Genomic DNA, 57,671 nt, shown 5'->3' with positions numbered 1-57,671 from the left:
CATGCTGGCGAAGTCCTGTAACTCCTGGGTCACGCGTACCAGTTGTTGTTCAGTTTCTTTGCGTTCGGTAATATCAATATTAATGCCAACCATATCCTGGGGATGGCCCTGGTCGTCGTAGGAGATGATTTCGCCCATACCACGCAACCAGTGAGTCGCACCATCAGGCCAGATGACACGAAACTCTATATTGTATGGAGATCCACTCGCTATCGCTTGCTGCAAGTTCTCTTCAACTGCCGCGATATCATCGGGGTGGATGTACTGTGCCCAGTTCTCATACTTGCCCTCAAAGCCGCCAGGGGGCAAACCATAGAGCGTCTCTAGCTCTGGCGTCCAGACGATCCTATTGCTGAGAAGATTCCACTCGAAGGTGCCGATGCGCCCAACGCGCTGGGCCAGGTGCAGGCGCTGCTCACTTTTCTTAATGTTTTCGCGCGCGTGCACCTTTTCGCTGACATCGACTGCATGCACAAGAATACCATCAATCTTGCCCAGGGCGTCACGGGTAGGCTGGTAGACAAAATCAAAATAACTTTCCTGACCGCCGTTATAAACGAGTACTTCTTTGCCAATATATGGTTTTCCAGTGGTATACACAGTGTCGAGTAGCTCAAAGAAATGTGGATCATAGTCTGATAAAGCTTCGCGTACAGATTTATGCAGGATGTCGCGATTTTCTACCAGGCGGCGATAGTGTTCATTGGCAAACTCGAACGTATGCTGTGGCCCATGAAGTAGACAGATAAAGGCCGGGGCCTGGTTAAAGAGTTCATAGAGGCGTTGACGCTCGGCCTCAGCCTTTGCGGCCATCTGACGTGTGGCTTCTTGCTGCTCATAGAGCGCCTCTTCCAGGCGTTTGCGCTCGGTAATATCCTCGACGACGGAGATAAAATATTGCGCTGTTTTGGTTTTATCCCGAGCCAGGGAGACCGTAAGGTGTGCCCATATGAGAGAGCCATCTTTACGGAAATAGCGCTTATCCATGGCATACGTTTCGATCTCGCCAGCTACTAATTGCTGAGCGGAGGCCCGGCCGATATCTAGATCGTCGGGGTGGGTAATATCCTGGAAGTTCATGCTGCGAAGCTCTAAGCGTGTATAGCCCAGGGTATCGCATAGTTTCTGGTTGACCTGTAGCCACTGCCCATCAAAGGAGACGAGAGCCATTCCGACTGCGGCCTGGTCGAAGACGCCCTGAAAGCGACGTTCAGCCTGGCGTACATTGTTTTGGAGTTGTGAAATAGAGCCTGGATCTTCTTGCGAGGAAGTATGCATATTTTGTGTCATGCGTCGATTTATTCTCCCTTTCCCTATGTTTTCTATAAGGATGAGATGGGCACTCTGGCGTCTTCGTAGACGGCTGGTGCTGAAAAAGATGGGAAATGGCCTGATAGGATTTTCTTATAGGCGGTGTCTGGGACACATATTTATTAACACGTAAGGGAAGCGTAAATAGATGAGGCTGGGGAAAGAACCTTACTTTGGGTTATGAATGTGTATGACTATGCTAGCAGAAGGTGAGTGGTTTTGGCAAGAAACAGTACATATGTTCAGGTTTTTTAGTTTTGAGCTTGAGGCGTGGCAACAGGTGTCGCGCCCTTCAGGGGACGCCGCCAGAAGAGGAGAAACAGCGCGAGAAGCGTCACAAGCAGGAGACCGCCCCAGCCAAGAAGGGCGATTTCTTCAAGACCGTTCTCGCGCTTCTCTACTTCGCGCAGGGAGCGACCAGCCAGCACGAAGCCCGCTCCCCCTTTTATCTGGGTGACGACGATGGCGCTGCGGACACCGGCTTGTGGCTGCCAGGAGATACGATCCTCTCCCTGCTGCTTTACACTCTCAAATATGCCTGAGGGAATAGTAGGCGTCCCGCCATTGAGTTCCGCGGAGGAGGCAAGGGGCTTGCCGTCGCGATCAAAGACGATAAGGTAGGGTGCCAGGCTAGTAGCGATATCGACCTTCTCCGTAGGCACCACCTGTTGTGGAGAGGCTCCATTTGCCAGGCGTGTCGCTGCATCCTCGGCCATCTGGATCTGCGGATCATCCGCGCCAAGGCGCTCGACCTGTTGAGCCAGACCGTACATGATGACAAAGAGGCCAGAGATAATAATAGCAGTTAGCAGCCAATATTTCAGGATAGTTTTGAGCATCGAGATTCCCTCCTTGAAGCACGTTCAGGTTCGCTCCTATTTCTTGCCATAACAAGCATAGCGCCTTCCCGTGCGGCTGGCTATGTTCTGAGTGCTTCTCTCAAGGTGCGTGTGTGCAGGAGGCCAGTTTGTCAGGCATTGACGTCTGAGTTGTGTTGCCCGACGCTGCTAAAGCACGCGTCTACATATCATGGCGCGATTGCTTCGTCCCATGATATGTAGACGCGTGCTTTAGCAGCGTCGGTAGGATACAATCTGGTTAAAGAAATTATATAGAAAGCAATCAATCAAGGGTATGCGAAAAATCTCTTTCTGGAAGCAATCCTGGCCGCGCCTGTTGTTATGGAGTCATGCCATAGCGGTAGCGGGCTTTTATATGATTAACTGGTGGCGCACAAGGCCGCGCGAGAGCGACCGGGTGGAGAGTCTCTCGGTTGCTGCGCGCCCGCTTGTGAGCGATCTTCCGCTGGTCTCCATCATTGTCCCGGCGCGCGACGAGGAGCATAATATCCAGCGCTGTGTGGAGTCCCTGCTGGGGCAGGATTATGGCGATTTCGAGGTCATTGTTGTCAACGATGACTCACAGGACAGGACGAGCGAGATTCTGCAAACTATGCAGCGGCAGCACCCACACGGCAATTTACTACGCGTGGTTGAGGTAAAGGAACTCCCCACGGGTTGGGCGGGGAAGCCACACGCGATGCATCAGGGAGCGCTGGCTGCGCGTGGCGCGTGGCTGGTCTTCTCCGATGCTGATACCTGTCACGCGCCACAGGCGCTGCGTTCTGCCTTTGCGCGGGCTCAGGAGGAGGGTGCGGATCTCTTTAGCATGGGCGCGGAGCAGGAGCTGCCTACCTTCTGGGAAAGGGTGCTGATTCCTATCGCCTATATGGGTATTAGCATGCTCTATCCGCCGCGACAGGTCAATGATCCCAACAACTCGCTGGCTATCGCTGCCGGTCAGTTTATGCTCATTCGCCGCGAGGTCTATGAGCACATTGGCGGCTATGCCGCGCCGCGCTTACGGGCGACTGTACTCGATGACCTTGACCTTGCGCGTACCGTCAAAGCCCAGGGTTACCGCACAAGCTTTCTAGATGGGCGCGGACTGGTCTTTGTGCGTATGTACCGCAACTTTGGCGAGATCTGGCGCGGCTGGCTCAAGAACGCCTATCTCGGCAATCGTGGCGGTTTACCCTTCTTATTAGCACAGCTTGTAGGCCTCTTTAACATCTGCATTGTGCCTTTCTTGCTGCCGCTACTCTTACTTGTACGGATCAACGGTCTGAGCAAGAGGGACATTACGCGGGCGACAGTCCTGGAGCTATGGGGGCTGCTCTCGTACCGTCTCTGGCTCAATCGGATGCTAGGCTTACCGCGCTGGCAGGCCCTGACCCATCCGTTGGGCGCGGCAGTCTTCGAGGGTATCCTGGCTCGCTCAGCCTGGCTTGTGCTCTCGCGCAAAGGCGTGCAGTGGCGCGGGCGCACCTATCACGGGGCCGAGGAATAAAAGCGGCTCTGGTTATTGTGTGGCTGGCACAGTGCGTGCCTGAAGCTTTGCTATAAGGGCCCCAGCCAGCAACACAAATGGCAGATAGAGAACTGCCTGGATCGTTATAATTATCTCAGTTATAAGGGTAGGGAGAATCACAGGTGAATCAGGAACAATCTGCTTGGGTGAGATCATCCATATGATCAACCCAATCACGACCACGCCGATTAGCCAGGCTATCACATCAGCCAGAAACAACGCCAGCATACCCTTTCTGGCGGTGGGTCGCTGCCCACGGCTGACGATGCTCTGCCACATGCCGACTGAGACAATGCTCCAAATGAGTGGGAAGCCGCAAATTGGCAAAAGATCGTTGGAGAATATATTCCACAAGTAGTGTGTCAGATAATATCGCAAAAAATGTGGAGGGATAGACATGGAGTGGAGCGCTTGCCAGAAAGATCCCCCACCGCTGAGTATGTAATTGAAAGACCCCCACGAACCAGTCGCTACAGGCAGGGGAGGAGGAAAGAAGAAGGTCACGAAAAGTACTATGATGCCAACTCCCCACGACCAGGGGCTGATCCCCAGACGTCTCTGCGCAGAATATGCATTGTCCATACGTTTGTTCCCCTCTTAACAAGAATTTATAATTTTCTGTTATTGTTCTCCAGAGGTGGGCGGTTGAAAAACGCCTCTCATCTGTCTACAGAGGGTAGTATAGTTGAGCATACGGGAGAAAACATGGGGCATATGCCCCATCGCTCTCTCGTGTGTCGCTCAAGGCTTCAAACAACGAGTTTGGAGCGATGCAGAGATGCAAATTGTGGCAGAGCCTTATTCTACTGTTTGCGCAAGGTATTTCTCGGCGATCTGGCGTGCGGCGACCTCGATTGCGTCACGTAGCTCGCGGGGTTCAAGCACAAGTGCCTGGGTGCCAAAGGCGAGTACGTAGGGGACCGCGCTCTCGATAGAGTTCATTTTGACCTCCACAACGATGCTGCCGTCATGGCGGGAGTCCAGAATGGTATAGCGTCCCTCAAGCTTGTGGCGGCCCTGGGCGTCGATGTGCAGAATGACATCGATGGGGGCCTGTATGGCATCGATAGTGGTATGCTCCTCTTCCCAGTAGCTTTGCAGATCGAAGTTATGGTGAGTATACGTGGCCTCATTCAGGACACGCATATTCTCGATATTGGCTACGCGGAAGGTCTGGTACGCACTACAGGTGTGGCAATACGCGACGAGATACCAGATGCCGGTACGAATATGTTTAAGCGACAGGCCCTTGAAGACCAGGCCGATGGGATCAAGCCGACGCCATTTGATGCCAGGCTTATCAACGCACGAGACGCAGGGATAGAGAATCTCAACCTGGTAGGCCTCTAGCACAGCGGAACGAATGCGTTCCAGATAGGTTGTGTGCTGTGTCTTCCCATAGCGCCAGGCGGTGGTATCAAAGAAGATACGCTCACGCGCGGCACGTACGTTGTCGCGATACTCCTCCGGCAGCGTGGCCTCAAGTTTGATGAGCGCGCGCTGTAGTCCGTCGTCCCCCGCGAAGAGACTATAGTTGCCCGCGATGTCTGTGCTTAAAATAAGCGAGACCGCCTCTTCACGTGTGAAGACGGTCGAATCGAATTGATAGTTCGCCGGTAGATAGTAGCCGCCGCCGGGGCCGTAGTCCATTGAGATTGGTACATGAGCCAGTGAGAGCGAGGTTATATCCCGGTAGATGGTGCGTGTGGATGTCCCTAGAATCTCGGCCAGTCTCCTGGCTGTCATTTTTCCACGTGCTTGCAGGAGCAGTGTAATAGCCACGAGACGCTCGGTTTTTTGCATAGTTGTATTGTGGCATGAAGCTGTGCCAAAAGGCAAGGTATTGTGGGCGCAAAAGTTTTGTATGGCAAAACTTTTTGCGCCTGCGGCGGTAAGAAAAGGAAGAATTTGGGGATACCCCAAACCCCGCCAGAGGCCCTGCTCCTGGACCCCGTTTGCGCACAGCACACATATTTTTTTACTCGCGGGCGGTGGTGATGCGGAGGATTTCGGGGGCTTTCTGGAGCATGCGTTGGGCGGCCAGGTGGGTGGTTATAAAGTAGAGCAGCCAGCCGTAGACGAGGGAGGCCGGAATAGAGAGGCTCCAGAGCCAGAGTATATGGAAGAAGGCGGGCAGGAGGAGGGCGGCGGCCACCGGTGCCAGGAGCACCAGCATCAGCAAGAAGAGGGCCGAGGTCTGAATCAGGCGCAGGCAGCCATTCTCTTGCGAGGTCGTGGTGGCGCTGGCCTGGTAGCCTTGTTGCTCCTGGGGCATACGGCTGGGAAAATAGACGGAAGAGAGGTTGCCACAGCCCAGAACAATCCCCAGACCAGCTAGCCCAATAGTCAGCGCAGGCAGCACATACTCCCAACTGTGCGCGACATACGCTCCCAGCAAGATTACTATGAGCAGGTTGAGGGTGCCTAGCACAAAGGCAATCAGGTTCTTGCCAAAGAGCAGTTGCTGAGGTTTGATAGGAAAGATAAAGAGCAGGGCCAGGCTCTGGCGCTCAAGGCCAAGCGCGTTATGCGAAAAGCTAGTGACGAAGAAGAGCGCGTAAAAGGGAACGGCCAGCACGGCCCAGGAGGATTGCAGGCCATCGCCAAAGCGCGTGGGACTAAAAAGCGTAATCACGATTAGCACCACCATCGAGATCAGGGATTGAAGGATGAGGCGCAGGAGCATGGGATCGCGTCGGTAGTACTTCAAGTCCTTGAGTGCAATGGCCCTGGTCTGCTCCGGCAGCCAGTGCGTCAGGCGTGAGCGCGTCGTGGGAGTGGCGGTGGCGAGGTTACGCTGGCTAGCATGTGCGCGGCGTACACGGATGCCTCCAGCGCCCTCGGTAGCGGTAAGTGCGCGTTCGACGACAATCTGCCAGAGATAGAGGACGAGCAGGGTGAATGCTAGCAGCGGAAGCAGCCAGGCAAAGCTCAAAAGCCAGTTACCACGTGTGGCCTGTAAGATCACCTGGGCCGCCATGCCAGGTGGCAGCCATTGCAGGTAACGCGAGAAGGCCTGGTCATAGAGGGCGTGAACCAGTTGGCGTGCGCCCAGGCCGCGAAAGACCAGTTGCTGGATGAGATAGCACGAGGAGGAGAAGAGGCCAATCAGCAGGATGCTGACGTCGCGGAAGCGACGGCTCTGCATTACGCGCCCCAGGAGGGCCAGTACAAGCTGACTACACCCGATAAGCTGGGCGAAGAAGATAAGCATGGTCACGCTCGACATAAGGACCACGAGAGGCGAGCTGGCCCAGCCAATGATGACCGCGAGGCAAAGCAGGAGCATACCCAGAGTGGGAACATCAAACAAGGTTGAGAGCAACAGGCTGAGCATTAATTCTTCGCGACTAAGCGGAAATAGGACTAATTTAGCGACATTCAGCCCTTCATTGACGTTATACTCGAAAAGTGGTAATGTTAGCCACAAAATGAATAAGCCGCTTAAGACAAGGGTTAGGACTTCAGCATTGGCTGGCGCTGGCAAGAAGCGATACGCGAGGTATGTTGCAATAGCAATGCCTAGTGAGAGCGGCACGATGATGAGAAGGGAGAGCACCAGGCCGGTAATCTGCCTGGCCTGGCGGGCGGTAAACATACGCGAGAACATTTTCCAACGCAGCCAGAAGAGCCAACGTACTCTATCTCCACGAATCTGCATAACAGACCAGTTTCTCGATTGAATTGGGTATCCAATCGCCTTTCTTGACGTTAATATAAAGCAATAAAGCAGGGATGTCGCCAAAACAGATACGTGCCAGCAAGCTTTTCCGTTACGTCCATTGCTTCCATACAATGCTCATTTAGAACTATACCAATTTTCTTATATAGGCGACAAATGGCTGTGTATGTACGATAATGGGTTGGCTGGTAGGCACGAATTATATGCTTCTGCTTGTACAGGCATAGCCAACGAAAGCCAGCGTGCAGCCATGAGGCGCACGCAACCTCATGTCGCTCTTTTTTATACCTCCTCAAATCTCATCTAAAGACTGACACCCCCTTGTCAGCCATTGCAGGCTAGACTTTTAAGAGAAGGGATGGATGTGCGTAGCGGTTAGGCGTGTCTAGAAAGGACCTGCTTGCAATGCCATTAGAAAAAAAGCAAAAAGTGTTCTCATCGTATGTTGAATCATTTAAGTTTAATTGGCGTATCTTTACTCGTATTCTAGGCTTATTGCGCCCTCACTGGTTCTGGTCCATTACTACTCTCGTATGTGTCGCATTGGCAACTGGCGCCTCACTGGTGGTGCCACAGTTGTTGCAGTGGGTGATCGATGTCGGAGTGCGGAATGGCAACCTTACTGATCTGATCATTGCCGCAGTAGCGATTTTAGGGGCCAGCACATTGCGTGGTCTCTTCTCATATGGACAGGGCTATCTCTCTCAGGCCGTCTCGAACCAGGTCGCGTATGACCTGCGTAACATGATGTATGACCACCTTCAGGGTCTGAGCTTCGCCTATCACGACGACTCGGAGACGGGACAGTTGATGTCGCGTATGACGGTGGATATTGAAGCGGTGCGTAACTTCCTCCCTTTTGGTTTGATGCGCGCCGCCCTGGCTCTCGTCACGTTTGTCACGGTGGCGGTGATTCTCTTCTCGCTGGACTGGGCTCTGGCGCTGGTAACCCTGATCTGCGTGCCCTTCCTGGCGATCTTTACCTCACAGGTGGCGATCCGTATTCGCCCGATCTGGCTGGCCGTCCAGAATGAGAACGGCGAACTCAGCACCATCATGCAGGAGAGCCTGAGTGGTGTGCGCGTGGTCAAGTCCTTCGCGCGCGAAGAGTTCGAAATGGAGAAGTTCGACAAGCAAAATCAGCATCTGCGTGACTATAGCCTGAAGGCCATGCGCTTCATGGCCTGGAATCAGCCTCTGCTGGTGTTTGTACTGAACGTCGTGACCGTGCTGGTGCTCTGGGTCGGTGGTATCGCGGTTATTCAACATCACCTGAGCCTGGGAACGATGGTCGCGGTGACGCAGTACGCGCTCTTGCTGGCGACGCCCGTGCGTACCTTTGGTTTTATGGTGAACTGGTTTATGCGCGGTCTCTCGGGCGGTGAGCGCATCTTCTCCGTATTGGATACTAAGTCGACGGTGACCGATGCTCCCAATGCCAAGGAACTGAAGAATATCGAGGGTCATGTGCGCTTTGAGCATGTGGACTTCTCCTATGCCCGTGGTCGTCAGATTCTCCAAGATGTGAATATTGATGCGCAGCCGGGCCAGGTTGTGGCCCTGCTGGGTGTGACGGGTAGCGGTAAGAGTACGTTGCTGCACCTGCTGCCGCGTTTCTATGATGTCACCGATGGCGCGATCACGGTTGATGGACTGGATGTACGCGAGGTCACGCAGAGTACGCTGCGTCGCAATATTGGCCTGGTCTTGCAGGATGTCTTCCTCTTTAACGCGACGATTCGCGATAACATCGGCTATGGCGTAGAGCATGCCACCGAGGAGCAGATTATCGCGGCGGCCAAAGTGGCGCGTATCCATGAATTTATCCTGAGCCTGCCAGATGGCTATGATACCTGGGTTGGTGAGCGTGGTGTCACCCTCTCGGGCGGCCAGAAGCAGCGTATCGCCATCGCTCGTACCCTCTTGCTGAATCCGCGCATCCTGGTCCTGGACGACTCGACCTCCAGCGTGGATATGGAGACGGAGTACCTGATCCAGCAGGCGCTGGAAGCGGTCATGAAGGGGCGCACCTCCTTTGTAGTGGCCTCGCGCCTGCGTACTGTCAAAAATGCCGACCAGATCCTGGTGATCGAGGATGGGCATATCGTCGAGCGCGGCACGCACGATACCCTGGTGACGCAGGATGGCCCCTATGCCCACCTGTATGATCTACAGCTCCGTGAGCAGGAGGAGTTCGAAGCCCGCTTGCTCGCGCAGCAGGTGGACGAGGACCTGCGCAAGAGCTCTAAAGGGAAGAAAGAGGCGTGCGAGGAGGAGGAGCAGTATCCTCACCTGGATGCCGAGAACGTTGAGAAAAGGGAGGCGATGCGGTGATTTTGCGCAAGAGTAAACCCAAGTCCGACTTGTATGATAAGCTCTCAGCTCGCCGTACCTGGAGCGAGAATAGCCTGGCGGGTTCGGATGAAGATATCGAGGGTAAATTTGATTGGAAGCTGATTGGTCGCTTTGGTCCCTATGTTGGTCAATATAAGACCGCGACCATTCTAAGCTGTGTCCTGGTGCTGCTGTATACTGCCTTCAACCTGGCAAACCCCTACCTGATTGGCGTAGCAATCGATAGCTATATCAGTCATGGCGACCTGGTTGGCCTGGCCTGGATCAGTGGAGTACTCCTGATCGTAAATGTGGGGATGTGGCAGTCGCAGTATTGGCAGATCTGGAGCATGTCCTGGGCCGGCCAGCGTATCCTGTATAAAATCAGTGCCGACATGTTCGAGCACCTGCAGAGGCTCTCGCTGAGCTTCTATGACCACACGCAGATCGGGCGTGTCATGTCGCGTCTGCAAAGCGACATCGATGTCATGGAATCCATGCTTAGCTCGGGCCTGCTCTCCATGCTGGGTTCGCTGGTGGCCCTGGTGGGTATTATCGGAACCATGCTGGCGCTGAGCGTACGCCTGGCCCTGCTGACCTTTACCGTACTGCCAATCATGGTCATCATCGCCATCTTCTGGCAGCGTTACGCGCAGCGCTCTTTCCGTCGCACGCGTGCTGCCATCTCGCTGGTAAACGCGACCTTGCAGGAGAACATCTCCGGCATGCGCGTTATCCAGAGCCTGGCGCGTGAGGATCGTAACCGCGACGAGTTCGATGAATTGAATCGTTACAACCTGGATACCAACCTGGAGTCGAGCCAGATAGCGGCGCTTGTCCTGCCCCTGGTTGAGGTCGTAGCGGCGGTGGCGACGGCCCTGGCGGTGGTCTACGGCGGCTGGCTGGTCGCGCATGGGCAGCTCCAGGTTGGCGTACTGGTTGCCTTTACGCTCTACATCAACCGCTTCTTCGATCCCATTCGTGACCTGAGTATGTTGTATACCCAGTTGCAGCGCTCGGGCGTTGCTGCTGAGCGTATCTTCCAGATTCTGGATGTACCAATTTCCATTCAGGACCGGGAAAATGCCTATGTTATGCCAGAGGTCGTGGGCAACGTTGAGTTCAAGAACGTAGTCTTTGGCTACAAAAAAGAGCACCCCGTGCTGCGTGGGCTGAATCTCACGGCCCAGGCGGGCCAGACCATCGCCATTGTGGGACCAACGGGTGCGGGTAAGAGCACGATCATCAGCCTCCTGCCACGCTTCTACGAGGTACTGGATGGTGCCTTGCTCATTGACGGACATGATATTCGCGAGGTGAAGCAGCAGTCCTTGCGCAGGCAGATCGGTATTGTGTTGCAGGAACCCTTCCTCTTCACGGGCACCATTCGCGAGAACATTCGCTATGGACGCCTGGACGCCAGCGACGCCGAGGTGGAGGAGGCCGCGAAGGTCGTGGGTGTGCATGATCTGATCATTGGCATGCCCGATGGCTATGATACCGTCATTCGCGAGCGTGGGCGCAACCTGAGCGTGGGCCAGCGCCAGTTGATCTCCTTCGCGCGCGCCTTGCTGGCCGATCCTCGCATTCTGGTGCTCGACGAGGCCACGGCCAGTATTGATACCTTCACAGAGGTATTGGTGCAGGAGGGCTTGCGCCGCCTGCTGTATGGACGTACCGCCTTCGTCATCGCGCACCGTCTCTCGACCATCAAGAACGCGGACAAGATCATTGTCTTGCAGAAGGGCGAGATCATGGAGCAGGGTACGCACGATGAGCTGTTGAAGGCCGATGGCGCCTATGCCTCGCTCTACGCGATGGGTTTCCGCCACACGGATGTGAAGGAGACGCTGCCCGAAGCCGTCTAAACGCCGTATCACACCAAAACAGGCCCGCGAAACACGACATGCTGTTTCGCGGGCCTGTTTGTTGCGGGAACAACGCTTGTGATAGATGGGGGTGGACTCGTCGTATAAAAGGTGAGAGCTTTCAGTATGGTAAGATGAAAAGCAAACGTTGCGGCAATTTCCTATGAACTGCCGAGGATTGAAACGTAGAGTAAGACGACAAGCGAAAAATTTTAGTGTACACTGGAGGGTGAGTAGATCGCCCTCCAATTTTTTGTGCCGCTTGCTGTAGATGTTCTTCGCTGGAAAGGAGTGAAGCGATATGTGTAGCCAGTACCAATCTGGTCAACTCCCTGTTGGTCAAACCGGGCCATTGCCAATAGTCAGAGCGATCAAAGCGCCGCTCTTGCCTCGGCGGATGGAGACGCATGCGTTGCCGACGCCGTATGTGGAAGACCATGGGCACTATAGCACGTTCGTCCTTGCGCGTGAGGAGTTAAGCGGGCAGGTCGCGTCCCATGTGCATTTTGAGCAGGTATTGCTCAAGCGGGTAAAGCTGAACGAGAGCCAGTTCGATCTTGCGCGCCTGGAGGATTGCCGCCTGGAGGCATGTGAAATGGCGAGCGCCCGCTGGTCGCAGGTCAGTATGGACCGGGTCGAGTTTCGTTCATGCCTTCTGACTGGCTTCCAGGCCAATGAATCGCGCTTCCAGGACGTAGTATTCCAGGGCTGTACCTTGAACCTGGCGCAGTTCCGTTTTAGTAAGTTTCGCTCGGTCCGCTTTGAAGAGTGTGATCTTAGCGACGTGGATTTTCAGGCCTCGGACCTGGCAGGTGCGATATTCGAGCGCTGCCGTCTCAAGCATGTGCAGTTCTCGGGTACCAGGCTCAAGGGCGCGAACCTGGCGGGCTGTGAGATCGAGGGCGTGCATATTGGACCGACCGAGTTGCAAGGCCTGGTCATAGATCCCGTGCAGGCGGTGGCGCTGATTCAAGCATTAGGTGTCGTCATTGAGTGGCCATATGCTCAATCGCAGACAGATGAATTGTCATGATGGCAGAAGCGCATAGTGTGGCTCTAGCTTGTAAGCGTTTGTGCGTCTATTTGTTACTGTACAAATGTATATAAGCTAGAGCCGTGAGAGTGCTTCCTTATGCTGATCGTTTGAAGCAGCAGGAGAAAATTTTCTTTCATTTATTGAATGCATCACACGACAACTAAAGAATTTGAAAACCTTCTCGCCGGACGCGGCAACCAGTTAAGCTGAAGGATCGGTGATCGCTGTCGCTTCCTTGCCCATCGCCTTGACGCGTGTGGATCAACACTCTACAATACCTATCAGGCAGTTTGCTCATTACAATCAAGCTAACTACTCGTGAAGTGCCTTCCACGCTTGCATATTAAAGCGGGAGGGAGGGCAGAGACGATTGTTCAGATAGGGTGCTGACAGTTGCAACACATGTTGATTTTTCGTATACTTCAGGTATCGAGGTCAACGCATCGATGGCCCAGCAGCGAATCGTCTCGCGGGGTCAGAAACCAGGAGGACGCAGGTGGTCAAAACGCAAATGCTCTCGTTCCCCATCCGCGTGCCCGATGGCATGCAAGCTCAGGCCCTGCGGCTCCTCGATGCCAGCCGCCTCGCCATCAACCAGATCATCACCACGCTCTGGCCCCAGCTCGATGCCTTTGCTGGCGAGAGGGCCGGTCCTGCCTGGAAGCAGGTCGAGCGCCACCTGCTCACCCGCTCTGGTCACGGCAACCGCCAGGAGCGCTGCGAGATGGAGCAGGCGGGCCGCATCCTGCGCGCCCAGGCCAGCCGCAAGCGCGTCTTCGAGGCGATCGTGCCCCTGCTCTCCGAGGGCTTGATCATCCCCGCCCAAGGCAAGCGGCCCGCCAGAAAAGATCACCGGCAGATCAACGAGCAGGTTCGCACCTTGCGCGCACAGCTGCAGGATGCCGGGGAGGATGCTGAGGCGTTTGTGGCCATGACCAATCTCATGGCACAGGCCTGCAACTGGTACCTGCAAACCGGAGCGTTCCCCAGCACCTATGAAGCCCTTCAACCCGTGCCCGTCCTCTCGGTCGGTCACCTGACCTTCGCCGGAGACGACGGCATGAAGGCCGGTCAGACCTATCGGGCACGCATCGAGCTGGCCCCAGGCTGCGATCTCGAGAGCAGGCAAGAGCGACAACTCGCATCGCTCTCGCTGCGACTGCGCACCCCCGATGACCAGGGGAAATGGAGCTGGGGAGCCTGGAGCCAGGCCATCGCGCTGCCCCCCGCCGTCTGCGCGTCCCTCGCGCAAGGGGCTCTCCCCCAGGCGCCAACGTTGAGAGAGATCCGGGGCGACGATGGCAGCCGCGTGGCCGTGCTCGATCTCACCCTGGAGGTACCGGCCAGGTACGTCTCTCCGCTCGAGCAAGAGACGCGCGTGCTGGGCTGGGACTGGGGCGTGCGCTCGCTGATCACGGTCTCGATCCTGCAACGACCGGAGGAGGGCGACGAGGAGCGGTCCCGGCAGGTGAGCCGTCCGGTCTTCCTGGATACGGGCGGCATCGATGGCAGGCAGGCGCGCTTGCGAAGGGAGATTGATCGGCTCAAGGCCTGCCGCGATCGCTACGGACAGTTCGTCAAGGAGGCCCAGGCCGCCCACCAGGAGCATGGGGTCCCGCTCCCCGCGCATCTTGCGGGCTGGCAGCAGCGCGTCCGGGAGTACGATGCGCGCATCAGCCAGTGCTGGAAGAGCTACGAGCGGAGAAACCGCGAACTGGCGCACCTGGCCTCGAACCTGTTGATCCTGCTGGCGCTGCTCTCCGACTGCCGGCTCATCTGTGGAGAAGACCTCAGGACGCTCAAGACGCAGGGGCGTGGCCGTGGGGTGCGGGGACGCTTCCGCAACTGGCGCAACAATACCACGGTGCGAGGTGAGCTCTGGCGCGTCCTCAAGTACAAGTGCCACCTGTTGGGCATCCGGGCGCGGCAGGTGGAAGCGCGTGGCACGACCCATACCTGCCCTCGCTGTGGTGAGCCGGCCAAAACGTACGCCTCTGCGGCACCAGAGGACCGCACACAGGCCATCTCGTGGGGGCCGATGCTCTGCTGCTCGAACCCCGAGTGCCTGTGGAAGGGGGCGAGGGATTACGCGGCGTCGCTCAATATCGCCCGGCTGGGCATGGCCTTTCTCCTCACCTATCAGCAAACCAGGCGGTACGAGTCGTACCGCGTGACTTCTTCGGAGGTCAACTCCTGCTTGTATAGCGGGCAGGAGGCGACGCTGCTGTTGCCGTCGCAGGGGATCACACCCCGCCCGCGAGAGGGCAAACATGTGTACTATGCCGGATGGTCCTACACCATCGCACTGCGCACCTCTCAGCCCAGAGAGGTGCTTGCCATCCTTTCGACGTCTCATCTGAGGAAGGACGTGCTCTCAAGTGCGTGAACATCGCATAGTATCATGTTTTTGCAACGGTAAAGGATGCATTGTGGCAAATCTTATCGGGAAGCAGTTGGGGAACTATACCCTGACGCAATTGCTAGGGCAAGGCGGCTTCGCTGAGGTCTACCTCGGCGAGCATGTCTACCTCAAGACGTCCGCCGCCATCAAGGTCCTACACGCCCAGCTTTCGGGCCAGGACGACACCGAGAGCTTTCAGCGCGAGGCCCAGACGGTCGCGCGCCTAGTCCATCCCAACATCATTCGCGTGCTGGATTTTGGCATTGCCGAGCAGGTTCCCTTTCTGGTCATGGACTACGCCTCGAAGGGCACGCTCCGCCAGCGCTACCCACGAGGCACGCGTCTCCCTCTGACCACCATTCTGCCCTATGTTCAACAGGCCACATCCGCCCTGCAATATGCCCATGACGAGCGCCTGATCCATCGTGATATCAAGCCCGAGAATATGCTGCTGGGGCAGCAAGGAGACGTCTTGCTCAGCGACTTCGGCATCGCCCTGGTCTCGCAAAGCTCGCGCAACCAGAACACGCAGGATGTCGTCGGGACCGTCGCCTACATGTCGCCTGAGCAGATTCAGGGCAAGCCGCGACCAGCCAGCGATCAATACTCGCTCGCCATCGTTGTCTACGAGTGGCTGACTGGCGAGCGCCCGTTTAATGGCACCTTCACCGAACTGTGCACGCAACACATGTTCGCGACCCTCCCGCCTTTGCGCGAGAAGGTCGCCAACATCTCGCCTCACGTCGAGGAGGTCATTACGACCGCTTTGGCGAAGGACTACCATCAGCGCTTCGGTAGCGTCAAAGCCTTCGCCAACGCGCTTGAGCAGGCCAGCCAGGGACAGCCCCCCACTAGCGTCTCCTCGCCCGATCATCCTACTCTTCTCGCACAACCCAACCAACCATACATAGCCGCTCAATCGGGCCAGCACGTGCCCTACCAGGTAAGAGCTACTATGCCACCCTCCGCGCAGCTACAGAACGTCACACCTCCGGCGGCCTTCATGCCGCCCAACAACCTTCGTCCGCAGGGACCCGGAGCACAAGGGCAACCTAACAACCCCTACGCCCACCAGGCACAGGGAGCCAAACACCAGCAGGTACAAGAGTCACGTCCGAGCGCATGGGGCCTCACAAGCAGGCAACTCGTGGCGATGCTGATCGGAGCGCCCCTCTGCGCAATTATGGGATATGTCGTATCCAAGACACCTCGGTCGCTAAGTACCTTCGTTTTCGCCTTCTCCTTCGCTCTGGTCTATTTCTTTGGGACGAAGTACGGCCCCTGGGTTGGCATGGTGACCTCGCTCGCCGCCGCGATTGTGGAATACTTTTTTATCTTCATCTTATATCCACACCTCTCCCTCTATGAGTTTTGCATGTTCTACATGCTCTTAGGCTTTGTCGCCTCACTGGCCTTCCTGAGAACACGCGGCCACTATCGCAGCGTTGGTCCTATCGCCTTTGCTGTGGGCACAAGCTTCGCGGGCCTGGCACTCTTTGTTGTTGGTACAAACTTTGCGGCCCAGGTGCACGAAAATATTCTTCTGGGTTACCCTCGGCTAAACAGCAACATCCTATTCCTGATAGGACAAGTCGTTAGAAATGTCACTGCGCAAGTCACCCACATTACGGGATATGTCAGAAGCGGCCTCATTGGCCTGGTGCTGCTTGTCATGGCACTGCTGATCTCCAACCTGTTCGGCAAGCCGAGCAACGCACGGTAGTCGCGCTATAAGCGGCGTGAGATGAGGGATCTCACGCCGCTTATAGCCCTGGCCTGATTTGGCGTCAAAGATGAGAGAGTTCCAGCCACTCACAACCATGATCGCCATCAACGCGACCATGATCGCCACCACGCCAACCACGCCCCGTAGCTTGGCACCGCGCCCGAAGATGATCAGCACAAGCGCGAGCAGTATCAAGCCCAGTCCGACCATACCTACATCCACAAGGCTGAAGAGAGGGCCTGCCTCACAAAGAGATAGCGCGGCTCGATGATGGAGAGGCTGTTAGCGCTGTCTGCCAGGACGATCCTTCGTCTATCGGGCGACACAGCAGTAAGAACACGTACATCCCGAGGGCGATCCCAACAACGACACCGATATGGACAGCGGTCGTCGCGACGAGAAAGGCACTCGTCGAGAGCATGAGTGCCAGCGCTGTCTGAAGTACCGCGTCGGCGAGAGAGGCAATGCCGATGATGAGCGTCACATTGGAGATTCTCTTGACAAACCGAGGATTGGCCATGGCTGTTTCGACCTGCCCTGCGTATCTCGTGTGTTTCATAGAGCGCCGTATGAAGAGCAAAACGAGGGGTGTGCCTCTGACTACCGAGCCGAGGCACACCAGCCCGACTGCGCCGCCCAGCACCGCATGATGGAGCTTGAGCGGCAGCGCGCCTATGTTGAAGAAGATCGCAATGGCAAGGGCGATGCCGTAGATCGCGACACCGAGCAGCCCGAAGAGATCGATCCGCCGCAACCAGAGTGAGGAACCCAGCGTCCATACAACTGGAACGAACCTGGCGAGAGCCAGCGCCTCTGTGTCGCTCGTCACCGAGGAACGGATGGCGAAGTAGATGATCAGAGGGGCGAGGTGGCTGATCGCCAGGCTCGCAAACTGGTGCCATTTTCCCCGCTAAGGATTGGTAGACCTGACGGAAGCCCTTTGTTTCTCCGCTAAGTGTTGATGAGTGGCCCTGGTATGTATCTCCTTTCCCATCAGAGGCGTAGACCTATGGTAAGACCTTTGACAGGATGCCTCAATCGAGGTAGAATAGGCTCAAAGATAAATAAAGGGTAAGGCACCCCTGGCTCTGTCCCGCGTGCTTCACGAAAGTTCACGAAAGACATACCGGGGGTGTTATGCTACCACGACTCTCAAGACTCTTACAACTATCAGGAATCCCCAGGATGCGAGGGCGTGAGGCCCTTGTTCTTGCATTTCTCATAGACGCGCTCGGCACCGGACTCTACCAGCCCTTCTCACTGCTGTACTTCCAGAAGATTGCGCAACTCGACCTTCCGGCCATCGGAGTCGCGCTCACCGTCGCCACCATCCTAACCTTGCCAATGAACCCAATCACTGGCAGCCTTGTAGACCGCTTCGGGGCCAGGCGGCTTGTTGTGGTGAGCCAGCTTCTTCAGGTGATAGGCTTCCTGGGCTACCTCTTCGTTCGTACCATCCCTCTGCTATTTGCAATGGCATTTCTTGTCACGGCCGGCAATCGCATCTTCTACGCGTCCGCCACTACGCTGATCGCCGAAGTCGCGGGCCACGATGAGCGAGACCGCTGGTTTGGATTCGTGGGGGTGACACAGAACATCGGGCTGATCGTGGGCGGCCTGCTGGCGGGCCTCATTGTGACGTTTGGCGGCTCCAATGGCTATCGAGCGCTCATCCTAGCGAACGTATGTAGCTTCCTCCTGATGGCTCTCGCGCTCTGCTGGCGTAGAGCTGCTCATCAGCCCAACGGCCAGGTTGAAGACCTGTCCAGGGATCGGGTTGAGGGTCTGCCCGATGATTCGCTACGTGGGCGTGCTCTCGCTGACGGGCGGGTTGGATATCGCGTCGTCCTGGCGGATCGTCCGTTCCTTGTACTGGTTGCGTGCAACGTGGTCTTCGCACTTTGCCCCCTGATGATGTCGCTTGGGCTGCCGATCTACGCGACGGAGACCCTGAAGCTTTCAACGGCGACAGTGGGCGCACTGTTCGCCTTCAACAGTCTGCTGGTGATCTGCACGCAGACGGTGACGGTGCGGCTCCTGGAGTCCTTTCGTCGCACACGCTCCCTGCTCGTTGCCTGCCTGCTATGGATCGTGGGTTGCCTGTTATTTGCGCTGGCCCCACTGATCCCGAGCGTCCTGCTCATCCCCTCCTTGTTTGGCGCGGTCGCCATCTATACCTTCGCGGGCATGATCGCCGGCAGCATATCGGCGGCTCTGGCAGCGACCAGCAGTCCCGTTCATACGCTTGGGCGTTACATGGCTCTCTTTGAGCTTGCCTGGGGAATCGCTGGTGCCATCGCTCCGGCAATGTTCGCGTGGCTCAACGCCGCCGGCCCATCGCGCACGTGGATAGCGCTAATGGGACCGGTGCTTATCGTTGGTCCGCTTCTGCTCTGGCTCGAAGCGCATCTTTCGGTGCGTGCTCTCTATGCTCGCCGCCCGGTTGAGATGCGTTCCGGCAAGCAAGTCGCCCGGCGCTCGGAGTAACATGGGAATACTTCGGTTAGAATCGAAGTATGAATGACACAAAAACAGAGGTAAATATTGCTGCGGTTGCAGAACTCCTCGCAGATTCTTCGCGTGCTGCCATGCTCGATGCCTTATTGGGGAAACAGGCTTTACCTGCCGATGAACTCGCCTATTGTGCAGTAACTTCCCACAGACAGCAAGCTCTCACCTGGCAAAGTTGGTCGCAGGTGGATTACTTACCCTGACAACCCAGGGAAGGCATCGCTATTATGCGCTCGCGAGTGCAGAAGTTGCCCATGCACTTGAAGTCCTTGCAACTCTCGCTCCTCCTGCTCCAATTCGCACGTTGCGAGAATCGATTGCCGTCGAACAGCTCCGTTTTGCACGCACATGCTACGATCACCTTGCAGGCAAACTTGGGGTTGAATTGACTCAGGTACTGGTCGATTCTTATCTGTTAACGAGAGATGACCGAAACTATGGTGTGACGAAGGAGGGTTCGCGCTTTCTCACTCATTTCGGGCTTGATCTTGAGAGGCTTCAACACCAACGGCGAAGCTTCGCTCGGCAGTGTTTAGATTGGAGTGAACGCCGTTACCACCTGGCTGGAGGATTAGGTACAGCCTTCGTTGAGCAGTTGTTTCAACGAGGATGGATCCAGCGGACCGTTTCAAGCCGGGCCGTTCAGGTAACAGACAGCGGTCGAGAGGGGTTTCAGAAGGAATTCGGCCTCCGTGTGTAATGGGCAAAAAGCACTGCTGCATGCTAAGTAAAAAAGCTTTTCAGGAGAGAATAACATCGCAGGTGATCACAGCTCTTCATGGAAGTTTGCCATTCTTGGTTTTTTCTTGTCAGCATCATGCTGCTCCCGATCGGTCAATCCTTTCCTCGATTTCTTGACCGATGCTCTAGCCATTGATGGCTTACAACCAGATGTCGGTCATGAAGTGCTCTGGGTATTACGCGACTGTCTCTCTGGGGAAGTCCTCCTCGCACGAAGCCTGCTCAGCGCCTGTGAAGTAGAACTCGCCAGCCTGCTCCGCGAGGTACAACAGGCGCTTGACGTTCCCATTCGTGAGGTGATCTCGGATGGATAGGTGTTTTGAGCTTGAGGCAAGTGCGTCTATTTGCTACTGTACAAACGTATATAAGCTAGAGCCTTGAGCATATTTCCTCCCGCAATCCGCTTGTAGAGCAGGCCACATCACCAATTCCGCAAGCCAGGGCTTGCTGCTGAGAAGAAGGACTGAGAAGTAAGCCCGTGTATTCGCCTCCACCGGTCTGCGTGGGGGATGTAGCAGAAAGCGAGGTATCCTGAACCGTAGGAGATGAGCTATATGGTGGAGCAGGTGTATGAGCAGTGAGGAGCATCCCCACGATCACGAGCAGAACAATACCTCCCCATCGTGTGAGTATGACGTACGGTCTTCCTGTCATCAGGGATAGTAAGGCGCGAATAAACAGGTGAGACATCAGGTGGCTCCTTCCTCGTTGTCGATCTCTCTGTGTCAGAGGTAAGTGTACTCAAAGAGGATGGTGAATGGGAAGAGGAAAACCACCCAATAGTGGGCGAAGTTCTTCCCAGTTTCGGGCGAAGTCGAGGAAATGAGTGTATTATCCATGCCTGTGCTCTCATTGAAGAGGGGGGCTTCGACAGTGAAAGGCCTCTGGGAGTGCGCTCGTGCCTGTTGAAGAGAAAATCTTTATGCATTTTTAATGTAGTGCAGCAGGTGAGCATGCTACAGTACTCCAAGAAAGCAAACATACAAAGAAAGCAGGATGCTCACATGTCTTTCTTCAAGATATTTTCACGGAAGACGTTATCACAGGTTCAAACAGATAGAAGGGGAAAGGCACCCTCAATGGCCCAGAGACAATCAGGATCACAACCAATCGGGGAGCATGGGAATGCTCCCTATCTCTTACCCCGAAACGATGAAGAAATCAATCGATTGGATTTCCAGCATTATATTTTGCGCGCCACGCTCAAAGGCAATGCCCTGGCTCCGTTGCAGCATCCAACTAGCATTTTAGACGTTGGATGTGGAACAGGGCGCTGGTGTCAGGAAATGGCTGTTACGTATCCTCAAGCAACCGTGGTGGGTTTTGATCTGGTTTCTCCCCTCGCCTTGCTACGAAGTCCACAATTTCCTGATACGTGCCGCTTTGTGCAAGGCAACGTTCTTGAGGGGCTGCCCTTTGCGCCGCAGAGCTTTGATTATGTGCATCAACGGCTCCTGGTCTTTGCCCTTCCCACCCAACGTTGGCCAGGCGAAATCCAGGAACTGGTCAAGGTGACTCGCCCCGGCGGCTGGGTGGAAATCGTGGAAGTGGATATCACCTTTGAGCAGATGGGACCAGCCAGTACGCAACTTGCGACCTGGATCACGGAGGCGAGCCGCCAGAAAGGCATTGATCCTTCGATGGCTCGTCGTGCTCAGACGCTCCTCAAAGTTGCAGGCCTTACTAATATTGTGTATCAACAGGTTCCCAATCCTGTTGGCAGTTGGGGAGGGCGCATCGGCACCATGGCGGCGACAGGCGTCCAGGCCATCAATAAAGCGATGCGCCAGCAAGTGCTGTCTCAGCTCGGCGTCTCGCCAGTACAATATGATCAGGCCCTGGCAACCTCTCTGGAAGAATATGATAGCTATAAGAGCTATTCCAACACGTTTATTGCCTGCGGGCAACGGCCACTGTAGTTACGTTTGAAGTTCTCCTCTTCTGCAAGAGGAGAACTTCAAGCCCTCTCCTGTTCTCACCTCACTGTCAACACTCTTCGATTATGCTTCAACCTGCGAGATGATCGAGAGCGCGCCTCTTTTTTCACTGTTCTCTCTTCAAGTTCGCTGGCTTGTTTCGTCTGGGAGCACATTGGAACCCTCCTGAATATCAGGCCATTATCATGTTTTGTGTATGCCAATCGGCCGTCTCTCCATAGAGAGATGTTGAGTCTATTTTTACACGTTCCTCTGAGGTCGAAACGTCTCATGGATGGGCATAGATAGTCCTATGAAGAGGACGAACGATTTCACCGATATCTCATTGTATAGCTTGCTTGTTTCTCGAAGATAGCACATCATTTCACTAGACTGGCTTTCGGTGAGAGCAGGTACGCAGTTTCGCCACCAGGGATGGGGACACGTGAAAGGGAGATGGACCGCACTATGTCGAATATAAAGCCGACCAAGGGTCTCACGCCTGCGTCGAGTGAGACGCTCGTCACACTTCTTGAGACGCTTCCTGGGGCCTTGTTTGTCATCGACGACGCCGAGATGACTGTGTATGCCAATGCGAGCGCGCAGAGCATCCTAGGCGCCACACAAGAGGAAGTATGTGGCCAGCCATTGTGGGGCTGCGCTCCACAGTTGGTGAGCACAGCGCTCTACCAGGCTGTGCTCAAGGCCAGACAGACGCGAAAACTGACCGAAGTGGAATATCGTTCCCCGGTTACCCAGACCTGGTTCCATGCACAGATCATGCCCACCGGAGTGGGCCTCGCGGTCTTTTTCCAGGAAAACACGGAACCAAAGCGGTTCAAGGATGCCCTTCGTCAGAGTGAACAGAAGTATCTGAACCTGCTGGAGAGCATCTCTGACCGGGTGGCGGTCTTGACCCCTGAGGGGCTGGCCCTGGAAATCAGTCAACGCCCCTTAGCGGACGCACATCTCCGGCGAGAAGAGGTGGTCGGCAAACCATTCATCGAAATCCCTTGGTGGTCGTATGCTCCAGCTGTCCAGCGGCAATTACACACTGCGATTGAACAGGCCAGCCGGGGAAAAATCGTGTATTTTGAGGCCAGGATACGCCCACAAGAGGGGTGGTATCTGGACCTTGCAGTGACGATTACCCCGCATCTGGATGCTGACAGACACGTCGAGTACCTCATCTACGCAGGCCGGGATATCACTGCGCGCAAGTGCGCCGAAGCGGAAATCCATGCCCTGGTCGATGCCATCCCCCAGCTGGTCTGGACCGCGCGACCGGACGGCTCTCATGACTCGTTTAATCAGCGCTGGCGCGACTATACCGGGCTGAGCATCGAAGAAGCCCAGGGAGAGGGATGGTTGCAGTGTCTTCATCCTGAGGACCGGCAACGCGTCCGCTCCATCTGGCAGTGCGCCGTCCAGACCGGAGGGGCGTATGAAACGGAACTGCGCCTGCGTCATGGCACGACCGGGGAGTATCGTTGGTTCTTAGCCCGCGCCATGCCAGTGCGTGATGAAACCGGCCAAATCATGAAGTGGTTTGGCACCTGCACCGACATTGAGGACCAGAAACGAACTGAGCAGCAACTCAAAGAGAGCCAGGAGCATTTTCGTGTGCTGGCCGAAACGGTGCCTCAACTGGTGTGGACGACCCAACCGGATGGCCGTGTTGATTACGTCAATCGCCGCTATTGTCAGTATACGCATGCTGCTTTTGAGCAACTCCAAGATTATGGATGGCGTCAGTTCTTGCACCCTGAGGATGCTGAATATATTGTGGCTCTTCGGCAGCATACACTCCAAACAGGTGAACCCTATGAGATCGAATATCGTTTCAGGAATGGCAACACAGGGAGCTATCGCTGGTTCCTCACGCGCGCCATGCCGATACGTGATGAAACAGGCCAGGTCGTCAAGTGGTTTGGCACCTGCACCGATATTGAGGACCAGAAACGGACGGAGGAGGCCTTGCGCCAGAGCCAGGAGCGCGTAAGCACCCTGATGAACTCCAACATTATCGGGATCAATATCGCCGAGGGTGAGCAGATTGTGGACGCGAACGACACCTTTCTGCGCATGACCGGCTATACACGCGAAGACCTGCATGCGGGGAACATAAACTGGTTGCACATGACGCCTCCAGAATATCTGGCTCGGACCCTGCAGGCCCATGAGGAACTTGATACCCAGCAGTCAATGACGCCCTATGAGAAAGAGTACGTGTGTAAAGATGGCAGTCGCCTTCCCGTGGTCGTAGGACGCGTCACATTACAAGCCAATCCGTCCCAAGCAATCGCTATTGTGCTGGATAATTCGGCCCGCAAGGAGCTGGAACAACGCAAGGATGACTTTATCAGCATGGCCAGCCATGAGCTCAAGACGCCGCTCACCGCCTTAAAGATGCAGACCCAACTGGCGAGAAAGCGACTGGAACGGCAATCCCCTCATGAGGCAGCCACAGTGCTTTCCAAGGTGGAGAGGCCCGTCAAGCAGCTTGAACGCCTGATCGGAGAGTTACTCGATGTGTCTAAGATCCAGGCAGGCAGGTTGGAATATCAGCAGGAGACGGTCGACCTGGACACGTTGCTCCATGAGGTGGCCGATACCATGCAGCATGCCCATCCCAGCCATCGCATCCTGGTGCGTGGCGTGGTGCAGGCCAGCCTGCTAGCGGATCGAGACCGGCTGGGACAGGTTTTCACCAACCTGCTCAGCAATGCCATCAAGTATTCTCCCGGCGCAGAGACCGTCGAGATGGATCTCTCCGCCTCCGAAGATGCGGTCACGATCCGTGTGCACGATCATGGCCTGGGCATCCCGCGAGAGCAGCGCGACAAAATCTTTGACCGATTCTATCGCGTCGCTGGTCCCAAGCAGAAAGCGATCCCCGGCCTGGGCATGGGGCTCTACATTGTGGCCGAGATCATCAAGGGCCATGGGGGAACCATCACAGTGGACAGCAAAGTCGGGAAAGGATCGACCTTTACGGTTACCCTTCCCAAAATGAGGGATGCCTGACCGTGGAAAGCGCGCTACGCAAAGCACGCCATGCACGTTACGAGTAAACGCCCTGAAAGCGTGATGTCGCAGCGCGACATCACGCTTTCAGGGCGTTTACAAAAAGTTGGGCTTGAAAGCCCCCGCGATTCCATCCGGGGGATGAAAAGCCGTTCCTTGTTTGGGGGGTAGGTGGGGGAGCAATCGAGGATGATTTCTCCAAACTTGACAGGAGTTGCTGGCTGTAGTACACTTGTTCTAACTTGCCGTAATCGGCACCGCGCTCTCGTCGGTGGCCGACATTCCCAGCAACGGGACTGATGCGGGGGTGAGTTGGACGAGAGAACCTCGTCTTCCCCCTGTAGGAACGCGAGACTGGACGATGCGGCGAAAACGGTGCTGATCAGGCCGGGATGCGATCGTTTTGCGCAGATGGCAGGGGACGTGAGCTTTTGCATGTGCACCCCATGCAAAAAGACAGAGAGAGGCTGAGCAACCCATGAAGCGAGCCCGCGACCCCAACGTTTCTCCTCGAAGTGCCCCTGCACGTGGACTGGAGCCAGGAGCAGCGCTTGCGCGCTCACTTGGAGGCTGCTCGGCAGCTGTATAACGCGCTGCTTGGAGAAGCCAACAAGCGACTCAGGCGGATGCGTAACGATCCTGCCTGGAGCAAAGCCTGTGCCATTCCTCGTACTCACAGGCAAGAACGAACTCAGGCGTTTTCTCATGTGCGCACAAAGCATCACTTTTCGGAGTACGCCCTGCATGAGTACGCCAAACGTGCTCGTGCCTCCTGGATCGCTGATCACATTGACAGTACCATGGCCCAAACACTGGCAAGCCGGGCGTATCACGCGGTAGAGTAGCGTCTGTGTGGGCAAAGCCAAACGAGTCCGCTTTCGCAGTCAAGGGCGCGGCATCGATAGCGTCGAGGGCAAGCGCAACGATGTTGGCCTGCGCTTTCTCCTTGACCCAGGTGTGGGCGATGGAGGCTTTCTCCTCTGGAATACAGAAGTGATCCCGGCGATCATCGACTGGCGTGATCCTGTTGTCCAGCATGGTCTGCACCACCCCATCAAGTATGTGCGCCTGGTCCGCCGCAAAGCCTCCTCTCCACGAGCACAGGGCGCTGACCATGACGGCAACCGCTATGTCGTGCAACTGGTCGCGAGAGGGTCATGCGTTCGTCAAGCCCAAGCACATGGAGGGAAGAACCGATACGATTGGTTTGGATATTGGCCCCTCCACGCTGGCGATTGTCCCGCGCGATGGCGACGCCGATCTTGTGGCGTTCTGTGAGGGGCTGGTTCCTGATGCTCAACAAAAGCGGCGCTTGCAACGCAGGATGGAACGACAGCGCCGTGCAAACAATCCAGGAAACTACGACGAGATGGGACGCATCAAGAAACAGGGCAAAGCACGCTTGCCCTGGAAAGGGAGCAAGAGGTATCAAGCAACCAGGAGACAGCATGCCAACCTGGAGCGCAGACTCGCCGCGCACCGCAAAAGTCTCCATGGCAACCTCGCGCATCGCATTGCCCAGGTGGGTAATACCATCACCATCGAAAAAACCTCGTTCAAAGGATGGCAGAAGCAGTATGGCAAGAGTATTGGACTTCGCGCTCCAGGGCTGTTTCTAGCGCATTTGGTCCGCATAGTTGCAAAAACTGGCGGCACCCTGGGCGAAGTTTCTGCTTTCAAGACCAAACTGAGTCAGTATTGCCATCACTGTGGGCGGTATGTGAAGAAACCGAGATCACAACGCTGGCACCACTGCCCTTGCGGCTTAGGGCCGGTGCAACGCGATTTGTACTCGGCCTTTTTGCTGGCCCACCTGGAACCGGAACACACCATCCCCTCTGTCACCCAGCACGTCTGGGAAGGTGCGGAGCCGCGCCTGCGAGCCGTGATGGAGGGGCTGCAACAACGTGCGAATGAGGGGCAAGTGCTGCCCCGAAGCATGGGCTTGCTGGCTTCTGGGAAAGCTGTCCGTGCCGGAGCGCGTCGGCTCGAAAGTCCTGCTTATCCCCACCAAGAGCCTTGTTCTCCGTCAGGTGAGCAAGGAAACGGTGGGTGAGCAACAGGAACCCCCGCGCATTCATGCCGGGGAGGTTTCAGCACTTGGTCCTGGTAATGAACATGAAGCATAAGCTGGACGTAATGACCCGCACAAGGCAGATCTGCCACAAGACGGATGTAGTAGCTACTGAGGTGCGTAGCAACCTCGATGTACAGAGGACATGCCCACTCTTCCATCATTGCAACCATATCAAGACGCACAATATCGCCCTTGGATAAGGATTCGATGTTTGGGTAGACCGACATCAATGATTGTGCATGAACATTGATGGCATCATCGATGAGCCAGACAGGCACTTCTTGCTCCAAGCCAATCTGTACAGAGATCAGGAATTACCAAGAGATACATGGCTGGCGAAACCGATAGCCCACGCCGGTGATTGTTTCAAGATACGTAGGATGCCTGGGATCGTCCTCCAACTTGAGGCGTAAGGTATGAAGATAGACGCGAATGTAGTCGACTTCCTCGTGGTATCCCTTGCCCCAAACAGCGTGTAATAATGACCGATGAGAGAGCACCTTCCCCCCTTCGCGCATAAGTGTGAACAGCAGTGTACATTCGATGGGCGTCAGACGCAGCATCTGCTCACGAACGACGACACACCGTTCTTTGCACAGCAAGCGAATCTGCTGATCCTCGCTTTCAAGTACAGAACACGGGCCAACCCGTCTTGAGACATCACACGAGGACGCCAGAGACGCTCGATAGCGCCTGGCATGCCCGTATAAGCGGGCATGCAGTTCCTGTTTGCCACAGGAAAAGAAGACATAATCGTCGGCACCAGCATCAAGCATGCTAACAATATGCGCTTCCTCCTCCTTCCCGGAACAGATCACCAGCGGTGTGCGAGGCGTCATCTGACGAATATGTCGGACCTCACGTGAGCATGTGCAGCAGGCAAGCCAGACATCGTGTTGCATCAGCCGCACCGTCATGGCGGAGGCACTACTCCCTAGATGCACCAGATGCGTGACCTTGAACTGGCCTCCTCGCAGTTGTGGTCGAAGCATGCGCGCTTCATCCCGAGTCCCGAGGAGGAGGATGTGAGGAGGGTGCAACAACACGGTTCCTCTGGTATATTCTGCGTTCATGGCTTCTTGTTTCTCTCCTTTGTTCAGTGAGGCCGTCTGTCGGAATTGAGATGAGAAAACTTCTGTGTCCACGATGGGAAGATCATAGGGCGACACGCTCAGGAGGCTCTCAACTGCCAGGTCATCAGGTTGCGCTTCTGGAGGATCTGGATGAAGCGCTCGACCTCACCCAGCGGCAACCGCAACACGTTCGCAATGTCCTGGGGAGTACGCTGCCCATTACTGAGCAAAAAGACGTGGCGTACGCGCAGTGGCAGCATAGCCAGAGGCGCTTGCTCAACAGGAACGGCCTGGAGAGGAACATGGACAGGCGCTTCCGTGGTGCTGATGGTAGCCGTGATCGCCGAGACGGGCGCTGTTTCTGCCTCATGGTCGTGCTGGTGTGCGTGAACCTGCCAGGGAAGAGCGCTGACCCCGTTTAGAACCTGGAAGGCTTCACCCTGTTGCATGAGCACGCGTCCGCTCGTACGCAGGCACAGCTGGCAGCGCGTGATCCTTCCCTGCTCAAAGGACAACTCGGCGACGATCTCTTGCCCTTCTGAGCGTTCGGCAACAGGCACAGATGGAGGAAGGATGGCAGAAAGGGAGAGGGTTGCTTGCGCAGTGCGCATCTGCTCAAGTAAGGCGACGAGTGGCAGGTGAAAGACCTGTGCGGTCTGTGTCGTGTGTCTGGGCTGCATGGTGTCTCTCCTTGTTCTTGGTGTGATGGTTTCTCTGGGCTGATCTCTTGTTTTTTCTTCGTGTTTGGCTGCTCTTTCTCGCGTTGCTGTGTTCCCTCCTACGTGATGAGAAGGGAACATGGCTGGGAGCATGGTCGGAGGAATCGAGGGATTGGGTGCTCCACCTGCATGGTGGGGATCGTTCGTGGTACGCGTCCCGATGGCTTGTAGCCCCAGATGGTGCAGAGGTGCCAGTACCCACGAAAGGTGGGTTCGAGGAGCTCCAATTGCATCTCGTGATAGACCTGTTGATAGGCCTCGCGAGCAAGAGGCCTATCATGACGGGTGCAGAGTGGCGCCACGAGCTGAAAGAAGTCATCGGCCTGCTCACGGAGCGTGCCATGAAAGGGTGTTCCGGCAGAGAAGTCGAGCAGACTCTCTTGTTGCTCAACAGCGACAAAGCCTCTCTTCTCCATCCGGGCGGGGAGCAGTTCAGGTCGAGAGAGACGCATTGTTCGTGCTCCTGGGAGCGATGGACGAGCCGCCGCTCGCAACCTGTCCACCTGGTGCCAGTAGGAGGCACACAGCGTGCCAGCAGCAGCGCTGGTACTCGCTCCTTGCACACATTCCAGCAGGCGCAAGACCCCACCTGGTCGAAGGAGCCGAAAACAGTCGTCAAGCAACAACGGCCACACGTACTCAGGCAGGGTCGTATGGAGGAAACGTCCGCTGATAAGGTCCATACTCTCGGCAGGGAAGGGAAGAGGTCGGGTAAGTGGACACACCTGAAGAGAGACATTGCGGCATCCCTGGACGGCGGCAAAGAAGGTAGCCTGTCTGGCATAGATCGCCTGCGAGGTGACGCCGATGATCTCCGTAGGTGGCCCCAAGGAGGCCAACTGTCGCAGCCACTCGCCGTGAGGGTCTGTGCCGAGTTCCAGCACGCGCTTCATCTGGAAGGCCTCGCCTTGCTCGGGAAGCGGCGTACGAAAATGCTGCACGAGCATACGAGCCTGCTGGCAGCGCCGCCGCCATTCCAGAGGATGCACCGGCGACACCAACACCTCCCCATCAAGGACCAAAGGATCCGAGGGGGTATAGAAGGGATAGAGCGCTCCCTCATGTGCATGAGGGGCCTGGCATCCCACGTCCTCACGCATCTGTGGCATGAGGATGTGGGACGGCTTGTCATGTGCCGGGTGCTCGTTCTTTTCTTCAAAGAAGAGCAGGCCTTGTGGTGATGGAAGGTGAATGCTCTGTTGCAGGCTCATTGCACGCCTCCCGGTTTGTAGGCATGGATACGAGAGAGGATCCAGTGCCCCTTGAAGGTGGGGCTACTCATCTCTGCTCGCATCTGCTCAAAGATCTCTTCAAACCTCGCCGTGGTCAGGTCGGTGGTCTGGTAGAACACTGGGGCAAGCTGGCAAAAGAAGGATTCGGCATTGGTGCGCATACTGGCTTGATAGAGCGTGCCCGCCGAAAAGTCGAGCATCATCCGTTGTTCTTCAATGCCACAGTACCCAACGTTGTGCAGGAGTTCGAAGAGGCGTGTGTGTTGCAAAGGTGAACTGGCAAGCTCTGAACCCTCGTGGCATTCTTCGTGCTGAGAGGGGCGTATTTGTGTGCGCACGGCAAGGGCCTGCTCATAATAATGAGTCAGCGCTTCACAGGCGGGGCTATTTGAGAAGGCTGCGATGCATTCCGTGAGGCGGAGGAGACCTCCAGGGCGTAGGACACGCCAACACTCCCGGAGCAGTCGGGGCCAGCCTGCCTGGGTGAGAAAGGTGCGTAAGAAGTGACCGTTGATAAGCGTGGAGAAGTTGGCAGGGCAGCACAGCTCCCTGGCAAAATCCATCTGGAGAAATTGGACACGTGTCTGGGTCTGCATCTGGCGAAAGGTGTTGGCCTGCCGGACGTAAGGGGCAAGGGCCGAGATGCCAAAGACCAGGCAGAAAGGATCGTCAAAGGCCACATCACAGGCCCATGTCCCTCCTGGCCCACACCCAAGATCCAGGATGAGGTGAGGCGAGGTGGATGTGGTGATGCCTAGCTCTTCCAGTTCGGGTAAGGGTTCCTTGAGGGCTGAGGCGAGCATATGATATTGCGTGATCACACGAGCTTGCTCGGCGGAGGCCAGTGGATCAAGCAACAGAGGTCCATGCGTGCTGGTTTCTGCATAAATACGATGGGAGGCGTGAAACATCTTTCCCTTCCTCTTCTCCTTTCTACTCTCAACCTGACAAAACGACAAGCGTATCTCACTTTTCACATCAATCTTGTTGATGCTGCGTATAGTCATACTCTGCCCACGTTTCCTCACGAGGGATATCTGAGAGGGGAACAGCGCCATGATTCTCGTGTGGTGATTGCGCTTCCTCTGGTGCTTCACTGGGCTGGTCATGTTGCTTGATGGGCGCCCCATAATAGTGTGCTTTGTGTGCTTGCAGGTGGGCGATGAGATGGTCTTTGCCGTCGGTGGCGTGCTCCCAGTGGTGGGCAAACCAGGCAGTGAGGTGTTCCAGGAGCAAGAGGGTAGGGAGCCTGGCAGCAAGCAGACGCTGTTCTTGGGAACATTGCAGCAGGAGGGTGCGTTCCTCTCGCTCTAAGAGTCCTCGAAAACGCTTGAGCGCGATGTCCTCGTGGGTAAGGTGGGCACGATGCACTACGTTGAGTTCGGCGTTGGTGAGGAGCCCTGCGCGGGTGAGATCGGATGAGCCGCTGATGGCAGTCTCTGGTGCGATGCGCGCGCTATCCTGGTCGGCGTAGAAGAGAAAGCAGCGGGCGTGAAGGTGGGTGTGCTCAGCAAGGCGGACCTCCACGTGCTCCTGCTGCAAGAAGGCGATCAGGGCTTCGATCAGCGCGAGTGGTTCTTCTTGAGAGGCTTGGGAGCGCTCGGCGCCTGATGGATCGTGCGTGCGTGTGACGTGTGTGTCCTCCAGAGGCTCATCATCAATGGTGGTGAGGGCTGCTGGATGAAGGAGGAGGCGAAGGTTCCCTAGCTGTTGGAGATCGTCACGCACAAGTGCCCATCCTTCAGGAGTGAGACGTGTGGTACAGATATCAAGAGCTCGACCAGCGTGCTGAGCCAGGAGATGATGTAAGGTTTCGTTGAGCGTGGCATGGTGGTTGTCAAGCAGCAGAGGGCGCGCCATGTTGGGAGGCTGGATGGTGTTCATGGTGAGAGATGATCATCCTTTCAGTATTGATGGTTGTCACTATGGTCAAAATGGGTATGGGAGTGTTTCTGTGCACACCAGTTCATCAGGGCAAATGCCTGGCACACGCAGAGGCCCAATCTGAAAGCCGTTTGGGCAGGGGGTGAAGGTGTGATGGGGAAGATGGGGATGCTGGGCAAGCCAGGTTTGGGCGCGAAACTGTGCCTCCAGTTCGTCACGAGCATAGACAAAGTGGTAGGCATTTGTACCCTCTCTTTCTCCACCTTCCTGTTGTTGTGCTGAGGCTGAGGCTCGAAGAAGCCAGAGGGTCAAATATTCTTCCCAGAGCACAATGTCAATGTTCTCCAGGGTCAGTGTGAGCTTGGTGCGATTGGAGAGTCCGTGAAGGATCTTTTCGGCATCCCGGCTATGGATGGGACGCAGAAGTAACGCCTGGTAGACAATACCGGTTTCTACTCCTGCGGCCCGTGCCAGATCGGGCACATCGAAGGGAAAAAGGGTTCGTATCTGCTCTAACGTTGGTTTTTTCTTTCTTTCATGCATTGTTTTACCTGCTACTTTTAGTGGACGTTGCGGTCCCGAAGAGGCTTGATTAGCTATTGCTTTTGTCGATGGGTAAAGTATAGCACATTTTATCATATTTTTAAATATGATAATAACTTTCCATTTTAATAAAGGTGATAAGAAAATACACTAGTCGCATGAAAGATATGTTTCCGCTTCCTACTCTCCCCGGTTACGTTGATATAAAAGAAGCTGCCCGTATTCTAGGCGTGGCTGAAAGTAGCATCTATCGCTATGTTCAGTCAGGGCGTCTCTCTGCTTTCCAAGCCGGCAGGAACATTATGATTGAAGCAAAGTCGCTTGAACAATTTAAGCCTACAGTCACTGGTCGTCCTCGTAAGCGGAACGCACTTTGGCGTACCTCCCCAGATGCAAATGCTTTTCTCGTTACATACATACGAGTTAATGTGAAAGAGCACAAGCAGGAGTTATTAAAACAAATACTGAGTTCATTTAGACAAAATGAACGCTTTCTCTTTCCTGGCACTGTTGTTCGCTACATTAGTCTTGATGAAACCTCTCCTCTTTCGGTAACCATTCAATTTGTATGGAAGCGAACTGATATGCCTACTCAAGATGCACAAGAACAGGAGTTGGCGGCTTTCAGAGCAGAACTCGGCGAGGTGCTTGATTGGAATTCTGCTCAGTATTTCAATGGAACTGTGTTAATCCATACGTAGTCAATAAAAATATCTGTACTTTTAGACACTTGATAATCCTTCCGCAGGCTAACTAAACGCTCTCGTATTTTTAGGTAGAGTTCCTTTAATTGATGGATGCTTATAAAATCCCCTTGCGCGTTAAGAAAACGTTAGCTGGAAAACTTTTCATTTTGTCTGATGCAGCCTGAATTTACTCAATTATTGGTTATTCTCGCACTGTCGAAAGGGATAAATTGGATGACAAACAGCGCGTATAATGGCTGGACGCCGCTGAGAAATGCACTCAGAAAGCTCGATCTTACTGACACCCTGGCTGTTATCCGTCCCTACGCTGCCTTTAGAACTTTGCCCGTAAAGACTCCTTTTCCAACAAATATGGAGGTGCATTCACAAGTATATTCTGACGAGCACCTCATCCTACCCTGGGAAATGGAGATTCTTGCTCGAGAAGCGATTATTGTCTGTGACTCTCAACCAAGTACGCGCTATACCGCTCGTAAATGGGATACTTTTACAAGCTTGATAAATAAATTGAGAGCGTTAGGAGATTATATCTCCCAGTCTAGGGCAGATGATAGGAGTGTTTTGCGTGAAGTCACTATCCGAATTCCTCATCTGCAATTCAAATATCAGACGGAGCTTCCCAGCAAGGCGAGTATCATCCGCTACAGTCGTATTTTGGCAGTATGTCAAGTCCTGTGTAAAAGGACAAGGTCTGGCTGAGCTTGCGATGCTGGTGGCATCGTGAGCTTGTGGAATGTCAGGCCGCGAATGACGGCATAGAACAGCAGCAGACAGCTCCCCTCATTGCGAAAAGCGGCAGCCATCTTGTGCGAACGACGTTTGACTTCCCCAAAGAGCCGCTCACTGACATTGTTGGTGCGAATGGTCTTCCAGTGCGCCTTCGGAAAAGCGTAAAAGGTGAGACAGGCCTCCAGATCCCGCTGCAGACACTCCACCGCGGTGGGATACACCTTCTGATACTTTTCCATGAAGGCTGCTACGGCTTGATCGGCCTGCTGTCGGCTTTCTTGATAAAAGAGGGCTTTGAGCTCAGGTTCAATCTGTTCTCGCTGCTTGCTGGGAACGTAGCTGAGCACATTCTCCATCTTGTGCATGACACAGCGCTGCCTCTGAGAAGTAGGGAAGTGCTTGGTAATGGCGTTAAGCATGGCCCGGTTGCCATCACTGATCCAGAGCCCGATCTCCTTGACTCCTCGTGCTTTGAGATTCTCCATGAGATCCTCCCACGCCTGCTGATTCTCCCGATCCCCCACGCCAAAGGCCAGCACTTCGCGCTCTCCTGTGGTGGTAATGCCTACTACCGCTAAGATCGGCATCTTGCAGCCCTCACCCTGGTATATGACGGTGAAGTAGGTTCCATCGGCAAAGGTATACACATAGCGCTCGGCCAAGGGGCGCACTTTCCACTGCTCGTACTCCTCCTGCAGGGTATGGAACACCCGCGAGACTGTTGAGGCACTGGGATGCGAGCCCGTCAGTGTTTCGATCACCGCTCCCACTTGAGCCATGCTCACCCCCTTGATGAACATGTCTTGCATGGCACCATCCAGCTCGTCGCGACGGCGATGGTAGCTCTCAAACAACTGCGTGTGATACCCTCCTCGCGTGCGAGGAACGGGCACATTGGCGATTGCTCCCACAGTAGTGTCCAGATGGCGACTATAGTGTCCATTGCGTTGATCTCGACGATGTTGGCTGCGCTCATATGGCTTGGCCCCAATGAAGGCTGTCACTTCCTCCTCTAACACGCTGATGAATGCGATGCGAACGGCGTACTGGAGCCGCTCCTTCACCAGCTGCTCAAAGGCCTCTTGACGTGTGATGATGTCTTCGATAGAGTGATTCTGAAGTGTCATGGCTATCCTCCTGGTTCAGGTTCACTACGTTTTCCAGTTCAGGATACCAGACCTTTTTTTTACACACCACTCAGGATACTGCCCGTATTTTCGGGCATAGCGCGGTTGCGCCGATAGTAAAAACAAAAACTGGCCTATCTCCAAAGCAGATTGTTACGATTGGTGCTGGATTATGGACTCAATATGCTAGCCAATATTTTGCAATGTACTACCCACCTGATAGCTTGTCCCTACCGGGCGTCACCCATGCCGACTACGACCAGTTTATGAAGCTGTATTCTTTGTCTATGAAAGAGATGAAGCAGCGCTTAGCGGCTGAACGTAAACTTGATGATACGTTCATGTATCAGTTCCACGCTCTTCAGAGCCATCCGTTAATTTTTACAGCATTGAACGGGCGACAGGCGCATATTTGTCCTGTGCCTACGCTGCTTTTCTGGCGTATCACCTCGGGTTTATTCTACGATCTTATACGAGAACGAGGCTTCGATCAGGCCTTTGGTGCATCATTCCAAGACTATGTTGGTGATATGCTTGAGAAGACATTGAAGGGAACATCGACGACAATCTACCCTGAAGAGGCCAACTCTGGACCCAAACGTGCCGATTGGATTATTGACCAGCCCAGCGCTTTTATGCTTGTTGAGTGCAAAACAAAACGTATGACCATCGGTGCTCGGACTACTATTCAAGATGATAGTGAGCTACATGCCCAGTTAGAGGTGGTTGGTGATGCAGTCGCGCAATCCTACCAAGCCCTTGAAGCATACAAAAATCGTAAGTACAAGCTGCAGCAGTATCCCTACGATCCGGCAAAACAGCCATTTGTTTGCGTGGTTACCTTAGAAAATTGGCACTTAATGGGCCCTCAGCTTGAAGCGCTCCGGGGTGTTGTCAAGGAAAGGTTATTGCAGGTGAGGCTTGACCCTGACCTAATGCAGCAAGCTCCGTTTATTGTATGTTCGGTGAATGAGCTGGAGGAGCTTGCATATCTGCTGAAGACGCACGAATTAGCAGATATGGTACGACGCTACTGGGATGATCCAGAAATGCCTACCTGGGCGTTCATCAGTTACCTCCGGCACCGGTATAAAAACGAGCTTGAGCAGTATTACTATGTGTTTGCTGATGAACTTGAAGATGTCTTTACTTTTAAAGTAATTCCACAGCAAGGTGCGAGCTAAAATCTCGCCTGGCATCACAGTATCGTTGTCACTGATTACTTGAATCATTAGCTAGGACTTTCACTTCTCGTGCAAGCTACAGTTGCCGTAGCGAAATTCTAGATGTTAAGGCTTTTATCCCACGCTGCACGAGCACATCAGTATGTTAGTAAAAAACTCGGTAGCACTGGCTGCCGAGGCTGTGGCTTAGTCCTCCTCTGGGCGAAGTAATAATCGGGGTACGTTGCCGATGCATCTTCCAACCCACGACTTGCGCAACGAGATTGTTGAAGAGCTAATGCTGAGTTGAGGAACAAAAGTCGTGCAGAACTGGATGCCTGGCGCGTGAGAAATGGTAAAACCAACGAGATAGGGTGCAAAAAAGGTAGAAGTGAGGCAGAAGTGAGGAACAACCAGGAAAAGAAGGCAGGAAGCGCTCTTCGGAGAAGCAAGCTTGTCCGAGGAAAAGGAAGCCAACGACTGTCAACAGGCTGCTAAGGGGACTCACGCCAATAACATGACCGGTAGAACGCGCGCGTGCCGCATGGCATGGGTAGATGGCGGCAAAAGTTGGTCAGGTTATTGGCGTGAGTCCCCTTAGCCGGGACCAAACCGAGCGAAGCGGCAAAGCTGTCTGGAACCCCGAACAGTCTGATCGTCACTTGCCCAGTTGTTGAAACGCGAGCATTGCGAGCCAGCCGCTCTTGCCAGGAGAGACGATAATGCGCTCGCTGCGGGCGCGACAGGATCACGTTCGCGGTGCCTGGCGAAACGGCGGCAGGAGGCGGTAGGCTCACCTCGATGCGTTGGTGTCGTACGAGCTGCATACAGGCTCGTCGGTGCTCTCTTCGGCTCCAACCTCGCCAGAGCAGCGGAGCTGAACCAACGGCGAGCGGATGCAGGAGCACGCTGACCTGGCGCGGCTTCTTGGTAGCACTGCCCTGCCATTGGCACTGCTCGCGCAGGGGACAGGGACGACAACTCCGGATGCTGGCCGTATACACCACGCGCAGGCTGCCATCGGCTTCTTGACGCGTTCCTGGACACGAAGCTCCTGGCTTGCTGGACACTGGAGAGTTCCATCTGGTCGGAGGGTGAAATCGTGGCCCGAGAAGCGGCCAGCCTTCCATGCTGAGCCCACCTCCGGAGGGGCATAGCCAGAGGCAGGTACTGTGTGTGGTGGAGGAGGTGGGAGAGCCGAAGCCAACTCGGTTGTACGCAGTGGCTGTGACTTGAGCTGATGCCCCAATTCCAGACGGAGGTTCCACACCCATTGGGAGACCAGTTGCCAGCATTCCTGGCCCCAGGCGGCGTGCGAGCACCACCGGTCGGGATCTTGTTCCTCGTCTTCGTCTGCTAATGTCGGCTCAAAAGCGCCACGATGCAGATACAGTTCGACGACATCGCAGGCGGTAAAGGCGGATTGTGGCAGGTTCGTGAAGAAGAGTTCGTAGACAATCCCCGCGCGGTGACGCCCACTGGGCTCTTCTTTTTGCCTGCGGGATGCGTGGCCACGACCACTCGGTAGGGCGTTCCCTCGGGTCCCACCGGAATCTCCGGGCAATCATAGAGGCTGCGCACCATCTGACTTTCGGGACGCTGCTGGAAGTGGTCGGGGGCAAGTGCAACTGTGCCTGAATCAGCGGATGCTCAAGCAAGCTGTACTCTTTGCCCCGGGTCACAAAAGCGAAGCCAGCGAGATCGGAGAGCACCGCGCCCAGGCCATATTGCCCATCAAGCCGCAGCAGTGCGGGTCCTGGTGGGAGCTGGTATGCTGCGAGATATCGACGAATGGCCACAAGAGCCTTGCGCAGTTCTTCTCGGTATCGCCCATTGCCGCGGTTGCCAAAACTGCCGAGCCACTGATAACTATGCGCCTGCAAAACCGTTGTCCGTGTCCTGACCACTTCCCCCCGCTTGCGACCTCGGTAGCCAGGAGCACAGACTTCATCCAATCGGCGAAAGGCCGGAGGCAAGTTTTCCCCCTGAGGTAAGGCGCGTTGGCGAGCGGCTTCACGCGTCCCGTCGATGTCAAACACCACCCAAGTGTTTCCCGCTCGATCCACCAGTCCTCCGGTTTGCTTGTCGTGTGCAAGGGGACGACCGAGCAAATCATCGAGAAAGAGCGCGCACAGAGCTTCGACAGGTTCCTCAGTCAGCACTGCCAAAAAACGCGAAAGCGCCGACCGAGAGGGCAGCCGATCACGCTCAAACAAGGCCATGAACGGCACCGCAAAGGGCTGGAGCCGCTCGTAAAACTCCTCCAGGGTGCGTTCTCCGCTGATGGCGTAGCCGAAGAGAATGGCAAGAAAGTCGATCACGTCGTAGCGCCCGCAGCGCCGTCTGGCAAAGCGTACTCCTTCGTTGATCTTGCTCAGGACACTGTGCGTGCGAAGATAGCTACTGATCATCCCGACTTCGCCAAACCAGCAAGGGGTCGAGGGGTTGGACTCCGATGTCGTTTGGATTTTCACCGAACCATCGGCGATACTGGTCATATATGCCTCCTTAAGAGAAAGTGTTTGCTTTTCTCTTCTCAAAGAGGCACATGTTTATCTGTGTTCGCTACGGGTTAGGCTGCTCGTTGCGCATCGCGTGGGTTACAAGAGACGACCAGAGGCACTCTCAATTGCCAGTTACGTAGCAGTGTCAATGACGAGCAACTCGCCGACTTGGTCATTAACCTGCGCGCCGATACTCGTCTGTGCCAGGTCCAAGAACAACGGGAGCCAGAGGAGTCCCAGATTATTTGCTCTCTGGGCTTGTTTGGTGTTATAGGTAGCTATTCATACCATGGGGCAGCTATTGCCGCGCCTTCACGCGAGCCTGGCGTATAGGCGACAACCGCGCTTTCGTGTTCGTTGATCCGCACGACCCAGACATCATCGGAAAGGGCGCGTAGCTTCTCCGCGCTCAGGATGGGGACGCGTTCAGGCAAGCGCCCATAGAACTCACATGCCGCCTGAATAACTTCCATTGGAGGTTGTGTCGTTTGACGTCGAAAGAGAGCAAGTAGGCTCATGATGTTTCCTTTCGCTTGTAAACAAGAGAAGGTAACACCAAGGAACGTCCTTGATCGTTGAGCCGCAATGATCTATAACTTGATGTTCCTGGCCTGACTGATAAGCCCTAACTTGATACTTCCTTCCCCGCTCCAAACCGGCCCATTCCGGCTTTGCTCTCTACCTGGATACGAGTATGAGGGACCAAGTCTCAATCGCAGTGGAGACCGGTATTTCTCCACTCATCATACTAAACGAACGTAGCGGGACGCAGGTCACAGACTAAGTGTATATTACACACTTTAACACAATGTTCAATTCAAAAGGCGTGTAGATGGAGGGTTCGCTCGCGGGGGCCATCCAGTTCGACCAGGATCACGCTCTGCCAGGTGCCGAGCATAAGCTGGCGATCCGAGTAAGGCACCACGAGACCGGGGCCAATAATCGAAGAGAGCAAGTGATCGGGGGTATGGTCTGGGTCGTGCGGATGACGATAAGAGAGATGCGGAAGCATATGGCGCAGGGCATCGAGCAGATCCAGGTCAGTTCCCGGGTCCAGGTCCGCGGTGGTTAAAGCGCAGGTAGTATTGGCCACAAAGATCGAACAAAGTCCATCCTCCGGGCCTTCCTGGCTCAGATATTGCTCAACGGTATCAGTGATATCAACTACCTGATCTTTCTGCTGGGTTCTTACGATAACAGTCCTCATATTTATGCCTCCAGGAGATGATTGCTTGCTGTAGCCAGTCATAGCACGCCCTTCGTAGGCAAAAGGTTTTACACAATGAAAGTCGTGTGTTTGCCCAAAGGGACAGGAGCATTCCATTGAATTGCCTCTACAGGCCAATTCAACGATCCAACCTTTTCCTGGAGAAGATTCGGTAATACCCCTGCTTTATGAAAGCAAAAGAGTTATGAAAAATGTTCTCAAGCAAAATTACTGATGGGGTAAATCTCGTTGCGCAATCCGTGGGCCTTGCGGAGTTTCATGCACACAGGACTTGCGGATCTACGGGATACATGCCTTCTTCCGCCTTCCGCTTTCTTCGAGCATGCTCTTGTCCACCTTTGCCTTTCGGCTCCGGGTAAGCTCTTGTCCTAGAGGTCTTCACTCTCTTCCTCTTCCGTATCATACGGAGATTTCATATGCACCGACGCGGCGCACACTGGTAATCCAGTGTTTGGCGCGCTTCCAGTTGGTTTTCAGTCGCTTGAGGGCGCGGCGCACGCTCTCGTCGGAAATGGGTACCGCGATGATGCTCTGCTCCAAGCAGACCTGGGCCACCAGTTCCAGCGTCCAGGTGCCACGGTCTTTGCCGAAGTCGCGTGGGCTGCGATGCAGCAGGTCTTGCAAGCGCTCCAGCCCTTCTTCTGTGAATGAGGTGCGCAGGCGATGGGGACGCGAAGATCCTCGGCGCAGCACGTCCAGACCGGTGGCATTGAAGCCATGGATCACGTTGCGCACCACCTGGTCGTCGCAGCCCACCTGGCGAGCGATCTGCGGCACGCGCTCTCTGCGGGCGGAGGCTGACAGCATTTGGCAACGACGGAGGACAAAGGCATCCGACGAACGCAGTCCCGCCTGGATCTGGCGCTGTTCGTCTTCGCTCAGGAGTCGGATAAAAATGGGGGATCTCATGCCCTCTAGTATACCACATTGTCTATTCTCTTTCGTGGGAATGCACTAGCCAGCGTTCATGTCTCCAGAGTTATTGACCTGAGCATGAGGATCTAAAGTGAAGAACGATGCGGGCCGATGAATGGAGGCATGAGCAAGAAAGAACCCCTTCCAAAAGATTGGCGCGAAGGCCGACGACTGCGTGCCTGGCAACTGTATCAGCAAGGCTGGAAACAGAAAGACATCGCCGAGGCCTTGGGAGTCACTGAAGGTGCAGTAAGTCAATGGATGCATCGGGCGAAGCAAGATGGTCCTGATGGGCTGCGCCACCAGCCGCCTCCAGGTCCCCAACCCAAACTGACTGAGGAACAACGTGCCCAGTTGCCTGATCTGCTGGCCAAAGGATCCGAGCACTATGGATTTCGCGGTGAAGCCTGGACCACGGCTCGGGTGGCAGTGCTGATCAAGCAGCAGTTTGGCGTCGGGTATCATCCAGCCCATTGTCGTCGCTTCCTTCGAGCAGCCCGCGTACAGTGTGCAAAAACCGATTGAACTGGCTACCCAAAGGAATGAAGAGGCCATCAAGGCATGGAAAGAAGAGCGCTGGCCCGCCCTCAAAAAAAGCAGAGCAGGAAAAGCGGCAGATCGTTTTTGTAGACGAGTCGGGCTTTTATCTGTTGCCGATGGCGGTGCGCACCTATGCTCCTGTAGGCCAAACGCCGGTCCTGCGCGTGCCGCTGACGTATGACCACATCTCGGTTATTGGGGCGTCCTTACCTCTGGGGTCTGGCGCTCGCTGGGGAGCAAGGCGTGGAGGAGGTCTTGCAAAACTTTCTCGCCGATCTCGACCTGACCTTAGCTTTGAGCGGTCACACCGCGTATAGCGCACTCGATCCCTCAGCGCTCATCAAGGAGTCAGCGTAGCAATGCTGGAGCAATGAAGAAAGGAAGTTCCCTATGGAGAATCAGCGTCGTACCCGTGTCTCGAATGTGCTGGTTATCGGCACGGGCTGCGCCGGGCTGCGCTCAGCCATTGCAGCCCATATGGCAGGATGCGATGTCATAGTTATCGGCAAGAGGCCATGGAAAGATGCCCACTCGCGTCTCGCTGCTGGAAGGATCAATGCCGCCCTGGCACAGTCGACCCTCAGGACAGCTGGCAGCAGCACTTCGCCGATACCCTGAGGGAGGGCTGCTTCCTCGTGGATCCCCATACGGTGGAGATTATGGCCCGAGAGGCTCCTGCCGCCATCCTCGAACTGGCAGACTGGGGTTGCCCATTCACCAGGACTCCCGATGGGAAGCTGGACCAGCGGTTCGTCGGGGCACACAAGTACCGGCGCACCTGCTACGCTGGGGACTATACCGGGCGCGCAGTGCTCTTCACCCTGGCTGACAAGGTCGCCCAGTTGGATATTCCCATCAACGACACCCAGAACGTCTCTCAGTTGCTGGTCCATGACGGCGTTTGCTTCGGGGCAGTGGCGTTCGACCTGTATACTGGTGAGCAGACCGTCTATGAAGCCGATGCGGTGGTGCTCGCCACCGGAGGCGCCACTCGTCTGTGGCGACGGAGCTCGTCTCGCCGGGACGAAAACACAGGCGACGGCATGTATCTGGCCCTGCGTGCCGGCTGCACTCTGGGCAATATGGAACTGGTCCAGTTCCACCCAACCGGGATGACCTGGCCAGAGGATGCGGCTGGGACACTCGCCACGGAAGCGATACGCGGTGAAGGCGGTCGGCTCTTCAACAACAAGCATGAACGGTTTATGAAGCGTTATGATCCCGAACGTATGGAGTTATCCTCGCGTGACCGTGTAGCCATGGCGAACTACACCGAGATTATGGAGGGTCGCGGTGGTCCACACGGCGGCGTCTTCTTGGACATCACCAATCGCAGCAAAGACTACATCATCGCGAAACTGCCCCGTATGTACAAGCAGTTTATGGAGTTGGAGCTGCTGGACATCTCGAAGGAGCCGATGGAGGTTGCACCTACGGCGCATTACACAATGGGAGGGATCCAGGTTGACCCGGAGACGCATGCAACCGAGGTGGCTGGGCTCTATGCGGTTGGTGAAGTGACCAATGGCTTGCATGGCGCGAACCGGCTGGGCGGGAACTCGCTGACCGAAACCGTTGTGTTCGGACGACGTGCGGGTGAAGCCGCGGCGAAATACTCCCGGGCCCGCGAGACACAAGTCCGTTCAAAGGCGACTGTAGATGCAGCTATGGACGATATGAAGAGCTTGCTGCATGAGGGAGAAGAGCTGGCGCTGTCACTCCAGCGAGAGCTGCGCACTACGATGTGGGAATGTGCTGGTGTGGTGCGCAACCAGGAGCGTCTGCAGCTGGGCCTTGACAGGATCGCGAAGCTGGAGAGTGCCCTGCCCACGGTGGATGTCCGCCCCAGTGCGGAGGGCTACATGGACCTGGTACGTGCGCACGAGTTGCGTGCCGGGCTGCTGGTGGCAAGGGCAACGCTCCTGAGCGCCATCGAGCGAAAGGAGAGCCGGGGAGCGCATCAGCGCTCGGACTATCCTCAGCAAGATCCTAAGCTCAAGGTCAATTTCACCGTTACCCTCAAGAACGGCAAGCCTGTCATGTCGAGCGTTCCCGTCCCGGAGGTGCCTGATTACCTGAAGCAATGGGAGCATGCAGGAACAGAGGTAGAAGCAGCTGAAGGACGGCTGCTTGAGTAGGAGATGGCAACGACAATACAGTCTCTCAGGCGATTGCAACAAAGGCGACGGTCTGATCAAGTAGAAAATGGATTTGGAACTGGGGCGCGACTCCTCCGTCGCCTTTGGCAATCCCGACTTGGTGAAGTATGCCGAGAGCTTTGGGGCCAAAGGATATATGATTCAACGGACAGAAGACTTGCTTCCGACGCTCCCACAGGCGCTCTCGGAGGAGACGGTTTCGATCATTGCCTGTCCGGTGGACTATACGGAGAATACCCTCTTGACAGACAAGCTGGGAGAACTCACCGAGCCGCTCTAATGTGCTCGCCGGTGATCTCTCTATGGAAATGCTGGAATGTGGTGGATGCGGGCTTCTTTCTGGTGAGAAGCTCTCCCATGAAACCGTAAGCCGGGATCTCGACAGTGTGGACCTTCCTGATGAGACGCCGCGAATCTACGAACGTGGGCTGCGGCCCTGTTTGACAAGCTGAAAGCGCTTGCGATACGTTACCAGTTGTGAAATGGGGGAATCTGGTCCCGGGAGAAAGGAAAAAGCGCCAGCATGGGAAGGTGGATGAGGCTGTCGGGCATCGTGGCAAACAAGAAAGAGAGGGAAAGGCATCATGACAGGTCGTCCAAAACAGAAGCCGCTGCTTTCACTCAAGAGCTGGTTGTTCACCCCTGGAACCAAATCAGACCGCTTCGCGCGTGCGGCAGAGGCGCATGCTGACGCCTTGGTCATTGACTTGGAAGACGCCGTGGCTCCGTCGGCCAAAAGCGAAGCCCGTGCCGCAGCGATCGCCTATCTCAACACGCTTCCCGAGGATCGTCTTCCCTGTGCGCTGCGGATCAATTCCCCGCAGACAAAGGTTGGCCTCGACGACCTCCAGGCGCTTCTGGATGCGCGAGCTGAACCGGATTACCTCGTCATCCCGAAATGTGATTCGGCAGGAATAATCAGCCTCGTCGGGAACCTGCTCACGGAAGCGGAAAAATCGACGGAAATCATTGCCTTGATTGAAACGGTCGAAGCCGTCGCTGCTCTGGAGGAGATAGCGAGCCATCACCCGAGGCCCGCTGCGTTTCTCTTCGGGGCTGCCGATATGGCGGCCGACCTCGGTGCGGAAGCGGCCTGGGAACCGCTGCTCTTCACACGCTCGCGTCTCATTCAGGTCGGGGCCATGGCGGGGATCGTCACCCTGGATTCGCCCTACTTCAATCTTTCTGATGAGCCTGGTTTGCGGCAAGAAACGAAGGCGGCAGCCAATCTTGGCTTCCATGGCAAATGTGCGATCCATCCGGGACAAATCCCAACTATTAATGAGGTATTGACCCCGACCGAACAAGAAGTGGAGTGGGCGCGGCGCGTGCTTGAGGTGAATCGCCAGGGAGTCGGCTCGGTCGATCATCAGATGGTTGATGAAGCCATTGCACGCAGGGCGAGGCGCATTCTTGCACGAGTCAGAGGAAGATCCTCCTAGCCATCACGTGCGGCCATACCATTGTTTGCAGAGCAGAGAACTGAGGAGAAGCATTGCCATGGAACAGCCACTGTCGGCCTATCGAGAGATTGGCCCGAAGCGCTACCGGGAAACCAATGGGTTGTATTATGAAGACTTTGAAGTAGGTGACACGTTTGAACACCGTCCCGGTCGCACCATCACCGATGTTGACAACATCTGGATGACCTTACTCACCATGAACGTGCAGCCCGTTCATTTCGATGCCGCGTACGCAGCGCAAACCGAGTGGAAAAAGATGCTGGTCGATAGTACCCTGACACTCGCACTGCTCACGGGAATGAGTGTGCGGACGGTGAGCGCCAAGGTGGTTGCCAACCTGGGATGGGACAAGGTCAAAGCCACGCACCCCGTCTTTGCGGGAGATACGCTGTATGCGGAATCCACCGTGCTGTTCAAGCGTGAATCGAAAAGCCGACCGACGCAGGGCATCGTCACAGTCAAAACGCGCGGGGTGAATCAGGATGGCATTGAAGTGATGCGTTTTGAGCGCACGATGCTGATTTACAAACGGGGGCACTCGCCGGAAGCCGCCGCAAACTACTAGCGAGGGAGGGATACCTCAGCCAGAGTTGCGAGCAAGAGGAGGGTCATGATGTACGAAGATCTCTATCGCACGAAGCTCACGGATGCTGAGACGGCAGTCTCCCAGATTGCCAGTGGAAGTCGTGTGGCTCTGGGTATGGCCATGTCGCAGCCTCCTGCTTTGCTGCAAGCGCTGGCAGACCGGGCCAGCGCGGGAAAAGTTGACGACATCAAACTGTATTACTACCATTCAGAAGACGCTCTCCAACGAACCTTGCTGCGGTATGAGCTCATGGGGAGAATCAAACCGTTTTGCCTGTTCCTGGCTGCGGCGGAACGCGAACTGATCAAGCAGGGAGAGCAGGACGGGGGGCGCAAGGTGGTCTTTTTCGTGCCAAATCATTTTAGCCAGGCCATTCGGATCTTCGCGGAGCACATTCCCGTCGAGACCTTTCTGGTGACCGTCTCGCCGATGGATCGCAACGGGTACTTTACCTTCGGAACCAATAATGACTACACGGCGACCGTCGCCCGGCAGGCCAGGAGGCTGATTGTTGAGGTCAATCGACACATGCCTCGGGTGTTCGGACGATCCCTTCTGCATGTCTGCGAAGTGGATGCCATTATCGAGCATGATGCGCCGCTGCCAGTGCTTGCCTCCAAGTCAATCACCGCCGAGGAGCAAGAGATCAGTACGCGCATCGCGGAGCTGGTGCCAGAGCGGGCCTGTCTCCAAATGGGCGTTGGTGGGCTCCCGAATGCCGTTTGCTCCGCGCTCCTCGATCGCCAGGACTTGGGAATCCACACGGAACTTCTGTCTACCGGCTTAGGCAATCTCATCAAGCATGGTGTGGTCACGAATCGCTGGAAAAACAGGAATTCAGGCAAAAGCGTCTTTACGTTTGCGATGGGTGACCAGGATTTCTATGATGTCCTTCACGATAATCCTGCCATCGAGAGCCATCCGGTAGATTATGTGAACGATCCAGTCGTTATCGCACAGAACGACCGGGTGGTCTCGGTGAACGCAACCATTGAGATGGATCTGACCGGAGCCTGCAATTCTGAGTACCTGAAAGGGCATCAGTACAGTGCGACTGGTGGTCAACTTGACTTCGTCAGAGGCGCCTATGCCTCACGAGGCGGGGTGTCGATCATCGCGTTTGCCTCTACCGTGGGCAACGGCAAGATCAGCAAGATTGTCCCACAGCTTGCCGGTCCGGTCACGACCCCGCGGACGGACGTCCAGTATGTGGTCACGGAACGAGGCGTGGCGAACCTGAAAGGCCTGTCTTCGACCGAGCGGGCCCACACACTGATCGGTCTGGCCCATCCGGCGTTTCAAGAACAATTGACTGCCGCTGCGAAAGAGATGCACCTCATCTAGTTCCCCACCAGGAATGTGAAACATGAGAGATAAGAGGAGAGAAAAGGAGCGATTCACACGGTGGCCAAAAAGAATGTAGCAGCAGTGCTTGTGGAGACACTCGCAGCGGCGGGAGGCGAGAGAATCTATGGAGTTCCGGGCGACTCACTCAATGGCATCACGGACTCGGTTCGCACGCAAGAACGACTCAGTTGGGTTTTGACACGACATGAAGAGGCGGCGGCGTTCGCGGCTGGGCGGAAGCGCACCTCACCGGACGACTAGCGGTTTGCGCTGGCAGCTGTGGCCCGGGCAATTGGCATTTAATCAACGGACTCTACGACTGTCATCGCAGCCGCGTGCCCGTCCTTGCCATCGCCGCGCAGATTCCCAGCAATGAAATCGGGAGTGGGTATTTCCAGGAGACACATCCGGAGCATCTCTTCGCCCAGTGCAGTGATTCCTGTGAACTGGTCTCCCAGTCCGAACAGATGCCCCGTGTCCTGGAGATCGCCATGCAAACGGCAATCTCGCGGCGTGGGGTCGCGGTCGTGGTGCTGCCTGGAGACGTTGCTTTACGTGAGGCGGTCGAGCAGGGGCCACGCTTGCGCTTTCCACCGCCGCACCCACGCCTCTGTCCCTCTGATGAGGAGATCGCAACCCTGGCACAGGTGCTCAATACCTCACAGAACGTTACTATCCTGGCTGGAGCAGGGTGTGCCGATGCGCATGCGGAGTTGATCGAATTGGCAAGCAAGTTACAGGCCCCGATCGTGCATGCCATGCGCGGCAAGGAATGCATCGAGTACGACAACCCCTTTGATGTAGGCATGACGGGTCTGCTCGGATTTTCCTCCGGTTATTTTGAACTCAGAGGCTACTTTGAATCTCAGCGTCAGAAAATGTCCTCTGGGAATGAGAGAGATTGTGCTTGAGCATTCGTCATGACCTTGGAATGGATGAGCTCTATCTCGACCACTTGGCCACGGATGGTGGGTAAGCTGGTTGCTTCATAATGAAGACGCTGCTGGCCAATGGCGAAATGGGTAAAGAAGAAGCCAATGCTCGCTATCGGCTTCTTTGCACCAGGCGCATAATATTTCTCAAGACGTTTCTGATGAACGAGACATCTGCCGGGCAGTGCGACTCTGAACCAGATCGACGGATCAGCTACGACTACTTTGCATGGAGACGATCAGATGCGGCTCCTGTCACGCTTGCAGGCTATTCGCGAAAAAGATTATGCTTGGACCAGCAGTCTACCTGTCCGAGGTATGCATCCTGGTCAGAACGGATGCTGCCGATCCGGGAGCATGTCTGACAGCCCATGTGAGCGCCAGCAGGAGCACTGGAGAGGGCGTCGTATTATTTAGTCGTATTATTTAGTCGTATTATTTAGTCGTATTATTTAGTCGTATTATTTAGTCGTATTATTTATATGTAGAAACAAAACGTTGTTCCCAAAAGACTGACTGGTTGGAAAGGAGCGTGTCCTTTGGCTCATTTACTAAAAAAAGAGAGGGATCCGGGAAGATTACGCAAGTTGCTGGAAGGACCCGAGCCGGTGTTGGCGCCCGGTGCATATGACTGTCTTTCCGCCCTGCTCATTGAACAGGCGGGCTTCGATGTCGTGTATATGACGGACTACGGCACGGCGGCCTCGTACCTGGGCTGCCCGGATGTCGGGATCGTGTCGTCCACCGAGGAGGTCAGCCAGGCGCACCGCATTGTGCAAGCGGTGAATGTGCCCGTCATTGCCGACGCGGACACCGGCTACGGCAACGCGCTCAACGTGATTCACACGGTCAACGAACTGGAGCAAGCCGGCGTGTCGGCCATGCAGATCGAGGACCAGGTGTCGCCCAAACGCTGCGGGCACATGGAGGACAAGGCCGTCATCGAAACGGAGGAAATGGTGGAGAAGATCCGCGCCATCGTCGAGAGCCGGCGCTCGAAGGACTTCCTGATCATCGCCCGCACGGATGCCCGAGCGGTGGAGGGCTTGGATAGCGCCCTGGAGCGAGCTCGCAGCTACCGCGATGCCGGCGCGGACGTGCTCTTCATCGAAGCGCCTCAGAGCGAGGAGGAAGTTGTCGCCATCGCCAAAGCGTTCCCGAATGTGCCCCGGCTCTTGAACTGCCTGGAGGATGGCAAGACCCCGCTTCTCACCTACGCCCGCTTGAAGGAACTGGGCTTCCGTTTAATCATCTACCCCCTCAGCACCCTGTTTACGGCCACTCGTGCCATGAAGGAGAGCCTGGCCCAGATTCGGGCGCAGGGGACGCCCATCCCTGTCCTGGATCGGATGGTCTCGTTCCAGGAGTTCACGGACATCGTTGGCTTGCCGGAGATCCAGGAGATCCGCTCGCGGTTCGCGCCAGGGCATTTCGCCCCAGCGGGTTGGTGACGGTCAAGCGAGCGAAGGAGCTGATCCATCCGAAGCGGCTCGCCAGGATCGGCTGCCCGTTGTGCGCGAGGGCTTCGTCTCACTCGCGCGCGATCACGCGCTCTCACCCCCGGGGTTCCGGTGGCTGCTGCCGGACCGGCCAGGGAGGGGAGCCAGTCTGAAAGGGAGATGATACTCATATGGCTGAGACACTTACCACCAAGCTTCTCAAGACACACCAGGCTGGTGGCTCGCTCACTCCAGGCGAGGACGTCCAACTGCGCATGGACCAGGTGTTGCTGGAGGATGCCACCGGCACCATGGCCTGCCTCCAGTTTGAAACGCTCGGCCTGGACCGCGTGCGGGTCCCTTTTGCCATTCAATACGTGGATCATAATGTGCTGCAAATTGACTCGAAGAATCAGGACGATCACCACTATCTCCAAAGCGTCTGCGCCCACTACGGACTGATCTACTCCCCTCCTGGCAACGGCATCAGTCACTACCTGCACCTGGAGCGCTTTGCCCATCCTGGCCAGTTGTTGGTGGGGGCGGATAGCCACACGACCATGGCTGGTGCCATAGGGATGCTTGCCATCGGCGCGGGCGGGCTGGATGTGGCGCTGTGTCTGAGCGGTCAGCCTTTCAACGTTCCCGCTCCCCGCGTCATCGGCGTGGAACTGCGTGGAAAACTCAGCCCCTGGGTCCAGGCCAAGGATATTGTGCTGGAAATCTTGCGGCGACGGAGTGTACGGGGGGGCGTCGGCTCGATCTTCGAGTTCTTTGGCGAGGGCGTGGCCACCCTGAATGTGACACAGCGCGGGACGATCTGCAACATGATTATGGAGACCGGGGCGACCACTGGCGTATTTCCGTCGGACGAGCAGACCCGCGCCTGGATGAGCGCGCAGCACCGTGCCTCCCAGTGGCTCCCGCTTGCGGCCGACTCCGGCGCTTCCTATGATGAGGTGGAAGTGATCGATCTGAGCAGCCTGGAGCCACTGATTGCCAAACCGTCGAGCCCTGATAAGGTCGTGCCTGTGCGCGAGGTCGCGGGCCTCGCGGTGGGGCAGGTGTGTGTCGGCAGTTCCGTCAACTCAGGCTATGAGGACCTGGCCCTCGTCGGCGCTGTCTTGCACGAGAAAGTTGTCAATCCCCACCTGGTGATGACCGTCACCCCTGGTTCGCGCCAGATCGAGGACCGTCTCATCCGTTCGGGAACCTACCTGGACCTGGTGCAGGCTGGCGCGCGCATGCTTGAGCCGGTGTGCGGCCCCTGCGCGGGGTTCGGACAGGCTCCGGGTTCGGGGGTGGTCTCGGTGCGCACCTTCAACCGGAATTTCCCTGGGCGTTCGGGGACCGATCACGACCAGGTCTACCTCGCCAGTCCAGCCACAGCCGTCGCGACCGCGCTGCGTGGCGTGATTACTGATCCTCGTGACCTGGGCACGGAACCTCCACTGCCACCCGCGCCCGCTCCCGACGTCAGCGTTGATGACAAGCACTTTCTGTATCCACTCGCCCCCGCCGAGGCAGCGCAGGTTAAAGTGTTCCATGGCCCGAATATCCTCCCTCCACCACCCCAGACTCCCCTGACGCAGCAATTGGTTGGACGCGTGCTGATCGTGGTTGGTGATGACATTTCGACCGGCGACCTCGCACCCGAGGGGGTGGCCATTTTCGATTTATATTCGAACGTCAAGGCAATGGCTTTCTTCGTCTTTCGGCGACTCGATCCCCAGTTCGCGGCGCGTGCGCGGGAATGGGGCGGAGGGTTCATCGTCGGCGGCCAGAACTACGGCCAGGGCTCCAGCCGGGAGCATGCCGTCCTGGCGCCCAAGTTCCTCGGGGTCCTGGCGGTCATCGCCAAGTCGTTCGCCCGCATCCACCGCCGCAATCTGATCGCCCAAGGTTTGGTTCCGCTTACGTTCGCCAACGAGGCTGACTACGACCGGGTACGACTGGGAGATCAGTGGGAGTTCGTCGAGCTCCATGGTGTCCTGGAGAGGGGTGAGGGCGAATGCCGCGCGCGAATTGCCGGGAGCGGCGAGGAGCTACGGTTGCGGACAAGCTTCACACCGTGGGAACGGCAGGTTCTCCTGGCAGGTGGCCTCCTGGCCTACACTCGCGCGAGCGAGAAGGTGAATCGATGAGCGTGAGCCTCGATCGCAGCAGCGTTGGGGACCAGGATGGATACGACAAGGATCCGTGAAAAAGGAGGCCATTTCCTGGCTGTTGTCTCCTTTGGGACAAGCCGTTTCCTTCCTGATCTCCACCTTCAATATGTAGGAGTAGAGTAATAAGGAGGAGAAGTGAAAGGAAGAACAGGATCATGACACAACAGCATCCAACTCCCCATGTTCCACAATACCGCCCGTGGAAGGTAGCCGTTCCTTTGCCTGGTGATGCGGATCTCTCTCCGGAGACGAAGGAGCTGCTCTCCCAAGGGGCTCCAATCCATGTCTTGCGCATGTTTGCAGGTGCGCAAGACATGTACCCAGGTATTGTCGCACTGATTAAGGGGATCTTTACCTCTGCGGGGGTGGATCCGAAACTCCGAGAGATCATCATTCTCCGTACCGCGTATCTGACCAACTGTGCGTACGAATGGGAGGCGAACGTGGTGTTTGCCAGAAATGTGGGGCTGACCGACGAGCAGATAGCCTTGCTCTGCACCGATGGCCCAGTCACTGGCCTGGATTCGGTGAGCAATCTCATCAGCCGTGCAACCGATGAGATTACTCAGCAGGCGGCTATCAGCGATGAAGCCCTTTCGCAACTTTTGGAGCAGTTTGGGCCGTCCATCACCACGAAATATATCATTGCCATCTCATGGTTTAACATGCTCAGCCGTTTCCTTCTTTCAACACGCGTTCCACGCGAAACCGACAGTGCCGTGTTGGAGGGTCGGACTTCACCGCTCTAAGAGACTGTCTTAAGAAGAGCGTTTAGCATCGGAAAGGAGCCAAGCGCGAAAGCATGAGCCGAATGGAGGCAATCTGGATGAACATACTGGCTACTGCGGCCATATGCCTGCGGCGACTCCGTGACGAGGGCCTCCCAGTGACCGCTGCCTGGTCAGTACCCGAAGCCGCTGAGCACATGCTGGCTGTCTCGGTTGCCCGAGATTGGCCGCAACGAACCGAACGGTCGGCTGACAACCTGGCTCGGCGCATCGCGGAGATCGTCAAGGCAATGCACGGTGGACAGCGGATCACGCGAGTGATGGTCTGCGACGATGACATCGACGTGACTGACATGCGTGACCTTATGTGGGCGTGGAACAGCCGGTGCCATCCGGCCAACGGGCACTTCGTCCTCGCAGATCAGCCAGTGAATCCCATCGAATCGATGTACGCTGCCGCCAAGTTGAGCTTCCACGGTGATAAGACGCTGGTCGGCCCGATCGAGGTTTTGAATTGCCTGCTGCCCACCAAGGGAGATGACCTGCTGCTCGTCGCCGACTTCGCAACCAACTTTCCTAAGGATCTCCAAGAACGTGTCATTGTCCTCTGGGATTCCTAATGAAGATGTCAGGCGTCCCGAGTGTCGGGCGGTTGTACATGACAAAATTCAGTGTCGCCTTCCTCACCTGCTTTCTGTCGCAAATGGCAAATTTCCAAGGAGAACAATTCAAAAAATACGACACGGAGCAATATCAAAAATGCGACACCGAATTTTATCATGTACACATATACGGAGCGAAGAAACCAGTTGACGCGAGGGCAGAGGAGAGCAGAGCATAATATGGCCTGCAAACAGGTGTTCACAGCATTTCATGTACCCATTATGACATGCTAGCGAGGTTTCAAAGGGGGAGGAAGATATGAGTTTCATTCATCACGACCGCAATATCGAACAGATGCTGATTCCCATCACGGTGATTCGAGGGGGAACCAGCCGAGGCTTCTACTTCGAGGGCAAGAACGTGCCGCCGCAAGGAAAGGGATTGGAGGAGTTTCTCCTGGCGGTGCGCGGATCACCAGATCCGATGGGTATGGACGGGCTCGGCGGGGACACCATCCAGCAGTCCAAAGTGGCCATTGTTTCGCCCTCATCACGCCCGGACGCCGATGTCGACTACACCTTCATCCAGATCTTCCCTGATCAACCCGCGGGCCTGAGCTACAAGATGAACTGCGGGAATATCTCTGCGGGCGTTCCGGTGTTTGCTCTGATGAAGAACATGATCCCGAACGTTCCTGACGGAAGAGTGACCGTCTGGGTATTCTCGACAAACACCGGAAAGATAATGTATATGACCCTTGATGTACTCAACGGTGAGGCGCGCGTCGCTGGTGAAACGACCGTTGGAGGTGTTCCGGGGACGGGGGCTGAGATCCTGCTTGATTTTCGCGACCTGGCGGGTGGGTTCACCGGAAAGCTGTTCCCGACCGGCAATCTCGTCGATACGCTTGTCATGGATGACGGCAGTTCCATTGACGTCACGATCGTCGATATAGCGAACCTCTGCGCGTTTTTCGATCCCAAATCGTTTGGCATCGGCTACACAGGACTGGAGTTGCCGAGTCCCGATGGAACCATCACTGCGCCGTCCGGCATGGCACAACGAATCACAGAACTGCGTCTGAAGGTTGCCAGGCTGATCGGCTGGACCCAGTACACCCAGGAAACGGTCCGTCAGTCGGCGCTCCCGTTCGCGGTATCCGTCACTCCTCCAGGCGACTACACGGATATGAATGGCAAGACGGTCCATGCGAAGGACATCGATCTCGTCGCACGTTTTTATATTGAGTCCATATTGCACACTGCCGCTCCCTGCACCGGCTCGAGTTGCCCGGCCGCGGCGGCCGCGATTCCCGGCACCGTTCCCAACAGGATCCTGGCCGCAGAGGATCTGAAGGCCGGAAAGGGAGGTGCCCTCACATTCGGGCACCCGAGCGGCACGTTCTCGGTGAGAACGGAACCGGTCGTGGCGACATGCCCCAACGAAATTACGTTCAAAGAACTCGCGTATTCCCGCACAGCCAGGATCATCTGCGACGGCACCATCTACATTAAGAACGAGCGGCCACCCAGTTACTCCGCGTGGAAAGAGGTCGATGAGATCACGGCGGGGTCATTCTTCCTCGAAGGCGACTCGGTGAGCATCCAGAAGTAGGAGTTCATCACTGATGACACACCAAAACACCCAAACACGCCCACAAGCCCAGGCATCCTCCCCGTCTCAGACTCAGGTGCAAGCCCTGGCCCGCTATGCCGCCCGCGCCAGCTTCGACGATCTCTCGCCCGCCGCGCGCCAGCAGTTGCCGATCCACATTCTGGACTCCCTCGGCTGCTGCATCGCCGCTCTAGGCGCCGACCCGGTGAATGCGTGCCGCCAGCAGGTCGCCGACTTTGGGGGAAGCGGCCCCTGTGCGTTGATCGGCGGCGGCAAAGCGAACCCGGTCTACGCGGCTTTCTGGCACACCGCCCTGGTGCGCTACGTTGATTTCATGGACAACTTCCTGGCTCCCACCGAGACCTGCCATACCGCCGACAATTTCGGGGTGGCGCTGACCGCCGCCGAGTATGCAGGCGGCAGCGGACGAGACCTGATGCTGGGGGTAGCGCTGGCCTACACGGTGCAGTCGCGCCTGGTGGATCACGCTAACTTCATGACGCGCGGCTTCGACCACACCACACAACTGGCCTTCTCACACAATGCCGCCGCCGGTCGGCTGCTGGGTCTGAGCGAAGAGCAGATCGCCAATGCCATCGCGATGGCCGCCAGCAGTGACGCCTCGTTTGCCGTCATCCGAGCCAAGCCGCTGTCACAGTGGAAAGGCCTGGCCTCGGCGCAATCAGCGCTCGGGGCCATGAACACGCTGTTTCTGGCTCGTCGCGGGGTGCAGGGACCGCTGCAGGTGATCGAGGGCCCCAATGGCATCGACCACCTGCTGGGCATGCAAGTCCGCATCGAGTGGGACAAGCAAGGCTACGAGGGGGTCGTGGAGAGTACCATCAAGAAATACAACGCGGAGATCCATACACAATCGGCCATTTACTGCACGATCGAGCTGGTCAGGCAACACAAGATCGACCACAGTAAGGTGGTCTCGATCGAGGCAGAGGTCCCGCAAATCACCTACGATTTCACCGGAGGCGGTCGCTACGGCATGGATAAAGTGGTGCGGACGAAGGAGCAGGCGGATCACAGCCTGCCGTACCTGCTGGCCGTAGCCTTGCTGGACGAGGACGTCATGCCGGCGCAATTTACCCCGGAGCGTATCGCGAGAGCCGACGTGCAGGCCCTCCTCAAAAAGGTCGTGGTCCGACCGAACCAGGACTACACGGAGCAGTACCCGCGTGAGATGCCCGCGAAGATCACCGTTCGCCTGCAGAATGGGACCGTCATCGAGCACGAGGTGCAAGACTATCCAGGTCTGCCATCGCATCCATTGAGTTGGCAGGACGAGGTCGAGAAGTTCGACCGCCTGACAGCTTCGCGCATCGACGAGACACTTTGCCAGGAGATCAAGGAGGCGGTGCGCACCCTCGAAGGCATCCAGGTCAAGGACCTGATGGAGTTGCTTGGTCACGTGCAGGTGTCGCAACGAGATGGTGAGGGAGGCCTCGGAGAACCTCTGGAACGGTAAACAACGAGGAGTCGCCTTCGTTGTACTCAAAGGTCGATGATGCCAGATTCACGTCTCACGTCATTGCCTGATGTGGCAGAGATGGGTCTGGCCGAGGCTCATGATTAGTCAAGCTTTGTATACTGAAGGTGTTGCACCTGGACACGCTTGTCCCTTGTGACACTCCGCATCGGTTGAAACCGAGCAGCTTCTGCCACTCTTCCGTAGTCGGCATTCTGAGTAGGTGAGGCGTAGCCTCTACTCGGTTTGACTGCCGTAGTGGGGGAGGAATAGCTCAGGGTCGCTCGTCCATCCAGAGCGTTCCCTGTTGCGCGGTGCCATGCGCGTTGCGTTCTCCATACCTAGCCTCAGAGATGGATGGTCCCTTTTGACGTCTGGCGTCTTGGGAGAGAGCAACACCTGTCTCTTTCGAGACTCTGCCTGCACGTCGCACAGCAGTATGAGGCTTTTCTTTGAAGGGGTCTCCATAGCGCTCAAGCAAGCGCTGACCGATCTTGAGACTGGCATTGCGGTCGGCGTGTCCGCGCATCTGGCACTGTGGGCAGACGACCAAAGCAGCGCCGGGAGTATAGCCCGATTCTGGCTGTCCCTGCTTGTAGCGAATGACAGCGGCGTGGCAGCGATGACAGTGTCTGCTGCTATTGCGCGGATTGACCCGGCTGGTGATGATGCCACTTGCATTCCACGCCTTATATTTGCTGTAGCGGAAAATGCGCCCTTTCATCCAGTAGGCTCGCTTTGTATTGCCACGACGCGAATACTTCCCCTTTTCTGGCTGGAGATTGCCCAGGTGCTCAAAGACCAGGATGCTGGCCTGATGTTCCTTGGCGAACTGGACAATGCGAGCGCTGACCAGGTGCGCGATGTGTTCATCAAGATGGCGGATTTTGCGCCAGAGGTCGGCATTGTCCTGTTCATTCTCCGCCAGGATGCCAGTCTGTGATCGGTTGCGTGCAATGCGTCCAAGCAGCAACTTCCTAAAGCCCGCTATCTCTGTGCCATTTCCGATGAAGGAGGTGGCCAGGATGGTGCCTTCAACTGTCTGGACGCTGCATACGGCTATGTGCTGGTCGAGATTGAGATCGACCGCACAGATGCGGGTCTGTGGATTGGTCGTGATCTGCTGCTCAACGTTGGTGGGAGCAGCGAAGGTCTTTTCGATGGGAGTATGCAGCCACCACTGCTTTCCCCTGCGAACCAGGGAAGGGCTCCCCATCTGGAAACCTTCGGGGAGATCGCGTGAGAGCAGACCAACCTTGAGCCAGGACCAGCACGTCCCGGTCCAGACCTTGAGCAGGATGCAGTGATCACTGCGCTCTTTCCACTGGCTCGCGTAGAAGGGAACCGACTTGTTCCAGCTACGTGGTGGGACCGGTGGTCGCTCTCGGAACGGCTTCGACTTTTTGCCCTTGCGGGGCTTCTTTAATTCGTGTTTCTCCTTGCGCGCTCGCCATTTTTTGAGTGAGGAAAAGAAGGAGCGAGCAGAACCAAGCGCCGCATTGATGGGGGCACGGCGAAACATGGCCGGGATATCTAGGGCGATGTCTGTGAGCGGCATGATGGGCGCCGGGTTTGCCTCTGTCGCATGGGTGAGCCTTTCCAGCGCCGTGAGGGCCTCTTTGTTGGTGAGAGCCAGGAGGCCTTCATGAGCCTGGATACACTCGAAGTAGAAGGCGACGACACGGTTGAAGAGGGCCTGATTGGCCGCAAAGACTTCAGCATGCTGCGGCTGGTAGTGCAATGCCGATCGTATCGTGCTGGTCGCCTTGGCCATGTCTGCTTCCTCCTTGC

The 57,671-nt window shown here is 56.1% G+C and carries 43 protein-coding genes and 8 pseudogenes (2 of these 51 only partly in view); 30 read left to right on the top strand and 21 right to left on the bottom strand.

Annotation, left to right across the window (positions count from 1 at the left end; translation table 11 throughout):
- Together KRAC_RS63940 and KRAC_RS46700 are read right to left on the bottom strand one after the other, a co-directional pair.
- Positions 1-1,290 carry the 5' portion of a PAS domain S-box protein gene (locus KRAC_RS63940; protein WP_007919311.1) on the bottom strand. 804 nt of this gene lie to the left of the window's left edge, so 1,290 of the gene's 2,094 nt are visible here — the first part of the coding sequence; the start codon lies at positions 1,288-1,290; its stop codon lies beyond the left edge, outside the window.
- Between the two features lie 272 nt (positions 1,291-1,562).
- A complete protein-coding gene (locus KRAC_RS46700; protein WP_007919310.1) occupies positions 1,563-2,150 on the bottom strand; it encodes a hypothetical protein in 588 nt (195 codons plus the stop codon).
- Between the two features lie 295 nt (positions 2,151-2,445).
- On the opposite strand from KRAC_RS46700, the gene KRAC_RS46695 reads away from it, so the two are divergent.
- Positions 2,446-3,660 (top strand): glycosyltransferase, encoded by a 1,215-nt coding sequence (locus KRAC_RS46695; RefSeq protein ID WP_007919309.1) that lies wholly within the window; start codon positions 2,446-2,448, stop codon positions 3,658-3,660.
- A 12-nt stretch (positions 3,661-3,672) separates the two neighbouring features.
- Here KRAC_RS46695 and KRAC_RS46690 read toward each other — a convergent pair whose 3' ends face one another.
- The 3 genes from KRAC_RS46690 to KRAC_RS46680 form a co-directional block, all read right to left on the bottom strand.
- Positions 3,673-4,263 carry a hypothetical protein gene (locus tag KRAC_RS46690; RefSeq protein WP_007919308.1) on the bottom strand — a complete coding sequence of 197 codons (591 nt, stop codon included), beginning with the start codon at positions 4,261-4,263 and terminating at the stop codon, positions 3,673-3,675.
- Between the two features lie 216 nt (positions 4,264-4,479).
- Positions 4,480-5,484, bottom strand: a complete 1,005-nt coding sequence (locus KRAC_RS46685; protein ID WP_157507930.1) for a helix-turn-helix transcriptional regulator — start codon at positions 5,482-5,484, stop codon at positions 4,480-4,482.
- Between the two features lie 175 nt (positions 5,485-5,659).
- A complete protein-coding gene (locus tag KRAC_RS46680) occupies positions 5,660-7,342 on the bottom strand; it encodes a hypothetical protein (protein ID WP_007919302.1) in 1,683 nt (560 codons plus the stop codon).
- 426 nt (positions 7,343-7,768) lie between these two features.
- Between KRAC_RS46680 and KRAC_RS46675 the strand changes: the two genes are divergently transcribed.
- The 3 genes from KRAC_RS46675 to KRAC_RS46665 all read left to right on the top strand — a co-directional run bounded on the left by KRAC_RS46675 (position 7,769) and on the right by KRAC_RS46665 (position 12,598).
- Positions 7,769-9,697 (top strand): ABC transporter ATP-binding protein, encoded by a 1,929-nt coding sequence (locus KRAC_RS46675; protein ID WP_007919299.1) that lies wholly within the window; start codon positions 7,769-7,771, stop codon positions 9,695-9,697.
- Complete coding sequence (locus KRAC_RS46670) at positions 9,694-11,565, top strand: ABC transporter ATP-binding protein (RefSeq protein ID WP_007919297.1); 1,872 nt, start codon at positions 9,694-9,696, stop codon at positions 11,563-11,565. Before KRAC_RS46675 ends, KRAC_RS46670 begins: the two co-directional genes overlap by 4 nt.
- Positions 11,566-11,866: 301 nt before the next feature.
- On the top strand, positions 11,867-12,598 hold the full coding sequence (locus KRAC_RS46665) for a pentapeptide repeat-containing protein (RefSeq protein ID WP_007919296.1): 732 nt from the start codon (positions 11,867-11,869) through the stop codon (positions 12,596-12,598).
- Between the two features lie 478 nt (positions 12,599-13,076).
- On the opposite strand, the gene KRAC_RS77310 is transcribed toward KRAC_RS46665, so the two are convergent.
- Positions 13,077-13,637, bottom strand: a complete 561-nt coding sequence (locus KRAC_RS77310; protein WP_244422527.1) for a hypothetical protein — start codon at positions 13,635-13,637, stop codon at positions 13,077-13,079.
- A 24-nt stretch (positions 13,638-13,661) separates the two neighbouring features.
- Here KRAC_RS77310 and KRAC_RS46660 point away from each other — a divergent pair, with 24 nt between their 5' ends.
- Together KRAC_RS46660 and KRAC_RS63935 are read left to right on the top strand one after the other, a co-directional pair.
- Complete coding sequence (locus tag KRAC_RS46660) at positions 13,662-14,987, top strand: transposase (protein WP_244422118.1); 1,326 nt, start codon at positions 13,662-13,664, stop codon at positions 14,985-14,987.
- 43 nt (positions 14,988-15,030) lie between these two features.
- The gene (locus KRAC_RS63935; RefSeq protein ID WP_007919292.1) at positions 15,031-16,725 is read left to right on the top strand and encodes a serine/threonine protein kinase; all 1,695 of its coding nucleotides are present in this window, start codon (positions 15,031-15,033) and stop codon (positions 16,723-16,725) included.
- 247 nt (positions 16,726-16,972) lie between these two features.
- On the opposite strand, the gene KRAC_RS72820 is transcribed toward KRAC_RS63935, so the two are convergent.
- Complete coding sequence (locus KRAC_RS72820) at positions 16,973-17,611, bottom strand: VC0807 family protein (RefSeq protein ID WP_338010164.1); 639 nt, start codon at positions 17,609-17,611, stop codon at positions 16,973-16,975.
- A gap of 302 nt (positions 17,612-17,913) precedes the next feature.
- Here KRAC_RS72820 and KRAC_RS46645 point away from each other — a divergent pair, with 302 nt between their 5' ends.
- The 3 genes and pseudogenes from KRAC_RS46645 to KRAC_RS46635 form a co-directional block, all read left to right on the top strand.
- Positions 17,914-19,215, top strand: a complete 1,302-nt coding sequence (locus tag KRAC_RS46645; RefSeq protein WP_007919289.1) for an MFS transporter — start codon at positions 17,914-17,916, stop codon at positions 19,213-19,215.
- Between the two features lie 29 nt (positions 19,216-19,244).
- Positions 19,245-19,939: pseudogene (locus KRAC_RS46640) on the top strand (ArsR/SmtB family transcription factor).
- Between the two features lie 166 nt (positions 19,940-20,105).
- Positions 20,106-20,291 (top strand): annotated as a pseudogene (locus tag KRAC_RS46635) (ISNCY family transposase); the annotation flags it as partial.
- 58 nt (positions 20,292-20,349) lie between these two features.
- On the opposite strand, the gene KRAC_RS67835 reads toward KRAC_RS46635, so the two are convergent.
- Positions 20,350-20,670, bottom strand: a complete 321-nt coding sequence (locus KRAC_RS67835; protein ID WP_007919288.1) for a hypothetical protein — start codon at positions 20,668-20,670, stop codon at positions 20,350-20,352.
- 389 nt (positions 20,671-21,059) lie between these two features.
- Here KRAC_RS67835 and KRAC_RS63930 point away from each other — a divergent pair, with 389 nt between their 5' ends.
- From KRAC_RS63930 to KRAC_RS67825, 3 genes and pseudogenes are all read left to right on the top strand, one after another.
- Entirely contained in the window at positions 21,060-21,899 is an 840-nt protein-coding gene (locus tag KRAC_RS63930) for a class I SAM-dependent methyltransferase (RefSeq protein ID WP_052569204.1), read from the top strand.
- Between the two features lie 465 nt (positions 21,900-22,364).
- A complete protein-coding gene (locus KRAC_RS46625) occupies positions 22,365-24,923 on the top strand; it encodes a PAS domain S-box protein (RefSeq protein WP_007919285.1) in 2,559 nt (852 codons plus the stop codon).
- Between the two features lie 515 nt (positions 24,924-25,438).
- A pseudogene (locus KRAC_RS67825) lies at positions 25,439-26,979 on the top strand (nuclease/transposase family protein).
- Between the two features lie 335 nt (positions 26,980-27,314).
- Here the strand turns inward: KRAC_RS67825 and KRAC_RS46600 are convergent.
- The 6 genes from KRAC_RS46600 to KRAC_RS46575 all read right to left on the bottom strand — a co-directional run bounded on the left by KRAC_RS46600 (position 27,315) and on the right by KRAC_RS46575 (position 32,451).
- Complete coding sequence (locus KRAC_RS46600; RefSeq protein ID WP_052569202.1) at positions 27,315-28,073, bottom strand: winged helix-turn-helix domain-containing protein; 759 nt, start codon at positions 28,071-28,073, stop codon at positions 27,315-27,317.
- A gap of 98 nt (positions 28,074-28,171) precedes the next feature.
- Positions 28,172-28,753, bottom strand: a complete 582-nt coding sequence (locus tag KRAC_RS46595; protein WP_007919281.1) for a hypothetical protein — start codon at positions 28,751-28,753, stop codon at positions 28,172-28,174.
- Positions 28,754-28,851: 98 nt separating this feature from the next.
- Positions 28,852-30,003 carry a class I SAM-dependent methyltransferase gene (locus KRAC_RS46590; RefSeq protein WP_007919280.1) on the bottom strand — a complete coding sequence of 384 codons (1,152 nt, stop codon included), beginning with the start codon at positions 30,001-30,003 and terminating at the stop codon, positions 28,852-28,854.
- Positions 30,000-30,935 carry a class I SAM-dependent methyltransferase gene (locus KRAC_RS46585; protein ID WP_040447259.1) on the bottom strand — a complete coding sequence of 312 codons (936 nt, stop codon included), beginning with the start codon at positions 30,933-30,935 and terminating at the stop codon, positions 30,000-30,002. The genes KRAC_RS46590 and KRAC_RS46585 overlap by 4 nt, the downstream gene beginning before the upstream one ends.
- A 67-nt stretch (positions 30,936-31,002) precedes the next feature.
- Positions 31,003-31,908, bottom strand: a complete 906-nt coding sequence (locus tag KRAC_RS46580) for a phospholipase D-like domain-containing protein (RefSeq protein WP_007919278.1) — start codon at positions 31,906-31,908, stop codon at positions 31,003-31,005.
- 45 nt (positions 31,909-31,953) lie between these two features.
- Positions 31,954-32,451 (bottom strand): hypothetical protein, encoded by a 498-nt coding sequence (locus KRAC_RS46575; protein ID WP_007919277.1) that lies wholly within the window; start codon positions 32,449-32,451, stop codon positions 31,954-31,956.
- Between the two features lie 158 nt (positions 32,452-32,609).
- Between KRAC_RS46575 and KRAC_RS46570 the strand changes: the two genes are divergently transcribed.
- A complete protein-coding gene (locus KRAC_RS46570) occupies positions 32,610-33,152 on the top strand; it encodes a helix-turn-helix domain-containing protein (RefSeq protein WP_007919276.1) in 543 nt (180 codons plus the stop codon).
- A gap of 671 nt (positions 33,153-33,823) precedes the next feature.
- On the opposite strand, the gene KRAC_RS46565 is transcribed toward KRAC_RS46570, so the two are convergent.
- Positions 33,824-35,014, bottom strand: a complete 1,191-nt coding sequence (locus KRAC_RS46565) for an IS256 family transposase (protein WP_007919274.1) — start codon at positions 35,012-35,014, stop codon at positions 33,824-33,826.
- On the opposite strand from KRAC_RS46565, the gene KRAC_RS46560 reads away from it, so the two are divergent.
- A complete protein-coding gene (locus KRAC_RS46560; RefSeq protein ID WP_157507926.1) occupies positions 35,008-36,198 on the top strand; it encodes a hypothetical protein in 1,191 nt (396 codons plus the stop codon). The two genes, KRAC_RS46565 and KRAC_RS46560, sit on opposite strands and share 7 nt — an antisense overlap.
- Before the next feature lie 473 nt (positions 36,199-36,671).
- Here KRAC_RS46560 and KRAC_RS77305 read toward each other — a convergent pair whose 3' ends face one another.
- The 5 genes from KRAC_RS77305 to KRAC_RS46535 form a co-directional block, all read right to left on the bottom strand.
- Positions 36,672-37,247 (bottom strand): hypothetical protein, encoded by a 576-nt coding sequence (locus tag KRAC_RS77305; protein WP_040447255.1) that lies wholly within the window; start codon positions 37,245-37,247, stop codon positions 36,672-36,674.
- Positions 37,248-37,544: 297 nt separating this feature from the next.
- On the bottom strand, positions 37,545-38,675 hold the full coding sequence (locus KRAC_RS77300; protein WP_007919270.1) for a hypothetical protein: 1,131 nt from the start codon (positions 38,673-38,675) through the stop codon (positions 37,545-37,547).
- A 284-nt stretch (positions 38,676-38,959) separates the two neighbouring features.
- Positions 38,960-39,199, bottom strand: coding sequence for a hypothetical protein (locus KRAC_RS46545; RefSeq protein WP_007919269.1), 240 nt, complete (start codon positions 39,197-39,199; stop codon positions 38,960-38,962).
- A 299-nt stretch (positions 39,200-39,498) separates the two neighbouring features.
- Positions 39,499-39,888 (bottom strand): secondary thiamine-phosphate synthase enzyme YjbQ, encoded by a 390-nt coding sequence (locus tag KRAC_RS46540; protein ID WP_007919268.1) that lies wholly within the window; start codon positions 39,886-39,888, stop codon positions 39,499-39,501.
- Between the two features lie 420 nt (positions 39,889-40,308).
- Positions 40,309-40,818, bottom strand: a complete 510-nt coding sequence (locus tag KRAC_RS46535; protein ID WP_007919267.1) for a helix-turn-helix domain-containing protein — start codon at positions 40,816-40,818, stop codon at positions 40,309-40,311.
- A gap of 129 nt (positions 40,819-40,947) precedes the next feature.
- Here KRAC_RS46535 and KRAC_RS77295 point away from each other — a divergent pair, with 129 nt between their 5' ends.
- The 15 genes and pseudogenes from KRAC_RS77295 to KRAC_RS46465 all read left to right on the top strand — a co-directional run bounded on the left by KRAC_RS77295 (position 40,948) and on the right by KRAC_RS46465 (position 55,880).
- Complete coding sequence (locus KRAC_RS77295) at positions 40,948-41,349, top strand: helix-turn-helix domain-containing protein (protein ID WP_244422526.1); 402 nt, start codon at positions 40,948-40,950, stop codon at positions 41,347-41,349.
- A 207-nt stretch (positions 41,350-41,556) separates the two neighbouring features.
- Positions 41,557-41,721 (top strand): annotated as a pseudogene (locus tag KRAC_RS67815) (alpha-hydroxy-acid oxidizing protein); the annotation flags it as partial.
- A 33-nt stretch (positions 41,722-41,754) separates the two neighbouring features.
- Positions 41,755-43,502, top strand: a pseudogene (locus KRAC_RS78795) (L-aspartate oxidase).
- A 64-nt stretch (positions 43,503-43,566) separates the two neighbouring features.
- Positions 43,567-43,803, top strand: a pseudogene (locus tag KRAC_RS46520) (thiamine pyrophosphate-dependent enzyme); the annotation flags it as partial.
- 304 nt (positions 43,804-44,107) lie between these two features.
- Complete coding sequence (gene ripC / locus KRAC_RS46515; protein WP_007919264.1) at positions 44,108-44,965, top strand: itaconate degradation C-C-lyase RipC; 858 nt, start codon at positions 44,108-44,110, stop codon at positions 44,963-44,965.
- 58 nt (positions 44,966-45,023) lie between these two features.
- Positions 45,024-45,551, top strand: coding sequence for a (R)-specific enoyl-CoA hydratase RipB/Ich (gene ripB / locus KRAC_RS46510; protein ID WP_007919263.1), 528 nt, complete (start codon positions 45,024-45,026; stop codon positions 45,549-45,551).
- A gap of 48 nt (positions 45,552-45,599) precedes the next feature.
- A complete protein-coding gene (locus KRAC_RS46505; RefSeq protein WP_007919262.1) occupies positions 45,600-46,916 on the top strand; it encodes an acetyl-CoA hydrolase/transferase family protein in 1,317 nt (438 codons plus the stop codon).
- Positions 46,917-46,976: 60 nt separating this feature from the next.
- Positions 46,977-47,758 (top strand): annotated as a pseudogene (locus tag KRAC_RS80310) (thiamine pyrophosphate-binding protein); the annotation flags it as partial.
- Positions 47,759-47,910: 152 nt separating this feature from the next.
- Entirely contained in the window at positions 47,911-48,216 is a 306-nt protein-coding gene (locus tag KRAC_RS74960) for a hypothetical protein (protein WP_157507924.1), read from the top strand.
- A 174-nt stretch (positions 48,217-48,390) separates the two neighbouring features.
- Positions 48,391-49,302, top strand: coding sequence for an isocitrate lyase/PEP mutase family protein (locus tag KRAC_RS46495; RefSeq protein WP_007919259.1), 912 nt, complete (start codon positions 48,391-48,393; stop codon positions 49,300-49,302).
- A 179-nt stretch (positions 49,303-49,481) separates the two neighbouring features.
- Positions 49,482-51,434, top strand: coding sequence for an aconitate hydratase (locus tag KRAC_RS46490; protein WP_007919258.1), 1,953 nt, complete (start codon positions 49,482-49,484; stop codon positions 51,432-51,434).
- Positions 51,435-51,613: 179 nt separating this feature from the next.
- Complete coding sequence (locus KRAC_RS63925; protein WP_007919257.1) at positions 51,614-52,207, top strand: carboxymuconolactone decarboxylase family protein; 594 nt, start codon at positions 51,614-51,616, stop codon at positions 52,205-52,207.
- 53 nt (positions 52,208-52,260) lie between these two features.
- The gene (locus tag KRAC_RS46480) at positions 52,261-52,806 is read left to right on the top strand and encodes a UbiD family decarboxylase (protein ID WP_040447247.1); all 546 of its coding nucleotides are present in this window, start codon (positions 52,261-52,263) and stop codon (positions 52,804-52,806) included.
- 301 nt (positions 52,807-53,107) lie between these two features.
- Positions 53,108-54,403 carry a PrpF domain-containing protein gene (locus tag KRAC_RS46470; RefSeq protein WP_007919255.1) on the top strand — a complete coding sequence of 432 codons (1,296 nt, stop codon included), beginning with the start codon at positions 53,108-53,110 and terminating at the stop codon, positions 54,401-54,403.
- A gap of 13 nt (positions 54,404-54,416) precedes the next feature.
- Complete coding sequence (locus KRAC_RS46465) at positions 54,417-55,880, top strand: MmgE/PrpD family protein (RefSeq protein ID WP_007919254.1); 1,464 nt, start codon at positions 54,417-54,419, stop codon at positions 55,878-55,880.
- 274 nt (positions 55,881-56,154) lie between these two features.
- Here the strand turns inward: KRAC_RS46465 and KRAC_RS46460 are convergent, their stop codons facing one another.
- Positions 56,155-57,654 (bottom strand): zinc ribbon domain-containing protein, encoded by a 1,500-nt coding sequence (locus KRAC_RS46460; RefSeq protein ID WP_007919253.1) that lies wholly within the window; start codon positions 57,652-57,654, stop codon positions 56,155-56,157.
- Here KRAC_RS46460 and KRAC_RS77275 point away from each other — a divergent pair.
- Positions 57,653-57,671: pseudogene (locus KRAC_RS77275) on the top strand (NAD(P)H-dependent oxidoreductase) (it continues 533 nt past the right edge of the window). The gene KRAC_RS46460 and the pseudogene KRAC_RS77275 overlap by 2 nt on opposite strands.

Origin of the sequence: Ktedonobacter racemifer DSM 44963 (assembly GCF_000178855.1) — a bacterium.
Lineage (GTDB): Bacteria > Chloroflexota > Ktedonobacteria > Ktedonobacterales > Ktedonobacteraceae > Ktedonobacter > Ktedonobacter racemifer.
The sequence above is the reverse complement of the archived record's forward strand: the minus strand, read 5'-3'. Positions and strand labels throughout refer to the sequence as shown.

Coding starts and splice junctions, on each gene's coding strand:
- KRAC_RS46545 (WP_007919269.1), bottom strand. CDS start 39,199: ATGAGCCTACTTGCTCTCTTTCGACGTCAAACGACACAACCTCCAATG.
- KRAC_RS46480 (WP_040447247.1), top strand. CDS start 52,261: ATGAGCCGAATGGAGGCAATCTGGATGAACATACTGGCTACTGCGGCC.
- KRAC_RS46565 (WP_007919274.1), bottom strand. CDS start 35,014: ATGACACTTCAGAATCACTCTATCGAAGACATCATCACACGTCAAGAG.
- KRAC_RS46465 (WP_007919254.1), top strand. CDS start 54,417: ATGACACACCAAAACACCCAAACACGCCCACAAGCCCAGGCATCCTCC.
- KRAC_RS46595 (WP_007919281.1), bottom strand. CDS start 28,753: ATGCAGCCCAGACACACGACACAGACCGCACAGGTCTTTCACCTGCCA.
- KRAC_RS46575 (WP_007919277.1), bottom strand. CDS start 32,451: ATGCATGAAAGAAAGAAAAAACCAACGTTAGAGCAGATACGAACCCTT.
- KRAC_RS46540 (WP_007919268.1), bottom strand. CDS start 39,888: ATGAGGACTGTTATCGTAAGAACCCAGCAGAAAGATCAGGTAGTTGAT.
- KRAC_RS46625 (WP_007919285.1), top strand. CDS start 22,365: ATGTCGAATATAAAGCCGACCAAGGGTCTCACGCCTGCGTCGAGTGAG.
- KRAC_RS74960 (WP_157507924.1), top strand. CDS start 47,911: ATGAAGACGCTGCTGGCCAATGGCGAAATGGGTAAAGAAGAAGCCAAT.
- KRAC_RS46660 (WP_244422118.1), top strand. CDS start 13,662: ATGAAGGCCGGTCAGACCTATCGGGCACGCATCGAGCTGGCCCCAGGC.
- KRAC_RS77295 (WP_244422526.1), top strand. CDS start 40,948: ATGAGCAAGAAAGAACCCCTTCCAAAAGATTGGCGCGAAGGCCGACGA.
- KRAC_RS46700 (WP_007919310.1), bottom strand. CDS start 2,150: ATGCTCAAAACTATCCTGAAATATTGGCTGCTAACTGCTATTATTATC.
- KRAC_RS46460 (WP_007919253.1), bottom strand. CDS start 57,654: ATGGCCAAGGCGACCAGCACGATACGATCGGCATTGCACTACCAGCCG.
- KRAC_RS46470 (WP_007919255.1), top strand. CDS start 53,108: ATGAGTTTCATTCATCACGACCGCAATATCGAACAGATGCTGATTCCC.
- KRAC_RS46695 (WP_007919309.1), top strand. CDS start 2,446: ATGCGAAAAATCTCTTTCTGGAAGCAATCCTGGCCGCGCCTGTTGTTA.
- KRAC_RS46490 (WP_007919258.1), top strand. CDS start 49,482: ATGGCTGAGACACTTACCACCAAGCTTCTCAAGACACACCAGGCTGGT.
- KRAC_RS46590 (WP_007919280.1), bottom strand. CDS start 30,003: ATGAGCCTGCAACAGAGCATTCACCTTCCATCACCACAAGGCCTGCTC.
- KRAC_RS46580 (WP_007919278.1), bottom strand. CDS start 31,908: ATGAACACCATCCAGCCTCCCAACATGGCGCGCCCTCTGCTGCTTGAC.
- KRAC_RS77300 (WP_007919270.1), bottom strand. CDS start 38,675: ATGACCAGTATCGCCGATGGTTCGGTGAAAATCCAAACGACATCGGAG.
- KRAC_RS46535 (WP_007919267.1), bottom strand. CDS start 40,818: ATGAGATCCCCCATTTTTATCCGACTCCTGAGCGAAGACGAACAGCGC.
- KRAC_RS46680 (WP_007919302.1), bottom strand. CDS start 7,342: ATGCAGATTCGTGGAGATAGAGTACGTTGGCTCTTCTGGCTGCGTTGG.
- KRAC_RS63925 (WP_007919257.1), top strand. CDS start 51,614: ATGACACAACAGCATCCAACTCCCCATGTTCCACAATACCGCCCGTGG.
- ripC (WP_007919264.1), top strand. CDS start 44,108: ATGACAGGTCGTCCAAAACAGAAGCCGCTGCTTTCACTCAAGAGCTGG.
- KRAC_RS46690 (WP_007919308.1), bottom strand. CDS start 4,263: ATGGACAATGCATATTCTGCGCAGAGACGTCTGGGGATCAGCCCCTGG.
- KRAC_RS46505 (WP_007919262.1), top strand. CDS start 45,600: ATGTACGAAGATCTCTATCGCACGAAGCTCACGGATGCTGAGACGGCA.
- KRAC_RS46685 (WP_157507930.1), bottom strand. CDS start 5,484: ATGCAAAAAACCGAGCGTCTCGTGGCTATTACACTGCTCCTGCAAGCA.
- ripB (WP_007919263.1), top strand. CDS start 45,024: ATGGAACAGCCACTGTCGGCCTATCGAGAGATTGGCCCGAAGCGCTAC.
- KRAC_RS46570 (WP_007919276.1), top strand. CDS start 32,610: ATGAAAGATATGTTTCCGCTTCCTACTCTCCCCGGTTACGTTGATATA.
- KRAC_RS46645 (WP_007919289.1), top strand. CDS start 17,914: ATGCGAGGGCGTGAGGCCCTTGTTCTTGCATTTCTCATAGACGCGCTC.
- KRAC_RS46585 (WP_040447259.1), bottom strand. CDS start 30,935: ATGTTTCACGCCTCCCATCGTATTTATGCAGAAACCAGCACGCATGGA.
- KRAC_RS67835 (WP_007919288.1), bottom strand. CDS start 20,670: ATGTCTCACCTGTTTATTCGCGCCTTACTATCCCTGATGACAGGAAGA.
- KRAC_RS46600 (WP_052569202.1), bottom strand. CDS start 28,073: ATGAACGCAGAATATACCAGAGGAACCGTGTTGTTGCACCCTCCTCAC.
- KRAC_RS46665 (WP_007919296.1), top strand. CDS start 11,867: ATGTGTAGCCAGTACCAATCTGGTCAACTCCCTGTTGGTCAAACCGGG.
- KRAC_RS63930 (WP_052569204.1), top strand. CDS start 21,060: ATGGCCCAGAGACAATCAGGATCACAACCAATCGGGGAGCATGGGAAT.
- KRAC_RS46675 (WP_007919299.1), top strand. CDS start 7,769: ATGCCATTAGAAAAAAAGCAAAAAGTGTTCTCATCGTATGTTGAATCA.